The organism is Agrobacterium sp. 22-209-1 (assembly GCF_053522485.1).
In genome coordinates, this window is record NZ_JBNWCH010000008.1 from 115344 (window position 1) to 173014 (window position 57671).

Below are 57671 nucleotides of genomic sequence, written 5' to 3' on the forward strand. Positions count from 1 at the left end.
CGATTTCCTGCACCATGATGATCGATGCCGCGTCCGGATCCGTGCGCTCGGTACGCATCACCCGCACGGCTTGCGCATTCGGCATGCGTTTCCAGACCGGAAGCAGTTTTTCCTCGACGATGCGGAAAAATTCCTCCTCCCGACCGGGGTGGATCCTGCCTTCGAAAATTGCCGAGCGTGTGTACATGTGTCCTCCCGAATGATTGCCGATCGAAACAGTTCTGTAGATCGGACTTGCAATGATACCGATAACATGCATTATTGATCCTGCCAAGAACGTGAGATGGTGTCGACCAGAGGAAAATCGACAACCGGCGGAAATTATTGAATTTCAAAGTAAATTCATCAGGTTTTTTGCTTTCGCGATTTCTTGGGAGGAGTTTTTTGTCTGTCGCGGTAGAATGTTATCGAGAACATTTTTCGCGTGGCGCAAGATCGCTGTTCCGCTTTGGGCAGCCACTTAAAAGGTTGGAGGAGAGACCATGAGCATATCCAGATTTCTGAAGAACATGACCGTTGCCGTTGGTGTTGCCGCAGCTTCACTTGCTGCCACCACGTCTGCCCATGCTGTCTCGCTCAGCGAGATCACGGCGCGCGGCAAGGTCAAGATCGGTGTTCTGACCGGCGCGCCGCCGATGGGCATGGTGGATGAGAAGGGCAATCCTTCCGGTTACGACGTCGATGTCGCCAATCTCATCGGCTCTTACCTGTCGCTGCCGGTGGAACTGGTGCCGCTGACACCGCCCGCGCGTATTCCGGCCCTTCAGACCGGCAAGGTCGATTTCCTTGTTGCGACGCTCGCTCCGACCGGTGAGCGCGCCAAGACCGTGATGTTCACGCAGCCCTACAGCGCGTTCAACATGGACATCATCTCGGGCAAGGATCAGAAGTTCGAAAACCTCGAAAGCCTCAAGGGCAAGCGAGTTTCGGTCAATCGCGGCTCCTCGCAGGAAACCGCGCTGCGCAAGGCCAATGTCGAAGGTCTCGAAATCGTCGTTTACGAAGACGATTCCACCAGCGCACAGGCATTGCTTGCCGGTCAGGTGGATGCTGTCGCCCTGCCGTCCACGGTTGGCGAAGCGATCATCAAGCAGCGCCCGGAAGCCGGTCTGCAGGTTGGTTTCACCTTCTTCCAGCAGGGCAATTCGATGGCGACCAAGCTTGAGGATTTCGAGCTGCGCCAGTGGCTGAACACGTCAATCTACCTCATGAAGATGTCGGGTGATCTCGACCGCATCTCGGTCAAGTGGACCGGCCGTCCGCTGCCGCAACTGCCAAGCTTCTGATTGAGCCTTTCAACGCGCCCGCCGGGAAACTTCCGGCGGGCCCGGGAAATGTCAACGGAGTGACGCATGTCCTATACATTCCAATTCGGCGCGCTCGCCCAATATCAGAATGAAATTCTGAACGGCATATGGCTGACGATCAAGCTGTCGGTCCTCTCCATTGTGCTCGGCTGCGCTTTCGGCATTCTATTGGCCTCGCTGCGGTCCATCAATGGCGGCATCGTCCGCATCATCGTGGACGGTTATGTGGAAGTCATCCGCAATACGCCGTTTCTCGTGCAGCTTTTCATCGTCTATTTCGGCCTGCCGGGCCTCGGTTTCAGGGTAGGGGCAGATACGGCGGCGCTGATCGGCATGACGATCAACCTTGCGGCCTATTCGACGGAGATCATCCGCGCCGGCATCGAAGCTGTTCACAAGTCGCAGATTGAGGCGGGCGAGGCGCTCGGCTTCACTAAATATCAGATCTATCGCCACGTCATCATCGTGCCGGCTATTGCGAAGGTCTATCCCTCGCTGTGCAGCCAGTTCGTGCTGATGATGCTGGCGTCGAGCATATGTTCGGCTATTTCCACCCATGAACTTGCGGCCGCCGCAGCCTTCGTGGAATCGCAGACCTATCGCTCCTTCGAGGTCTATATCGTCGTCACGCTCATCTATCTGGCACTGGCGCTTTCCCTGCGGCTTATTCTTGCCCTCGTCGGCATGTGGCTGTTCGGTCGCCGCGTGGCGCGCAAGACGATGACCGCTTTGCCGGAGGTGCAGTCATGACTCTTCGAACTTTCGGCTGGAACGAATTCGGCTTCCTCTTGACCGCCCTGCAATGGACCGTGCTTCTGACGATCATTGCGCTGATCGGCGGCGGCATCGTCGGCTTCTTCGTGGCGCTCGCCCGTACCTCGAATTTCAAGGCGCTGCGCATTGCCGCCGGCACCTATATTCAGGTGATCCAGGGTATTCCGGTGCTGATGATCCTGTTTCTGTCCTATTACGGCCTCAGCCTTGCCGGACTGGAATTGCCGCCGCTCTTCGCCGCCGGCGCCTCGATGACGATCTATACGTCGGGTTATCTCGCGGAAATCTGGCGCGGCTGCATCCAGGCGGTGCCGAAGCAGCAGTGGGAAGCATCGGAATCGCTCGCTCTCACCCGCGCCCAGCAATATCGTTACGTCATCCTGCCGCAGGCGATCCGCATTTCGCTGCCGCCGACCGTCGGTTTTGCCGTTCAGGTCGTCAAGAATACGTCCATCGCATCGATCATCGGTTTCGTCGAACTGGCAAGAGCGGGGCAGCTCATCAACAATGCCACGTTCCAGCCGTTCCGCGTCTTCGTTGCCGTGGCCGTGCTTTATTTCATCGTCTGCTACCCGTTGTCCCAGCTGTCGCGTTGGCTGGAAAGGAGGCTTCATGCCGGAAGTAATCGTTGAAAACGTTCACAAGAGCTTTGGCGCTCTGGAAGTCTTGAAAGGCGTGTCGCTTTCGGTCGGCCGTGGTGAAGTCTTCGCCCTCATCGGCCGCTCGGGTTCGGGCAAGAGCACGCTGCTGCGCTGCATGAACGGGTTGGAGAAGATCAATTCGGGCCGCATCGAAATCGCCGGTCATGCGATTGGCGAAGATGCCAAGGCGCTGCGCAAGCTGCGCACCGATGTCGGCATCGTCTTCCAGAGCTACAATCTTTTCCCGCACCTGACGGTCGGCGAAAACATCATGCTCGCGCCGCGCATCGTCAAGGATGTGGCAAAATCGGAAACGAGAGATATTGCCCGCGAGGTTCTGCAGCTCGTCGGCCTGTCGGAGAAATTCGATTCCTATCCCGACCAGCTTTCCGGCGGCCAGCAGCAGCGCGTGGCGATTGCCCGCTCGCTCGCCATGCGGCCCAAGGTAATGCTGTTCGATGAGGTGACCTCGGCGCTCGACCCTGAATTGACCGAGGAAGTGCTGACCGTCATGGAAAACCTCGCCAAAGACGGCATGACCATGATCCTTGTCACCCATGAAATGGCTTTCGCGCGCCGCGTGGCGACTGAAACCATCTTCATGCACAAGGGTAAAATCTGGGAGCAGGGCCGTTCTTCCGAGCTCTTCGCCAATCCGCAAACGCCGGAACTCCGGCAATTCGTCAAGGCCGATGTGAAGTAGTTCGCCGGCGCAAAGGAAACTCCATGACCACTGAAATCGTGCAACTGTGCCCGCTCATCCCGGCACTGGAAGACGAACTTGCGCAGCGCTTCACCGTGCATCGCCTGTTCGAAGCTTCGGACAAGGCGGCGTTGCTTGCTGAAAAGGGCGCGGCGATCCGCGGCGTCGTCACCGGCGGCCATATCGGCCTGCCGGCGGATATCGGCGCGGCGCTTCCCAATCTTGAAATCGTCGCCATCAATGGCGTCGGTTTCGACAAGGTCGATCTGACCGACGCGAAACGGCGCGGCTTCCGCGTCGCCAATACACCTGACGTGCTGACAGCCGATGTCGCCGACCTCGCCCTCGGTCTCGTTCTGGCGCAGGCGCGTAAGCTGCCGCAGGCGGACCAGCATGTGCGCACCGGCCAATGGCTGAAGGGTGATATGGGGCTTTCCACCCGTGTGGCCGGCCGCCGTTACGGCATTTTTGGTCTCGGCCGCATCGGCCAGGCAATCGCAAAGCGCCTCGAGGGTTTCGATGCGCGCATTTCCTACACCGCGAGAAGCCGCCGCGATGTCGCTTATGATTATTACGACAGCATCGAAGCGCTGGCTGCCAATTGTGATGTGCTGATCATTGCCGCCGCCGCCACGGCCGAGACCCGCCATGTCGTCAATGCGGATGTGCTGAAGGCCCTCGGTCCCCAGGGCGTGCTCGTCAATGTGGCGCGCGGGTCGCTCGTGGATGAGACGGCGCTTGTCGAGGCGCTTTCGAACGGCGCGATCGGCGGCGCGGCGCTCGATGTCTTCGAGGACGAACCGCGCGTGCCGGAAGCGCTTTTCGCTTTCGATAACGTCACGCTCGCCCCGCATGTCGGCAGCGGCACGCACCAGACGAGACGCGCCATGGCCGATCTGGTTCTCGCCAATCTCGATGCGCATTTCGCCGGCAAAGAATTGCCAACGCCGGTGGTGTGACGGGCAACGAATTGTCACCTGTATAAAGTGACGGCGCAGCTTCTGTTGCGCTGTTTGGTTTCAGGCGGGCAGGGCTTCGGGGAAGCTGCTGCAAAAGACGGAATTCCCGGCGATCTTTGCCCTGTCATTCATACTTATATAATATGTATAATCCTACTATTCTGCCTGATTATGAAGTAATGAGGCGGAGAGGTGCGTTCCAAAGGTCCGAAGACACCCGAAGAGAACCGGATGTCGCGAAAAAAGCGCGATGTCACGCCATCCGCCATTCCTGACATGGGCGAAAATGCCAATCCTTCCGACCGGCACGCGCTTCTGGAAGCGATGATCGACCACGTACCGGATTTTATCTATGCCAAGGATCTGGAAGGGCGCTTTCTTTTCGCCAATCGCGCCATAGTCACCGAAAACGGCTTTGATACGGTCGAGCAACTGATAGGGCTCACTGACTACGATATTCATGGTGAAGCGGCGCAGCGCGCCGGCATTCCCGAGACCGAAGCGCGGGTAATGCGCACCGGCGAACCGGATCTCGGTTATGAAGAACGTGCCATGCGCGGCGATATCGACCGCTGGCTCATGATGTCGCGTGTGCCGCTGAAGGACAAGGCTGGCAACATCATCGGCGTGGTCGGCGCTTCGCGCGATATTACCCAGAAAAAGGCCTCCGAGCGATTGCTTCAGGCGCAGGCGCGTATTCTGCAAATGATTGTGGCGGCGGCGCGGATCGAGGATTTTCTCGAGGAATTCGTCAAGGCCATCGAAAATCTCGCCACCGGCCTTGCCTGCGCGGTGCGGGTATTCGAGGCGGCGGAAGGGGAGCTTTCCGTCTACGCCTCGCCGGCGCTCGCGCAGCAGGAGGGGCTGGCTGCACTTTTCGCCAGTGTCAGTGATCCTGAGCGCCTCACCCATCCGGCAGAACACGTCGCCTTCAGTTTCGATATTCCGGCCAGCGAAGGCAAGGCGCATGGTTTCGTCTGGTGCATGCTGGCCGGCCGCGAGCCGGACGCGGCGCTGGTGGAGTTTATCGGCGCTGCGGCGCGCATGGCGGGCCTGGCAATCGACCGCAAAAGGGCGGCGGAACATATCGCCTTTTTGGCGGATCACGACATGCTGACCCGGCTGCCGAACCGCCGTTTCCTCGATACGAGACTGCCGGAAATACTGGCGGCGGCGGCAAAGGCGAACCGAAGGGTCGGTATCGGGTTTCTCGATCTCGATAATTTTAAGCACATCAACGATACGCTTGGCCACAGCATCGGCGATGCCCTGCTGTCGAAAACCGCCGAGCGCATTGCGAAAAGCCTGCGGAAAAACGATCTCGTTCTCAGGGTCGGCGGCGACGAGTTCGTCATTATTCTCGAAGAGCGCAAGAACGATGTCGAAAACCGCCTGCAGCGCATCCGGGCCGCAGTCTCGCAGCCCTTGCGCATCGGCAATTACGATATCAAGGTCACCTGCAGCATCGGCATGGCCTTTTTTCCGGAACACGGGGAAACCACGGCGGAAATCGTCGCGGCGGCCGATCTCGCCATGTATGAAGCCAAACATGCCGGGCGTGACAGCATCGCCACCTTCACCCCGAATATGGCGGATGATCTGAGGAAGAAATTCACCCGGATCGAGGAGTTGCGCAAGGCCGTGCAAAGGGACGAATTCGTCCTGCATTTCCAGCCGCAGGTCGATCTTGCGAGCGGCCGGATCAGCGGCGTGGAGGCGCTTGTGCGTTGGCAGCACCCGACGGAAGGTCTGCTCGGCCCCGCGGAATTCATCGGGCTTGCCGAAGAAACCGGACTGATCGTGGAACTCGGGGCAAACATCCTCAGAAAGGCCTGTCACCAGGCGCAGGCTTGGGTTGCCGCCGGCCTCTCGCCGGTCAAGATCGCGGTCAATATCTCGCCACGGCAGTTTCAGGGCGGGCTGGTGCAGCAGATAAGGTCGGTGCTGAAGGAAACCGGGCTAGCGCCCTCCCTTCTGGAAATCGAGATAACCGAGACGCTGATCATTCAGGATGTTGAGGCATCGGTGCGGATCATGCGCGCCATAAAACAGATGGGTGTCAGCCTGGCGCTGGACGATTTCGGCATTGGTTATTCTTGCCTTGGTATGCTCAAGACATTTCCGCTGTCCTGCATGAAGATAGACCGCTCGTTCCTGACCCATCTGCCGGAAAAAACCAAGGATAGCGCCATTGTCACGATCATGATCCAGCTTGCGGGATCGCTGGACATCGATGTCATTGCCGAAGGCGTGGAAACCGCCGAGCAGGCCGCGTTCCTGCGCATGGCGGGCTGTCCTTACGGCCAGGGCTATTATTTCAGCCGACCTCTGCCCGCAGGCGCGATCGCGGCAATGTTGCGGAACACGACGACATTCCCCGCCGGCCTTTCCAGCGACAGGCCATAAGCTCCCCCATTTGACGGTTTTGCCGCAGAGACGGGCAAGCCGCCCGTCCACCCCAATGTGCCGTTTATTGCCGCGCACATCTCCCCTTCACTCTGGGCTTCGCAAGGCAAGTCTTGGCCACCTTATCGCGCAGACGAGTGCGCTCTCGGCCTTTGCAGGATTGGGGGAGGGCGTCTCTACGTTTCTAGATATAATAATATAGTCACTTTGTAAGATTCAATCTTAGTAAGTTATAGAATTATTTTGAAATAAATGACAAAATTACTATATTTTAAACTGATTATTTGTTGTAATTTTACTACTTAATCCGAATGTGTACTTATATTGTATTTGGGTTTGTTCGATTTTAATTGCGACTCCATGGCGGTTTCTGTCATTTGCTCAATCAGCGCAAGGAAGCGGGCGGCAGGGAAAAGACCAGCCCTCAAATTTGCGCATTCGTTGAAAAATTTTGACTGGAGATTAAAAATGAACATCAAGAGCCTTCTGATCGGCTCCGCTGCCGCTCTCGCAGCAGTATCCGGCGCACAGGCCGCTGACGCTATCGTCGCTGCCGAACCCGAGCCCATGGAATATGTCCGCGTCTGCGACGCCTTCGGTAAGGGCTTCTTCTATATGCCCGGCACCGAAACCTGCCTCAAGTTCGACGGTTACGTCCGTTTCCAGACGGACTTCGGTCGCCGCAAGGCTGGCGACTCGGATTGGGACAGCTTCACGCGCGCTCAGTTTAATATCGATACTCGCAACGACACCGAACTCGGCGCTCTACGCGGTTACATCGGTTTCCGTGGTGATGCCGATCAGGACAGCAGCCGCGGCGTTGTCGTCGATCAGGCTTTCATCGAACTCAGCGGCCTGAAGGTCGGTTTCTACTATAACTGGTGGGATGATGGTCTCGCTGGCGAGTATGACCAGCTTAGCTCGAACAAGACCCGCCTGAACGCCGTCCGTTATACCTACGACGCCGGCTCGTTCTATGCTGGTGTTGCAGTTGAAGAACTCGAAGGCGTTATCGCTGGCAACGATGCTGATATTGCGGCTACAGTAACGTCTGGAAGGGTCAGCGGTGGTTACACCGCCATCAATAAGAAGAACAATCTCGGTGTAGCCCAAGGCAACTGGACCACCGCCAACGGAAAAAGCGCCACCGACAACAACGTCGGTATAAGCGCTATCATCGGCGGAAAGTTCGGCGCTGTTAAGGCAAACATTCTCGGCGGTTACGACACAAATGCTGAAAATGGCGCAATCCGCGCAATCTTGACGGCTGACCTCGGTCCGGGCACGTTTGGTCTGGCTGGCGCGTGGGCTTCCGGTGCAAACGCCTACTACGAAGAGTCCGAGTGGACTGTTGCCGCGGAATATTCCATCAAGGCGACCGACAAGCTGACCATCACTCCCGGCTTCCAGTATTTCGGTACATTGGATATCGGTACGGACGGCAAGTTCACGGGCAACCGCGATGCATGGCGCGCTGGTGTTGCTGCCGGTTACAAGATCGCTTCTGGTTTCTCTACCAAAGTTGCGGTCACCTATCAGGACGTGGATGGCAAGAAGGACGTAAACGGCGGCGGCGACAGCTGGACCGGTTTCGTTCGTCTCGAGCGTTCGTTCTAATTGTCTGCATAAAAAGCATAAACCGGGTTAGACAACTCAGATCCACCCCGTTTTTGAACGGGTGAGTCACTAGCTCCAGTCAAAGTTCCTGACATGATGTCAGGTTTGCTCCCCGGACCGCTCCAGGCCGGGGAGTTTTTGTCGTGAAGCTGTCGGGGTTATGAATGAGGATTTGCCGTGGCCTGTTGATTTATCGATCCTGATCGAGCCCATGCGCGCTTGCGCGGTCGCTCGCATCTTCCGGCGGACGGAGAGGGCACACCGGTTCGTCAAATGTGCGCAGCAGGCGGCCCCAGCCAGGATCATGCATATGTGCTTTCAGGCCGGCCCGCTCCGCCAGCGCCATCGCTTCCTGTTGGCCAAAGTCAATGGCGGCGTCGACATCTGCTGTCAGCACCCGCCCGTTTTCCATCAGCATTTTACCGTCCACAAAGACGGTATCGACATCGCTGCCAAGGACCTGATGCACCAGACGGTGCACCGGCATCCACATGGGCATCAGATGGGGCTTGCGCATATCGATGATGACGACGTCGGCCTTCTTGCCGATTTCGAGCGAACCGATCTCGTCTTCCATACCAATGGCGTGAGCAGCGTCGATTGTGATCATCTCGAAAATCTTGCCGGACGGCAACAGGTAGCGATCGTGATTGTGCAGGAGATGCTGGGTGAACTGCGCCAGGCGCGCCGTCTGCAACATGTCGAAATGGCGGCTTGGCGCCGCACCATCAGTGGTGATGGCGACGCGAATCCCTTTCGACATCATTTCCATGATCGGGGTCGCGCGGCCCGGTGGTGCGTGGGTCACTCGAGTGCCGGTCTCGGCCAATATGTCGATCTCGTCATGGGAGATGCCCCAGCAGTGCTGAAGGTGAATGTCAGGGCCGAGCAGGGCATTTTCCTTGTCTTGAAACGCCATGCGGATTTGCCCGGCAAAGGCATCGGAATGAAGCCTGATGCCTCTCTTGCGTGCCATCTCGCGTATCCGGCGGGCCTGCATCCTGTCGCCATCGGTCAGTTTCACAGCCTGATCAGGTGTGGATGCGTTGGAGGGTTCGACGGAAGGTACGATGGTGAAAGGTGTCAGGAAAACGTTGATGCGGCCATCGGCGCTTCCATGCAATGCCTCGATCACCGCTTCACTGCCCTCCATCATCTCGTCGAAGCTCACGTTGCGGCGTTCGGGCAGGCCGCTCTCCCATCGCGTGACAGGATGGGGCCAGGGCAGGCCCGAGGGCCCGACGCAGATGATTTCCCGAAGGCCGAGTTCGCTATAGGCGCGGGCATGGTTGATGGCGAAGACGGGGTCATCCGCGCGTGGCATCGAGGTGATGATGCTGGCCCCGGTCGTCACGCCGGCGCGCAGCCGTTCGATGCCGGAAATCAGCCCGTCGGCATACCAGTAGTCGCGGGTCACGTAGTGGTAGTATGTCGGGGTTATGATTTTCATCCACATCGCATTGGTATCCGCCGCAACGCTGCGAAGAAGCGCGTGGCCTGCATGGCCATGGGCATCGATCAGGCCGGGAATGATCAGTTTTCCCCTGCAGTCGATAACCTCCTTGTCTCCATGGCGAGGTTCCAGTTCATCCGCAGTGCCGATGTCGACAATCCTGTCGCACTCGATGGCCAATGCGCCGTCTTCGATAATGCGCCGCTCCGTGTCGACCGTGACGATCGTGCCGTGTATCAGCAGAAAGCCTGTCATATTCCGTCCTCCCTCTCTTTAACTCGTATCCAAAAACTTACAATTTTGAGTACGATAATTGTCAACAATATTATTGACAATAAGCCCGGGCGAAACAATACTCCCTTTGCCCGAGCGGACCGCCCAGCGGTCTTCCAACGATTTATAAAAAGGGGGGATCAAATGTCCCGTATCAGAAGTTTCGTCCTGGCGGCTATGGCTGCCGCCGCCATTGCCGTTCCCGCCAATGCCGAGACCCTTCGCTGGGCCGGTCGCGCCGATCTTTATTCGCTAGACCCATATTCGGTCCCGTCTACGTCCAACCTTGCTTTTCTGAATCATATTTATGAGGGTCTCGTTCGTTACGGGCCGGACTTCCAGATCGAGCCGGCGCTTGCCACCGAATGGAAGCTGATTGATGGAAAGACCTGGCGCTTTACCCTGCGCAAGGGTGTGAAATTCCATGACGGCGCAGACTTCACCGCTGATGATGTCGTCGCATCCTTTACCCGCGCTTCGGACGCGACCTCGCCGCTGCGGGGTAATATCCCGATTTATGCTGGCGTCAAAAAGGTTGACGATTTTACGGTTGACCTCGATGTCAATGCGCCCACCTCGCTCTTCCTGAACGATATCACCAACATCTTCATCTTCAATGCCAAGTGGTTGAAGGATAACAATAGCGAGAAGCCCACCGACTTCGCGTCGAAGGTCGATGGCTACACCACCATGCACACCAACGGTACCGGCCCGTTCAAGCTCGAAAGCCGCGTTCCCGATAGCAAGACTGTTCTCGTTGCGAATGAAGGCTGGTGGGACCAGAAAAAGCACAATCTCGACCGCATCGAATTTGTGCCGATCGCATCGGCGGCAACCCGCGTCGCGGCACTGCTGTCAGGTGAAATCGACCTGATCGATTCCGCCCCGATCCAGGATTTGCCGCGCCTCGAATCCTCGCCCGATATCACGGTCAAGAAGCGCACTGAGCTTCGCACGCTTTTCATCGGCTTCAACCGCCGCGAAAAACTGGAAAACGGCAAGCCGAACCCCTTCAATGATTTGCGTGTCCGCCAGGCCTTCGAAGCCTCCATCGATCGTGACCTCATTAACAAGAAAGTCATGCGTGGTCTCGCAAGACCGTCTGGCTCGCTGATCGCACCGGAGATTGCGGGCTATGCCAAGTCGCTCGACACGTTCGAGCCGGCCGATCCGGCCAAGGCGCAGAAGCTGCTTGCCGATGCGGGCATGAAGAACCTTGCTTTCACCTATACCTGCATGAATGATGAGAGCGTCAACGAAGAGGATATCTGCTCGGGCGTTGCGAATATGTTGAAGCGCGGCGGTTTCCAGCCGACCATCGATATCGCGCCACGTTCGGTGCAGTCACCCAAGCGCAATGGCGGCAAGGCTGACGTCTTCAACCTCAGCTGGGCGAACGAGCCAACGCTTGATGCCTTCTCCATGCTGTCGCAGATCCTCTCCACCCGCAAGGGTGCGATGGGCGTCTCCAATTACGGCGGCTGGTCCAATCCCGAGATCGACAAGCTTGTTGCGCAGGCGGCGCAGGAGCAGGACAATACGAAGCGTCTGGCGCTCGAAGAAGCCGCGCTGAAGATCGCCAAGGACGAGACCATGCTCGTGCCGTTGCATCAGCAGCCGATTGCCTGGGCGATGCTGGCCAAGGTCAAAAGTGTCGACTTCCGCGCCGACAACAAGCCACGCCATTGGCTGACTCAGCTCGACAAATAAGACGGAGAGCAAGCGAGGCGCCGGTCACTGGACCAAGCGCCTTGCCTGTTTCAGCAGACATTCGAGTACGCGCCAGTTCATTCGACTGGGTGTGAAGCCGAACGAAACCGTGTCAAAAATTGTCGACAAAGTTGCACCGTGGTCGTGGTTCTTGCACGCCGCGTAACCTTTGCCCCATCTCAGGAAGAGAATAATCGAACCTGAATGCCCGCCTGGCTCAGGCTCGTGTCCGAGAGGTAACAATGCTGGTTTTCATTATCAAGCGTTTGGGAAATGCCGTGCTGGTCATGCTTTCCGTTGCGCTTATCGCCTTTATGATCTTTCGGCTGGCGGGAGATCCTGTCGAGCTGATGGTCGGCGAACAGACCTCGCAGGAGGATCGCGCCGCGCTACGTGAGAGGCTCGGCCTCAATGACAGCCTGCCGACCCAATATCTGCGATTTGTCAAAGATGCGGCGGAGGGCAATTTCGGTGTTTCCTACCGCAACGGCCAGCAGGTGCTGCCGCTGATCGCCGAAAGGTTTCCCGCAACGCTCGAACTGGTGCTGGTTGCCACCATCATATCGCTTGTCGTCGGCCTGCCTCTCGGCGTTCTGACGGCAATCCGGCGCGGGAAATGGTATACGGAGGGCCTGCAATTCCTGTCGATTGTCGGCGTCTCACTGCCAAGCTTCGTTGTCGGCATCCTTCTCATTCTGGTATTTTCGGTGTCGCTAGGCTGGGCGCCTGCATTTGGTCGCGGCGATGTCGTCCAGCTCGGGTGGTGGTCGACGGGGCTTTTGACGTCTTCCGGACGAGCGGCCCTCATTCTCCCTGCCATTGCACTTTCTCTCTACCAGATCACGCTCGTCATGCGTCTGGTGCGGGCGGAAATGCTTGAAGTCTTGCGCTCCGATTTCGTGAAATTCGCGCGAGCTCGCGGCATACCGCGTTGGCGGATCTATTTCCGCCATGCGCTGCGCAACTGTCTCATGCCTGTTGTGACGCTGACGACGATGAATGTCGGCTCACTCATCGCCTTCGCACTCATCACAGAAACCGTGTTTCAGTGGCCGGGCATGGGCATGCTGTTTATTCAGGCTGTCACCTTTCTCGATATTCCCGTCATGGCGGCCTATCTCTGCATCATCTCCTTCATCTTCGTTGTAATCAACACGTTCGTCGATATCGCCTATGCGGTCATCGATCCGCGTCTGCGCACCGCGCGCTAACCGAAGGGAGCCGGTTTCATGACAGACCTTTCGCAAACGGAAAAACCCGCCCGTCGGTCGCTTTTCAGCCGCATGCGTGACAGCGACCTCTACTGGTCCTTTAGCCGCAGCAAATCGGCGAAGATTAGCGCGCTCATCCTTGCGATTTTGATCCTTGCCGCCATCTTCGCGCCGTGGATTGCGCCCCAGAACCCATATGACGGCGCATCGCTCGACATGTGGAAGGCGGAGCTGCCGCCGATCTGGCAGGAAGGCGGCGAATGGCCGTTTTTGCTTGGAACGGATACGCAGGGACGCGACATGCTGTCCGCCATTCTCTATGGCACGCGCATCTCCATCGTCATCGGTGTTGCCTCCGTGGTGCTCTCGCTCATCATCGGCATGACGGCGGGTCTGGTGGCGGGTTATTTCGGCGGTTTTACCGATGGTTTGCTGATGCGCATCGGGGATATCACGCTCTCCATCCCGACCATTCTCGTCGCCATCCTCGTGTCGACCGTCGTGCGCCAGATGCTGCCGGACAGTCTTCGTGAAGTCGGCGCATCCGCCGTGCTCATTCTCGCCATCGCGCTTTCCGCCTGGGTGCAATATGCGCGAACGGTGCGCGCTCAAGCCATTGTGGAAACCGGCAAGGACTATGTTCAGGCCGCCAAGCTGATCGGCGTGCCCGCCCGTCGCATCATGGCGGCACATATCCTGCCCAATACGCTGACGCCGATCATGGTCGCCGCGACGCTTAATTTCGGCATGGCGATCCTCACGGAAGCGACCCTGTCCTTCCTTGGCATCGGCATGCCGCCGAGCCAGCCGTCGCTCGGCACATTGATCCGCATCGGCAACCAGTTCCTATTTTCCGGCTCCTGGTGGATTGTGCTGTTTCCGGTCTTCCAACTCTGCCTGCTCGTCGTCACCGTCAACCTTCTGGGTGACTGGCTGCGCGATGCGCTCAATCCGAAACTGAGGTGAGTTCCATGCACGATCTTCTTTTGCGCAACGTACGGCCCATGGCGGGCGAAGCCTGCGATATTTTGATCAGGGACGGCAAGATTTCAGGCTTCGGAACTTTTGAAGCCGAACCCGAAATGCCGGTCGAGGATGGTAAGGGAGCAATCGCCATCCCCGGTCTCATCGATGCCCATACGCATCTGGATAAGACCACGTGGGGCATGCCCTGGCACGTCAACAATCGTGCCGCCATCCTTCGCGAGCGGATCGATTTCGAGCGGGAGAACCGCGTTCAGATCGGCATCGATCCGCATCGCCAGTCCATGCGCCATGCCATCGGGCTCGCAGCCAATGGCGGCACCCATATTCGCAGCCATGTCGATATCGACCCCACCCACGGGCTAAAGCTGGTCGAGGGCATCTGGGAAACCCGGGAAAAGCTTGATGGTATCATCGATATCGAGATCGTCGCCTTCCCGCAATCCGGTGTCATGGTCATGCCCGGCACGGTGGAGCTTCTCGATGAAGCCTTGAAGCAGGGCTGCGAAGTGCTTGGCGGCATTGACCCCTGCGGCATCGACCGCGATCCGAAGGGCCAGCTGGACATTCTTTTCCAGCTGGCGACAAAACACGGCGTCCCGATCGATATCCATCTGCACGAAGCCGCCGACCTCGGCGCCTTCACCATGGAACTCATCTTCGAGCGCATCCGGGCAAACGGCATGCAGGGCAATGTCGCCATCAGCCATGCCTTTGCACTCGGCATGAATGACTATCTGCGCGTCGGCAGGCTGATCGACGAGATCGCGCGGCTCGACGTTGCCATCCTGACCACGGGTGCGCCATCGGCAAGCGTGCCGTCGATCATGCGCCTCAAGGAAGCGGGTGTGCGTGTTGGTGGCGGCTGTGACGGTATCCGCGATACATGGGGTCCGTGGGGACAGCCGGACATGCTGGATCGCGCCAAGATCATCGGCATGAAAAACGGACTGCGCTCGGATATCGAACTAGCCCACGTGCTGCACGTCGTTTCCAAGGGCGGCGCCGATGTAATGGGTCTCGAAGACTATGGCATGGAGATCGGATGTCATGCCGACTTCACCCTCTTGACCGGGGAAACGCTGGCGCAAGCCGTTGTCGATATCGCGCCGCGGCCGCTGGTCGTCAAAGGCGGCCGTGTCACCGCGAGAAACGGCAAAGCCATCGTGGAGGCGCCGTGATGAGCGATGTTCTTAACTCGTTGCAACTCGGCGAAAGGCCGGAAGGACGGACGTTGCTGACAGCCAGCTGGGTTGTCGGACACAAGGATGGATCGCACCGCCTTCTCAAAAACGGCGAGGTTGTCTTCGAAAATGGTGAAATCGTCTTTGTCGGGCATGAATTTCCCGGAGAGGTCGCCCGGCGTATCGATTTCGGAAATGCTCTCGTCAGCCCCGGCCTGATCGATCTCGATGCGCTTTCCGATCTCGATACGACGATCCTCGGCATCGATCATCATCCGGGCTGGGCGAAGGGCCGTGTCTGGCCGCGCTCCTATGTCGAGGCCGGTCCTTACGAGATGTACTCGCAGGAAGAACTCGCCTTCCAGAAGCGTTTCGCGTTTGGACAACTGCTTCTCAACGGCATCACCACCGCAGCGCCAATTGCATCGCTGTTTTATCGCGCGTGGGGGGAGACTGTAACTGAGTTCGAGGCCGCGGCCGATGCTGCTGGTGAACTTGGCCTTCGCGTTTATCTCAGCCCGGCCTTCCGCTCCGGCGGCATGGTGCTCGAAGAGTCGGGCCGCATGGTGCCGGTCTTTGATGAGGAGCGTGGTTTCCAGGGCCTGAAAGACGCAATTGCCTTCATCGAGAAGCAGAGTGGGAGACACGGCGATCTGGTGCGCGGCATGCTCGCACCGGATCGGGTGGAAACCTCTACCCTGGGCCTGATCGAGCGTACAGACGCTGCCGCGCGCGAACTCGGCTGCAAGTTCCGTCTCCATATGGCGCAGGGCATCATGGAGGTCGAAACGGTCCGCAAGCTTCACGGCTCGACCGCACCCGTCTGGCTCGCCAAAGCCGGGCTTCTCAGCGAAAGGCTGATCGCGCCGCACGCCACCAATGCGACGGAAGAAGACCTGGCGCTTTATGCGGAAAACGGCGTCTCCATCGTCCACTGTCCGCTGGTATCGAGCCGCGGCGGCAGCACGCTCTCGTCCTTCTCTTCCTGCCGCAAACGCGGCATCAACATTGCGATGGGAACGGATACGGCGCCGGCGGACATGTTGATGAACCTGCTCGTTGGTCTGATCACCTGTCGCATCAATGACGGCGTTCCAGACCAGATCCGCTGTGCCGATCTTTTCGATGCGGCGACACTTGGCGGCGCGCGCGCGCTTGGACGATCTGACCTTGGCCATCTTTCGCCGGGTGCAAGGGCAGACATTGCCGTATTCGACCTCGACGATATCGTCATGGCGCCGAGCATCGATCCCATCACCACGCTGGTGACCGGTGGCTCTGGCAAGGTCACGCGGGCCGTTTTTGTCGATGGCCGTCTTTCCATGCGTGAGAGACAGGTCGCTCATATCGACGTGCGGCGTGCCCGCGAACAGGCGCAGGCGCAGTTTGATCGTCTGATTGCCAAATATCCCGAACGGAGCTGGGCAAATCCGCCTGTCTCCGAAATTTTCCCTCCGAGCTATCCGGTGGAGGTCGCACAACATGGTTGAAATGAACCAATCGGTCATCGATGTCCGCAATCTCAAGGTCGAGTTTCCCGGTCGGCGCGGCACCGTTACTGCGCTTTCCGATATCAGCCTTTCGATCAGGCCCGGCGAAATTCTGGGTGTCGTCGGTGAATCCGGTGCCGGTAAATCCATGACGGGACTTGCCATACAGGGCCTGCTCGAAAAACCCGGCCACATTGCCGGCGGTGAGATATGGCTCGGGTCGCGCCGTATCGATCAGCTGGATGACCGGGCGATGGAAAGCATTCGCGGTCGGGAGATCGGAGCGATCTTTCAGGACCCGCTGACCTCGCTCAATCCACTGTTTACGGTCGGTGCACAGCTTGTCGAAACGATCCGACAGCATTTGCCACTGTCGAAAGCGGATGCACGCGCTCGGGCCGTTCAACTGCTGAAAGATGTCGGCATTCCATCACCTGCGGATCGTGTCGATCATTATCCGCACCAGTTCTCCGGTGGTATGCGCCAGCGAGTCGTTATTGCGCTGGCGCTCGCCGCTTCACCGAAACTCATCATTGCCGATGAGCCGACGACGGCGCTCGATGTCTCGATCCAGGCGCAGATCATTTCGCTGCTGCGGCGGCTGTGCAAAGAAAAGCAGACCGCGGTCATGCTCGTCACCCACGATATGGGTGTGATTGCCGAGGCTGCCGACCGCGTGGCGGTGCTTTATGCTGGCCGGCTGATAGAGGTGGGACCGGTTGAACAGGTGCTGCACGAACCGCGCCACCCCTATACGCAGGGCCTGATGGCCTCCATTCCGTCGCTTGGCGCTAGGGTAGAGCGGCTCAACCAGATTGACGGGGCGATGCCGCGTCTCGATGCGATCCCGCCGGGATGTGCGTTTAATCCCCGCTGTGGTTTTGCCGGGCCGCGCTGTCTGCGGGAACGGCCTGAACTCGAAACAGTCGGCAACGGCGCCAGTGCATGCTGGCTGAACGCAGGAGGCACAGCATGACACAGTCCGCAGCTCAAAAAGCAGCACTCAGCAAGCCGGCTTTGACGGTGAAGGGTCTGACGAAAACCTTCGATGTTTCGGCTCCGCTTCTCAATCGCATCATCGAGCGCAAACCCCGGCAGTTCGTCCAGGCCGTCAACGATATCGATTTCGCCGTTCCGGCCGGTGGCTGTCTCAGCATCGTCGGTGAAAGCGGCTGCGGCAAATCGACAGTCGCCCGTCTGATAACAGGGCTTTTCCGGCCAAGCGCCGGTGAGTTTCAATTTGCGGCGGGCGGCAGGGGCAGCCCCCTGTCGGCGCAGATGATCTTTCAGGATCCCTATGCCTCGCTCAATCCACGTTGGCGCGTGAAGAACATCATCGCAGAGCCAATCCGCGAGCTGAAGCTGCGCGCGACAAAGGCCCAAACGATGGAGCGCGTGGAAGAGCTTCTCAAAACCGTGGGGCTGTCGGCCTCGGACGGCGAAAAGTTTCCGCATGAATTTTCCGGCGGCCAGCGCCAGCGTATCTCCATTGCCCGCGCATTGGCCAGCGAACCGGAATTCCTCGTCTGTGACGAGCCGACATCGGCGCTCGACGTTTCGGTGCAAGCGCAAGTGCTGAACCTCATGCGCCGCTTGCAGGATGAACTCGGCCTTACCTATCTCTTCATCAGCCACGACATGAGTGTTGTTCGTCACATGTCAGACCGTATCGCCGTTATGTATCTCGGGCGGATTGTGGAGGAGGGGGATACGGAAGAGCTTTTCGCCAATCCGCGCCATCCCTATACGCGGCTGCTTCTCCAGACGATCCCCAATATCAAGACGCCGCAGCGGGATCGGGAGATTGTGGCAGGCGAAGTACCGAGTCCTCTAAAGCCACCTTCGGGTTGCGCTTTTCACCCCCGTTGCCCGCTGGCGACGGCGCAATGTTCGGCAGAGGTGCCAAAAGTGAAAAGCCTCGCCAACGGCACGCGGGTCGCCTGTCATCTGGTCGAAGATGATGTGGAGTGGACGGGCCAGCGACAGCGCGCCTGAGAGGGGGATCAGCCGAGCGCTGCGCGCAGGTCGTGGGAAAGGTCGCGGATTTCGCTGAGATCGAGTTCCGCTTCCACATGCTCAAGGTGGTGGGTCATCAGGTGGATGGCCCGCGACGGATCGTTGTTGGCAATCGCATCGACGATTTCCGCATGTTCGTCCGGGCCGCAGTTGAAGCGATCCGTGTTACGGTAGACGGCGGTTATTAGCGACGAGCGGGAGATGAGGTCGCGCATGGTGGTAAAGAGGAAATCGGAACCGAGCGTTTCCGCAAGCAGCAGGTGGAACCCGCCGGAAAGCTTGATGATGTCGGTCGTGACGTTTTTGGTATTGGCCACGCGCTCTTTCGCCACATGGTCGCGCAGTTTTTTGAGATCGGTTTTGGTAGCGGATTTGCACAGTCTTTCGACGACGCATTGCTCGACGGTGCGGCGCACGAAGAACACATCGCGGGCTTCCTCGACCGATGGTTTGGATACAAATGCGCCGCGATTGGGAACAATCGTCACCAGCCCGTCACGCTCAAGAACGGACAAGGCCTGGCGGATTCTTGCACGACTGACGCCGAAGATTGTCGCCAGTTGCTCTTCCTTCAACTGCACGCCCGGACGCAGCCGGCGTTCGGCAATCGAAAGCCATACTTTCTCGACAATCTGCTGCGTGGACGGGCCGGCCTGCTCGCTCATTCGACATACTCCCCAATCGCGGTAGAGAAGCGCGATGTGAATGAAAAAGTCAACTGTATCAACGGGATTTTGGTTGCAACATTGTCAACAATATGAAAGATAATTGTCGACTAAATTAGGATGCCGATCATGGAATTCGATTTCAGCGCGCTTGAGCCCCAGAGCCGCTACCGCCTTTTGACGAATTTTATCGGTCCGCGACCGATCGCGCTTGTGACGACCCGTTCGCAAGCGGGCCATAACAATGCAGCGCCGATGAGCTTCTTCAACGTCTTTTCTCATGATCCGCCCATCGTCGTCCTCGGCATTCAGCCGAAGGTCAGCGGGGAGGAAAAGGACACGATGGCGAATATTCGCCGCACCGGCGAGTTCGTCGTCAATATGGTGGACATGGCGCTCTCTGAACAGATGCTGATCTGTGGTCTCGGCTTTGACAATGAAGTTGACGAGATGTCGATGGCAAAGCTCACGCCCACGCCATGCACCAAGATCGACGTAAGTTATGCTGCGCAATCGCCCTGCGCTTTCGAGTGCCGGGTGGAGCGACTGATCGATTACCCCCGCCGAACTCTGGTGTTGGGCGAAGTGGTGCACATGCATGTCCATAACGAGTGCCTCGATGAAGAGGGGCGTTATGTCGATCCCGATCGCTACCAGCCGATCGCCCGGCTTCACGCCGACAACTACATCACCTCGGACCGCCAGTTCGTTTTAAAGGCGCCACCTATCACCGATTTCACCGCGCCTGACGGCAAGTGACAGCTTTTCAGGATGTGTGCGATGCATATTCGTTTGATCAATCCCAATTCCACCGCTTCCATGACCGCGCAGGCACTCGATAGCGCGCTGCGGGTCAAGCAGAAGGAAACCCACGTCTCCGCGGCAAATCCGGTCGACACCCCCGTCAGCATTGAAGGGCAGGCGGATGAGGCCATGGCCGTTCCGGGGCTTCTGGCGGAAATCCGCAAAGGAGAGGGGCAGGGTGTGGACGCCTACGTGATCGCCTGTTTCGACGATCCGGGACTTCACGCCGCGCGCGAAGTGGCGCGGGGGCCGGTTATCGGCATCTGCCAGGCGGCAGTTCAGGTGGCGATGACGATCAGCCGCCGTTTCTCGATCATCACCACGCTTCCTCGGTCCATTCCGATCATCGAAGATCTGGTGGAGGATTATGGCGCTCAAAGGCATTGCCGAAATGTTCGCGCGATCGACCTGCCGGTTCTTGGTCTTGAGGAGGATCCGGAGGTCGCGGAAGCACTGCTCCGCCGCGAAATCGAGGCTGCCAAGCGTGAGAATGCGGCGGAGGCGATTATCCTTGGCTGCGCCGGCATGTCATCTCTCTGCGACCGCCTGCGGGAGGCCACCGGTGTGCCCGTCATCGATGGTGTCACGGCTGCGATCAAGCTTGCCGAAGCTCTGGTGGGCGCGGGTTACAACACCTCGAAGGTCAACGCCTACGATTATCCGCGCTTGAAGGGGCCGGCGCTCGTCGCCTGCGCTTAGCCGCAAGGAAAATGCCTGCAGCTATTTGCGGGCGCCGCCGCCGCGTTCTAGTGTTCTTCCGCGTGCACCGGTCTAAGGATCGCGCGCCGGGGGAGAGCATATGATCGACAAGCTGGAATTTTTCATTGCATTGGCGCGGGCAGAACATTTCGGCCGGGCGGCGGAGGAATGTGGTGTCTCCCAGCCCAGCCTGTCGGCGGCAATCCGGCAATTGGAGGATCAGCTGGGTGTCGTTCTCGTCGTGCGTTCGGCGCGGTACCAGGGGCTGACCCCGGAAGGCCAGCGTGTGCTCGAATGGGCGCGTCGCATCGTTGGCGATGCGCGCACCATGCGCGAGGAAATGCGCGCTGCCCGCAAGGGTCTTGCCGGACACATTCGCCTTGCCGTCATTCCGACTGCGCTGGCGATGGTACCGCGATTGACGGAATCTTTTCAGGCGCGCCATCCCGATGTGACGTTTTCGGTGACTTCACGAACCTCGTTGCAGGTCTTGAGCCAGATCGAAAACCTCGAGATCGATGCCGGAATCAGTTACCTCGACAACGAACCACTCGGGCGTGTGACGACTGTGCCGCTTTATTCGGAGCGATATCACCTCATTGCCGCGGCCGGAACGCCGCTCGCTGATCAGGAAAGCGTTACCTGGAAGCAAGTTTCCGGTCTTAGGTTATGCCTATTGACCCCGGACATGCAGAACCGGCGCATCATCAACAGGCACATGGCCGAAGCTGGAGTGGAGGCCAAACCGACACTTGAATCCAACTCCATGATCGTGCTGTTTTCCCATATCCGCACCGGACAATGGGCTTCAATAATGCCGCGTAACCTAGCTGAATCGTTCGGTTTTCCAAAGCAGATCAGGATTATCCCGATCACCGATCCTGACCCGGAACATCTCGTCGGCCTGATTGCCACACACCGGGAACCGCACACGCCTCTAGTTTCGGCGCTTCTGCATGAGGCGCGTCTCAGAGCCGCAGAAAAATCATTTGATAGGAATTTCCTATCACACGACGGAAACGACTTATTGACCTGACGAGCCGCACTTCGCCATTCTCAATGACATGAGGGGCGTGGCGATGAGCTTGATGCAAGTTTTGGTCGCCATTCCTGCCCCTGTCGGTTTGGGAGGACTGGCTTATGAATATCAGAGCGGTTGCCGCAGATGAGGCGGCCCGTATTTCCGCTGTCATTGGCGAACTTCTTCATCTGGAAGGGCCTCTGCTGCCCATCCTGCACGCCGTGCAGGATGAATTCGGCTATATCCCGGAAAGCGCCAAGCAGATCATCGCATCCGCGCTGAATATCTCGCGCGCCGAGGTCCATGGCGTCGTCACCTTCTATCCCGATTTTCGTGATCATCCCCACGGGCGTCATGTCCTGAAGCTCTGTCGCGCCGAGGCTTGCCAGTCGATGGGTGGCGAGCCTCTTTCAGAAACCGTCAAGAACCGCCTCGGTCTCGACTGGCATGAAACGTCAGCCGATGGTTCCGTGACGCTGGAGCCGGTCTTTTGTCTCGGGCTTTGCGCGCAGGCGCCAGCGCTGATGCTGGATGGCGAAGTCCATGCCCGTCTTGATGAGGACTGTCTTAGCGACATTCTGACGGAGGCGCGCCGATGAGTGTCACCGTATTTGTTCCCGGCGATTCTGCCGCCCTTGCCGTTGGTGCAAACCGCGTCGCCGATGCCATCGCCCGCGAAGCCACTGGCCGCAACCTTGACGTCCGGATTGTCCGCAACGGCTCGCGCGGCATGCTCTGGCTTGAAGTGCTGGTGGAAGTGCGCACCGAGCATGGCCGTATCGCCTATGGTCCCGTCAAGGCAAGCGATGTGGCCTCGCTTTTTGATGCCAATTTCCTGACCGGCGGCGAGCATCGCCTCTGTCTCGGGCCGACGAAGGACATTCCCTTCCTGAAAGGCCAGACGCGTCTCACATTTGCCCGGTGCGGCGTGACCGATCCATTGTCTCTGGAGGATTATCGGGCCTATCACGGCATGAAGGGCCTTGAAAAAGCTGTTGGGATGGCGCCGTCCGATATCGTTGCCGAGGTGACCCAGAGTGGCCTGCGTGGACGTGGCGGGGCTGGTTTCCCGACGGGTATCAAATGGAAGACCGTCGCTGATGCGGTGGCCGACCAGAAATATATCGTGTGCAATGCGGATGAGGGCGACAGCGGCACCTTCGCCGACCGTATGATCATGGAGGGCGACCCCTTTGTGCTGATCGAAGGCATGGCCATTGCCGGCCTCGCCGTCGGTGCGACCAAGGGGTTCATCTATACTCGCTCGGAATATCCCTACGCGATCAAGGTCATGGAAAAGGCAATCGAGATCGCAAGGCGTGAGGGTATTCTTGGGCCTTCCGTCCTCGGCTCCGGTCGCGCGTTCGACATGGAAGTGCGCATGGGCGCCGGTGCCTATGTGTGCGGCGAGGAAACGTCGCTGCTCAACAGCCTTGAAGGCAAACGAGGCACGGTGCGCGCCAAGCCGCCGCTGCCCGCGCTTCAGGGCCTGTTCGGCAAGCCGACCGTCGTCAACAATGTCATCTCGCTTGCATCCATTCCCGTCATTATGGATCGTGGCGCAGCGTTTTATCGCGATTTCGGTGTCGGCCGTTCGCATGGCACCATCCCGATCCAGCTTGCCGGAAACATCAAACATGGCGGGCTTTACGAGACCGCCTTCGGCCTGCCACTCGGACAACTCGTCAATGATATCGGCGGCGGCACGATCACTGGCCGTCCGGTCAAGGCGGTGCAGGTGGGCGGTCCGCTCGGGGCCTATTTCCCGGTTTCGCTGTTCGACACGATCTTCGACTACGAGGCGTTCACGGCCGCTGGTGGCCTCATCGGCCATGCGGGCATCGTTGTCTTCGATGACACGGCAGACATGCTGCATCAGGCGCGGTTTGCACTGGAATTCTGCGCGGTCGAAAGCTGCGGCAAGTGCACGCCCTGTCGCATCGGCTCGACGCGTGGCGTCGAGACGGTGGACAAGATCGCGCTCGGCATCGAGCGGGAGAAAAACACGGCATTGCTGGAAGACCTCTGTGAAACCATGAAATTCGGTTCGCTCTGTGCGCTTGGGGGTTTCACGCCCTATCCAGTGATGAGCGCACTGAGGCATTTCCCGGATGATTTTGCCCCCACCCCACATGTTGAAGCGGCGGAGTAAGACCATGGCCCTTGTGACAGAATTCGACTATGGAACCCCCAAGTCCCTCGCCACTGACATGGTGACGCTCACCATCGATGGACGTCAGGTGACTGTTCCCGCGGGAACGTCGATCATGCGCGCCTCGCGCGAAGCAGGTATCGATGTGCCGAAACTCTGCGCCACCGACATGGTGGACGCCTTCGGCTCCTGCCGCCTCTGTCTTATCGAGGTGGAGGGCCGCAACGGCACCCCCGCCTCCTGCACCACGCCGGTTGCTGCCGGTCTTGTCGTGCATACCCAGACGGAGCGGCTGAAGCAGATACGCAAGGGTGTGATGGAGCTTTATATCTCCGACCACCCGCTCGATTGTCTGACCTGCGCCGCCAATGGCGATTGTGAGCTACAGGATATGGCGGGCGCCGTTGGCCTGCGCGATGTGCGTTACGGTTACGAAGGCGACAACCACGTCAAGGCCCGCACCGGGGAGGGCGAACTCAATGCCCGCTGGATGCCGAATGATGAAAGCAACCCCTATTTCACCTATGATCCTTCCAAATGCATCGTCTGCTCCCGCTGCGTACGCGCCTGCGAGGAAGTGCAGGGCACTTTTGCACTAACGATCGAAGGGCGCGGTTTCGAAAGCCGTGTATCGCCCGGTGCGCATGAGGCGTTCCTCGATTCCGACTGTGTTTCCTGCGGCGCCTGCGTGCAGGCCTGCCCGACGGCGACGCTGACGGAGAAATCGGTGATCGAGATTGGCCAGCCGGAACATTCGCTGGTCACGACTTGCGCCTATTGCGGCGTCGGCTGCTCCTTCAAGGCGGAAATGCGCGGTGAGGAACTGGTGCGGATGGTGCCTTGGAAGGACGGGCAGGCCAATCGCGGCCATTCCTGCGTCAAGGGCCGCTTTGCTTATGGTTATGCCACCCACAGGGACCGCATTCTCAACCCGATGATCCGCGAAAAGATCAGCGACCCGTGGCGGGAAGTGACCTGGGAGGAAGCCTTCTCCCATGTCGCGTCGGAGTTCCGGCGTATTCAGGGCCAATATGGCCGGGAATCCATCGGCGGTATCACCTCGTCCCGCTGCACGAACGAAGAAACCTTCCTCGTCCAGAAACTTATCCGCGCCGGTTTCGGCAACAATAATGTCGATACCTGCGCCCGCGTCTGCCATTCGCCGACAGGTTATGGCCTCGGCCAGGCCTTTGGCACCTCCGCCGGCACACAGAATTTCGACAGTGTCGAGCAATCCGATGTGGTGCTGGTAATCGGCGCAAACCCGACCGACGGCCACCCCGTTTTCGGTTCGCGATTGAAGAAGCGGCTGCGTCAGGGTGCAAAACTGATCGTCATCGATCCGCGCCGTATTGATCTTGTGCGCACACCGCATGTGGAGGCCGCTTTCCATCTGCCGCTGCTGCCGGGTACCAACGTTGCGGTGCTGACGGCGCTGGCGCATGTCATCGTCACGGAAGGCCTGTTCAACGAAGCCTTCATCCGCGAACGCTGCGACTGGTCGGAATTTGAGGATTGGGCGGCGTTCGTTGCAGAACCCCAGCATAGCCCGGAAGAGACGGAACGTTACACGGGCGTTCCTGCAGAAGATCTGCGTGGTGCTGCCCGGCTTTATGCCAAAGGCGGCAACGGCGCGATCTATTACGGCCTCGGGGTCACCGAGCACAGCCAGGGTTCGACGACCGTCATGGCGATCGCCAATCTCGCCATGGTCACGGGCAACATTGGTCGTCCCGGTGTAGGCGTGAATCCTTTGCGCGGCCAGAACAATGTTCAGGGCTCCTGCGACATGGGGTCTTTCCCTCACGAGCTTCCGGGCTATCGGCATATTTCCGACGACGCCACGCGCGACATCTTCGAAAAACTCTGGGGCGTGAAGCTCAACAACGAACCGGGGCTGCGTATTCCCAACATGCTCGATGCGGCCGTGGATGGCAGCTTCAAGGGCATCTATATTCAGGGCGAGGATATTCTCCAGTCCGATCCGGATACGAAGCATGTTTCGGCCGGTCTCGCCGCGATGGAATGTGTCGTGGTGCACGATCTCTTCCTGAACGAGACGGCGAACTACGCCCATGTCTTCTTGCCGGGTTCGACCTTCCTCGAAAAGGACGGCACCTTCACCAATGCCGAGCGCCGCATCAACCGCGTTCGCAAGGTCATGTCGCCGAAAAACGGTTATGCCGACTGGGAAGTGACGCAGAAGCTGGCACAGGCCATGGGACTTGCGTGGAATTACATGCATCCGTCCGAGATCATGGACGAGATCGCGGCGACGACACCGAGCTTTGCCGGTGTTTCCTACGACTATCTGGAAGAAAAGGGCTCGGTGCAGTGGCCCTGCAATGAGAAATTCCCGGATGGTTCGCCAATCATGCATGTGGACGGTTTCGTGCGCGGCAAGGGCAAGTTCATCCGCACCGAATATGTGGCGACGGACGAACGCACCGGTCCGCGTTTCCCGCTGCTTCTCACCACCGGCCGCATCCTGTCGCAATACAATGTCGGCGCGCAGACGCGGCGCACCGAAAACGTCGTCTGGCATGAGGAGGATCGTCTTGAAATCCACCCGCACGATGCCGAACAGCGCGGCGTAAAGGACGGCGACTGGATCAAGCTTGCCAGCCGGTCAGGAGACACGACGCTGCGGGCGCTGATTACCGACCGTGTGGCGCCGGGCGTGGTCTATACGACCTTCCACCATCCCGGCACGCAGGCGAATGTCATTACGACTGACTTCTCCGACTGGGCGACCAACTGCCCCGAATACAAGGTGACCGCCGTGCAGGTATCGCCGTCCAACGGTCCGACGGAATGGCAGGAGGAATATGATGCGCTTGGTCGCCGTTCGCGGCGGATCAGCGGCAAGCTCGAAGCGGCGGAATAAGGAGGGCCGGGTGCGCCCGGCCTTGTCACACATAGAGGCGTCGGCCGGCAGCCGACGCGGGGAAGAGGTCATGTTGCTCAACCACACCGATGAAAAGCTGGTGAGAATGGCGAACCAGATCGCGACGTTCTTTCTGTCGCAGCCGGAAGATATTCGCATCGAGGGTGTCGCCACCCACATCAACAAGTTCTGGGAACCGCGCATGCGACGCCGGTTCTTCGAGATGGCGGATGCCGGGGCAGGTGATTTTCTGCCGCTTGTGCTTGCCGCGTCGAAGGAGATCAAGCGGCCCGACGATCCGGCGCCCGATGCTGTGGGGCTCGGCGACGATGCCAAGGGCGCGCCGGGTGGCAAAGGACCGGTTGCGGGAGAGTCCCTTTCAGAGCCGAGCGTCCCGGAAAGCACACAGGCTTGAGCGGCGTGACCGCATAATCACACTTTCGACCGGACGGGGGACGTTCGGCGATATCGGTGTTCGCCTGGCGGGGCGAACGTGACATGTCCAGACATCCACGAGGGAGGTAATGTCAATGGCAGTAGCAGGTGCAACAGCGGGAGAAGCGGCGCAAGCCGGCTTTTTGGACCGCGAACGAATAATCGCAAGACCGGGTTTCAATCGCTGGCTGGTGCCTCCGGCTGCCCTTGCCATCCATCTATGCATCGGCATGGCCTATGGTTTCAGCGTGTTCTGGCTGCCGCTGTCCAAGGCGCTGCCGGTCACGGACCCCAGTTGCTCCAGCCTCACCCTGCTGGGTGCGCTGTTCACCACTGAGTGCAACTGGCGCGTGGCCGATCTCGGCTGGATCTATACGCTTTTCTTCGTTCTTCTGGGCTGCTCGGCGGCCATCTGGGGCGGCTGGCTGGAAAGAGTGGGGCCGCGCAAGGCCGGCTTCGTTTCCGCCTGCTGCTGGTGCGGCGGTATTCTGGTGGCGGCAGTCGGCGTCATCACGCACCAACTCTGGCTGATGTGGCTGGGCGCTGGCGTCATTGGCGGCATCGGGCTCGGCCTTGGCTATATTTCGCCGGTGTCGACGCTGATCAAATGGTTCCCGGACCGTCGTGGCATGGCGACGGGCATGGCTATCATGGGATTCGGCGGTGGTGCGATGATTGGTGCGCCGCTCGCCAATCTCCTGATGAACAACTTCAAGACGGATGTCTCTGTCGGCGTCTGGCAGACTTTCGTCGTCATGGCGCTGATCTATTTCGCCTTCATGATGGCGGGCGCCTTCGGTTACCGCATTCCGCCATCGGGCTGGCGTCCCGAAGGTTGGACGGCGCCGGCTGCCAAAAGCGCCATGATAACCCATCGTCATGTACATCTGCGCGATGCGCACAAGACGCCGCAGTTCTGGCTCATCTGGGCGGTGTTGTGCCTGAATGTTTCGGCGGGTATCGGCGTCATCGGTATGGCCTCGCCCATGCTGCAGGAAATCTTCGCTGGCTCGCTGATCGGCTTGCCGGGCGTGGGCTTTGCAGATCTCGATGCCGGACAGAAGGCGCAGATCGCGGCGATTGCCGCCGGTTTCACCGGGCTTCTTTCGCTCTTCAACATTGGTGGCCGCTTCTTCTGGGCGTCGATGTCTGACAAGATCGGCCGCAAGAACACTTATTTCTGCTTCTTTATTCTCGGCATCATTCTTTATGCGCTGGCGCCGACGCTTGCGACGATGGGCAACAAGGCGCTGTTCGTTCTGGCCTTTGGTATCATCCTGTCCATGTATGGCGGCGGTTTCGCCACCATCCCGGCCTATCTCGCGGATATTTTCGGCACGCAGTTCGTCGGCGCAATCCATGGCCGCCTGCTGACGGCGTGGGCGACTGCTGGCATTGCCGGTCCGGTCGTCGTCAACTACATCCGAGAGGCACAGATTGCGGCGGGTGTGGCGCCAGGACCCGCGCTCTACACCAGCACCATGTACATTCTGGCAGGCATGCTGGCGATCGGCCTTGTGGCCAATGCCTTCGTGCGGCCGCTCTCGGACAAGTGGTTCATGCCGGATGCGGAAGTTGCAGCCCTGCAGGCAAAGACCGCTGCCGCCAATGCCGGCCCGACAGGCTCCTTCGGCATCGGACGGGGCGGACTGGACACCAAGGCGGCGCTTGCCTGGGTCGCCGTCGGTATTCCGCTTCTGTGGGGTGTGTGGGTTACCGTGAAAAGCAGCCTTGCCCTGTTCGGCTGACGTCCATCGGCCTCGGTCGTGCAGGATTGATGCACGGCCGAAAAACATATGCCGGCTCATGGCCGGCATATAAACTGATAAAAGCGAAAACGTGCAGCTTGCCGGCAAGGCTTCCATCAACGCCAGCTGGCAAGCAGTCCTTCAAGCGTTGCGCGATCTTCCTTGTCCAGACGGGCAAGCCCAGGCGCGCGAACGGGGCCAACCTCGAACCCCAGGATTTCCATGGCTTCCTTCACCACGGTCACGTTTGCGCCGTTGCGGTATCGTGTCCGTAGCCGTTCGAACAGCTCGATCTTTTCAACGATCTTCCGTGCCGCCGGGAAATCGCCGGCCGTCAGGGCGTCATGAACCTGCAGGGAAAATTGCGGTGCGACATTGACGAGACCGGAGGTGAAGCCGCGTGCGCCAGCCGCCGAAAAGGCCGGCGCCCAGCTTTCAGCCAGTCCGCAGACATATAGAGCGCCGTTCGGATCGGAAGCGGCAATCGCGCGCGACAGAAGCATGATGTCGGTCGTCGCAAACTTTATACCTGCGACATTCGGGTGGCCGGAAAGCCTTACCATGTCATTGACCGAGAAGCCGTCCGCCCGGACATACGCGACCAGCGGTAATTCGCTGCCCTCCGCAAGGCCGATAAAATAGTCGATCTGCGATTGCGGGGCTGCAAAAGGGTCGACCGGCTGATGCGACATGACGGCGGATGCGCCCATTTCTTTTGCCTGACGCGCCATGGAAAGCGCCTCGCGCTGCGAGCGTCCAATAGCCGCCGTGACCGGGGCTTTGCCGCTGACGCCATTTATCGCAGCCTCATAAACCTTCAGAATTTCTGCGGGCGTCAAGGCGTAGAATTCGCCGGTATTGCCTGCCGCGACGATATTGTGGATGCCTGCCTTTGCGACGCGGGCGTAAACCGCGGCGGTAACGCCGGTCTCCACTTCGCCGCCTGCATCGTAAGCTGTTACCGGAACGCCGGAGATGCCCTGCAGGGCCTGGCGAAAATCGAATGTCGTCATCAACTGGGTTCCTTAAGATCAAAAGTCATCTTCAGATGGAAAATTTGTGAACAGGCGCGCCGGAGACCGGGGCGTCGAATGCGACGAGCGTTCCAGCGGTGGTTATTCCGCCCGTCTCGGTCACGAGACTTGTGACGTAGATCGTCTTGAGGTCGGGACCACCGAAACACGGCATGGTCGGCCCCTTGAACGGCAGCCTGTAGACCTCGAGCAATTCGCCGTCCGGCGAAAAGCGGTTGAGGCGCCCCGCCTGAACGCCGGCGCTCCAGTAACAGCCTTCGCAATCGGTCGCTGCACCATCCGGCCTGCCTTCATCCGGCGCGAAATCGTGGAGCCGTTCCGCTGGGCCGATCCTGCCGGTCGCGGCGTCGAAATCGAATGCCTGATACATGAGGCCGCTGCTGTCGGAATGATACATGCGTGTGCCGTCCGGGCTCCAGGCAAGCCCGTTCGATGTGAACATATCGCCATCGATGACGCGTTCGATGCCGCCATCCGGGGCGACGCGATAGAGGCGTGCATTGCCTGTCTGTATCGCGGCCTCGTCGCGGGTCCCCACCCAGAAATGGCCGTCCGGACCAACCTTTCCGTCGTTGAGGCGGCTGTCAGGCCGCCCGTCGTCCGGGTCGCAGAGAAGATCGAGCTTGCCGCTCGCGGGATCGAGAAGATGCACGCCGGTCTTGAGGCCCGCCACGATCAAGCCATTGTCGCAGAGGCCGAGACAGCCGATCTGGGCGGGCATGTCGTATCGGTCGAGTTTTCCGTCGGGGAAGAGACGGAAAATGGCGGGTGCGAGAATATCGACAAACCACAGATCGCCGGTTCGCTCATCCCAGGCTGGCGATTCGCCAACCTTCAACGGGGTATCGATCAGGGAACGAAGCTTCGGTTCAACGATATGCGGCTGGCTCACTGGTTCCTCTCCCTCATCCGCGCTTTATGATTCTATTTTCGACATTGCAGGGTGCGGCCTAACTGCCGACGCCCTGAAACATGCGGGCGCGCGCCTTCAATATGTGGTCTTTCATCGCGTCATGCGCGGCCTGCTCGCGCCGCGCAAAAATCGCCTCCACAATCGCTGTGTGCTCGTCCTGCACCTCGCGCACATGCTGCGGGGTCCGCTTGAGGCTGAGGCTGCGTGTCACCGACTGGCCGATGGCGAAATGAGGCTTGAACCAGATCCGCACCGTAATGTGGAACTGGTTATGGCTCGCTTTCGCAATTGCTTCGTGCAGGGCGAAGTCTTCCTCCGCGCCGAGATCGTTGCGCTCGAGACATTGTTCCAGCGCGGCAATCGCCTGCTCTATGCGGACCTTGTCCGTTGCCTGCCAATTGCGGGCCGCAAGCTCAGCCGCGGAAGCCTCCAATCCGGCCCTGAACTCAAAAAAACGCTGCACATCTGCCAGCGAGCCGACCGGCACCTGCTGCAAGACCGAAGAGTCCGGCTGCTGGCGTACATAGGAGCCGGATCCCTTTTGCGAAACGATAAGCCCGTCGTTCCGAAGCCGCTCCAGCGCTTCCCGCACAACCGGCCGCGACGCGCCAAACAGCGATGCCAGATTCTGTTCCGATGGCAGCCGCTCGTTTACGGGAAACCGCCCGTCCGAAATCATGCCCACGATTTTTTCGTAGATGATGTCGCTCAGCCGAGTTTCGCCTCGAGCGGCGGCAGATGCAGTGTGATTGTCCATCAGCAGCCCTTCCGTTGCAAATCGCTGAAGTTAATGGGTTTCCTGCATTTCAATCGCAACAGAAATACCGGGTTTTTGTGAGCGAGGGGGCTGTCCTGACCGATTTTTCTTCAAGCCTGATCCTGAAAACCGGTCTACAAATAAAAAAGATGTAAAAATCTGTCAATACTTGTAATCATCTGAAAACGCCCATATGGTCTGCCCCTGCCGATGGAGGATCGGCGTGCTGGCTGGCCGGGAGGGCCGTCGCGGTTCGGTGAAAACCGTCTCGCTGCCGGTGATTTTTTGGGAGGATTGTCGATGCGCGATGGCGATACATTTTCACTGGGCGTAACGCGCCGAACCTTTATGGCGGGTGTTGGCGGCGTGGCCGCGCTCTCCGTCATCGGGACCTCGGCGCGGGCTGCTGCCGGCAAGCAGGCGCCGGAACTAGAGGCGCTGGTAAAGGAGGGCAAATTGCCGCCTTTGGCCGAACGTCTGCCGAAAAATCCGATGGTGGTGACGCCGCACGAGAAAATCGGCGCCTATGGCGGCACATTGCGTCGTGGCCTGCGCGGTTCATCGGACCATAACGGCATCCTGCGCATGGTCGGCAATCAGGGCCTTGTCCGCTGGAACATGGATTTTACCGAGGTTCTGCCGAACCTTGCGGTGAAATGGGAAGTCAACGACGATGCCTCGCAATTCACCTTCCATTTGCTGGAGGGCGCAAAATGGTCGGATGGCCACCCCTTCACAGCCGATGACGTGGTGTTCGCCATCGAGGACTGCATCAAGAACAAGGAGCTTTACGGCGCCACGCCGGCGCAGCTTTCCGTGGCCGGCAAGGCGGTCGATGTCGAAAAAGTCGATGATTTCACGGTAAAGTTCAAATTCGCAGCGCCGAATGCACTATATCTCGAAAATCTCGCCACGCCGCTCGGCCAGCATCCGACGCTATTTCCCAAGCACTATTGCAGCAAGTTCCTGCCGAAATACAATACGTCGCTCGATGCCGATGTGAAGGCGGCGGGTGTCTCGAGCTGGACGGAACTGTTCCGGGCCAAATGCGGCGATATCGAAATTCCGTCCCGCTGGTCGAATGTCGACAAGCCGACGCTCGATCCATGGGTGGTGAAGGAGCCCTATTCCGGCGGTGCGACACGGGTGGTCATGACCCGCAACCCTTACTTCTGGCAGGTCGATACCGAAGGCAATCAGTTGCCCTATATCGATGAAATCAATTTCGGCATTTCGCAGGATGTCGAATCGCTGATGCTGAACGTGATTTCCGGCAAGATTGACATTCAGGAGCGCCATATCAGCGTTCTTGCCAACAAGCCGACCCTGTCACAGAACATGAAAAAGGGTGATTACCGGCTGCTGACGCTGGTGCCGTCTGCCGCGCAGCAGTGCCAGATCTATCTCAACATCACCCACAAAGACCCGGCAATGCGCAAGATGTTTGCCGACAAATCGTTCCGTCAGGCATTGTCCATCGCGCTCAACCGGCAAGAAATCATCGACATCGTCTATTTCGGCCAGAGCGAGGGTTATCAGGCCGGGCCGCGCCCGACACATCCCTGGTACAATGAAAAGCTGGCGCGACAATTCACCGAATATGATGCGGACAAGGCGAACGAGCTTCTCGACAAGGCCGGTTATGACAAGAAGAACGGCAACGGCATGCGGTTGCGACCTGACGGCCAGCCGATCTTCTTCTCGATCGATGTCATCCCGACGCTTTATCCCGATTTGGTCGATGCGCTGGAACTGGTGAAGGCGCAATGGGCGCAGATCGGCGTCGACATCAAGGTCAACACCATCGAACGTGCGCTCTATTATACACGCGGTGATGACAACGCCCATGATGCCGCCGTCTGGCCCGGCCCCGGAGGTCTCGATCCGATGCTTGATCCGCGCGATTTCTTCGCTTTCCATCCGCAGGGGTCGCGTTACGCAATCCCGTGGGCGCTCTGGTACACCTCGAATGGCCAGAAGGGCGAAGAGCCGCCGGAAAGCCAGAAGAAGCGCTTCAAGCTTTTCGACGAGGCGCGCTCGACGGCCGACCTTGCCAAGCGCGGTCAGAAGATGAAGGAAATCTTCGATATCGCGGCGGAAGAGTTCGAGACGATCGGTCTTTGCCTCGCGGTGGGCGGTTTTGGCATCATCCGCAACAATCTGCGCAATGTGCCGGAAACGGAACCCGACAGCTGGAGCTGGCCCAATCCCGGCCCGGCGCTGCCGCAACAGTTCACCTTCACAAGCTGATACCGCCACATGGGCGTCGCTGCCGTAACGCGGCGACGCCTCTCAGGTTGTTTCGACCACCCGCAGCCCGCCTCCTTGGAAGGAGACGGGGCGTGCGGCACAATGTGATTGCGAGAACGATATGCTGCTTTTTATCGTAAAACGCCTGCTGTGGATGATACCGTCCCTGTTTGCCGTCAGTTTCCTTGCCTTTGTCCTGATCCAGCTGCCGCCCGGCGACTATGTGACGACCTATATCGCCACACTGGCCGCCTCCAACGAGGTCATCGACCACAACACGGCGGCGCAGCTACGCGAGCGCTTCGGCCTCGACGACCCGATGATCGTGCAATATCTCAAATGGATATGGGGCATCATCAGCCGCGGCGATTTCGGTATTTCGTTCGAGTGGCAGCAGCCGGTTTCGGGCCTTATCTGGGAACGCATGGCGCTGACGCTGGTTCTTGCCATCGCAAGCCTTCTTGCAACCTGGGCCATCGCGCTTCCGATCGGCGTCTTTTCCGCAGTGCGCAAATATTCGATTGGCGATTATCTCTTCACTGCTTTTTCTTTCTTCGGCCTCTCCATACCCTCGTTCCTGCTGGCGCTGGTGCTGATGTATGTGGCTGCGGTGGAGTTCGGGGCCGACGTCGGCGGGCTGTTTTCAGCCGAATATGAGACTGCCTCATGGAGCATCGCCAAGATGATAGACCTCATGGCCCATATCTGGCTGCCGGTCGCCATTCTTGCCGTGTCTTCCACCGCAAGCCTCATCCGCGTCATGCGCGCCAATATGCTGGATGAATTGCCCAAGCCATATGTCACCACCGCGCGGGCAAAAGGCTTGTCCGAGTTCAAACTGCTGACGAAATATCCGCTCAGAATTGCGCTTAACCCGTTCATTTCCACCATCGCATGGCTGTTGCCCAATCTTATTTCGGGCTCCGTCGTTGTCGCCATCGTGCTCAATCTGCCGACGGCCGCGCCGCTGCTTCTGCAGTCGCTGATGGCGCAGGACATGTATCTCGCGGGCGCTTTCGTGCTGTTGATCTGTGCGCTGACGCTGATCGGATCGCTGATCAGCGACATCCTGCTTGCGCTGGTCGATCCGCGCATCCGGCTCGAATAGGAGGGTGCCATGAGCGATATCACCATCACCGCCAATGCCCGGCAGGACCGCGCGGCCGTCGCCTCGCAGTGGCAGCTCATCTGGTGGGCCTTCAAGCGCCACAGGCTGGCCATGGCCGCCATGTTCATCACCATCGCCATGTATATCGTTGCGCTGGTACCGGGCTTCTTCGCCATCAACGATCCGGTATTGCAGAATGCCCGCGCCACCTTCCATCCGCCGCAGCGCGTGCATTTCATCGATACGGCCGAGGGTTTCTCGCTCGGGCTGCATTATTATCCGCTGAAGCTGACCCGTGACCCCGAGACACTGGCGGCGGTCTTTGTCGAGGATACGGCGAAGAAAATCCCGGTCCAGTTTTTCGGTCGCGGTTACGAATATTCCGTATTTGGCCTGTTCACCACGGATATCCATCTGCTGGCGTCCGCCGACAAGACGCGGCCGCTCTTCCTTTTCGGCGCGGATCGCCTTGGGCGAGATGTCTTCAGCCGCGTGGTCCAGGGGGCGCAGGTCTCCTTGTCGATCGGTCTTGTCGGCGTGTTCTTCTCGTTGCTGCTCGGCGTCGTTCTCGGCGGCATATCGGGATATTATGGCGGTCGCATTGATTTCACCATGCAGCGCGTGATCGACTTCGTGCTTTCGCTGCCCACCATTCCCATCTGGCTGGCGCTGGCCGCCGCACTGCCGCAGGGCTGGCCCGCCACGCTTCAGTATATGATGATCACCATCATCCTGTCCCTGACCGGCTGGGCGCAGCTTGCCCGCGTCGTGCGCGGACGGTTCCTGTCGCTCAGGACCGAAGAATTCGTGGCCGCAGCGCGGCTGGATGGCGTGCCGGAAGGGCGCATCATCTTCCGCCATATGCTGCCGAGTTTTTCGAGCCATATCATCGCCTCGGTCACGCTTGCGGTTCCGGCGATGATCCTTGCGGAAACCTCGCTGTCCTTCCTCGGCCTTGGCCTTCAGCCGCCCACTATTTCCTGGGGCGTGCTGCTTCGCGAGGCGCAGAACATCCGCTCGATCGCGACTGCGCCCTGGCTGTTCCTGCCCGGTGTGGCGGTCGTCATTGCGGTCATGGCTCTCAATCTGCTCGGTGACGGCCTGCGCGACGCAGCCGACCCCTATAACAAGTGAGGCCCCGGATGAGCGACATTCTCTCCATGAAGCCAGCCAAGCCGCTGCTTGAAGTCCGCAATCTGGTCACTGAATTTCCAGTGAGGAACGGCATTTTCCGGGCGGTCAACGACCTGTCTTTTTCCATCGATCCCGGCAAGACGCTTTGCGTCGTCGGCGAAAGCGGCTCGGGCAAATCCGTCACCGCCCGTTCGATCCTGCAGATCATCGACAGCCCCGGCCGCATTGCGTCCGGATCGATCATCCTCAACCGTGCCGACGGCACGTCCCTCGATCTGGCGAAGCTCGATCCGCGCAGCCGGGCCATCCGCTCGGTGCGCGGCGCTGATATCGCGATGATCTTTCAGGAGCCGATGTCGTCGCTTTCACCCGTGCATACGGTCGGGGACCAGATTACGGAGGTCCTGCGTCTGCATCTGAAGATGAGTAAGGCAGAGGCGCGGGCCGAGGCCATAGAGCTGTTGCGGCAAGTGGAGATCCCTAACCCTGAAAAGGCGCTGGATCGTTACGCTTTCCAGTATTCCGGCGGCATGCGCCAGCGCGCCATGATCGCCATGGCGCTGGCCTGCAAGCCGCAGCTTTTGATCGCCGACGAACCGACGACGGCGCTCGATGTGACGACACAGGCCGAGATCCTCGACCTTATATCGCGGCTGCAAAAGGCGCATGGCATGGCGGTGCTGTTCATCACCCACGACATGGGTGTGGTGGCGCAGATTGCCGATGACGTACTGGTCATGCATCACGGCGTCGCCAAGGAATATGGCACCGTCGATGAGATATTCCATAATCCGCAGGACCCCTATACACGCATGTTGATCGGCTCCGTGCTGAAGCTGGAGCAGAAGGCGGAAATCCGGCTTGCGCGGCCTCCGCTCGACCTTGCAGCTGCTCCCGTGCTCGAAGTGAATGACCTCTCCATGCACTTCGGCGAGATGAAGGCGCTGGATGGCGTCTCGATCAAGCTTCTGCCGGGCGAAACGCTCGGTATTGTCGGCGAAAGCGGTTCGGGGAAAACCACGATGGGCCGCTCCATCATGCGTCTATACGATCCGACCGGCGGCGAAATGCTATATCGCCGAGCGGATGGCACGGTGGTCGATCTGGCCAAAATCGAAGGTTCCGAGCTGAAAGCCGCGCGGCGTGAGTTGCGCATGGTGTTCCAGGATCCTTTCGGTTCGCTCAATCCGCGCATGACGGTGGCGCAGGTCATCGGCGAGCCGTTGCTGGTCAACGGCATTGCCAAAGGCAGAGAACTGGATGACCGCGTCTGCGCGCTGATGGAGCAGGTGGGACTGGATCCGGGCGGGCGCGAACGCTATCCGCACGCCTTTTCCGGCGGCCAGCGCCAGCGCATCGGCATCGCCCGCGCCATAACCCTGAAACCGCGCGTCATCGTGGCGGATGAGGCGACGTCGGCGCTAGATGTTTCGGTGCGTTTCCAGGTGCTGGATCTTTTGATGCGGCTGCAGGATGAGCTGGGCCTCGCCTATGTCTTCATCAGCCATGACATCGGCGTCATTCGCTATATGTGCGACCGTGTGGGCGTGATGTATCGCGGCAAGCTGGTGGAAGTGGGAGACGCCGAAAAGGTCTGCAACGCGCCGGACCATCCCTACACGCAGGCGCTTCTTTCCGCCATTCCGCGCCCGGATCCGCGCGACCGGGATCGCACGCGCAGATTCCGCTACGTCGAACCATCCGAAGCCAAGAACGGGGCCGTCGCCCGATAGCGCCGGGCATGCCGCACGCTGCAATTCATGAGGAAGACTGAAGCATGAAAATCGACCGCATGCGGGTATTCGTCACCCGCGACAAGGACCGCCCCCGCGTCATCGTCGCCCTCGATACCGATGACGGTTTGACCGGCTGGGGTGAATGTTACAATCACGGCCCCGATCTCGCCCTACCGCCGGTGCTGGACTACCTCTACGGCTTCCTAGCCGGGCAGGACCCGACGCGGGTGGAGTATCTCTATAACCTCCTGATTCAGCAGAACCGCTTTCCGCCCGGAGCGCTCGGTCTGTCGGCCATCTCGGCGCTCGATCATTGCCTGTGGGACCTCGCAGCCAAGGCGGCGGGCGTACCAGTCTACAAGCTGCTGGGCGGCGAAGTACGTGACCGTATCAAGGTCTATGCCGGTGTCTACACGGCCCCGGATGCGCCAGCGGCAAGGGAGGAATTCGACCGTCTTAACGAGGATTGGGGCTTCACGGCCTTCAAGCTCAGCCCATGGCGTGTCGATATCCATGCCCATCGCTGGGGCGAGGTGGTGCGCAGTTCCGCTGAATATTTCCGCTCCCTTCGCGAAACCGTGCGCCCTGACTACGACATCGCCTTCGACGCCCATGCCAAGATTTTCGAGCCCGCGGCCGCCCGCCAACTTGGCAACGCGCTTGCCCCTTACGATCCGCTGTTCTTCGAAGAGCCGCTGCGTCCCGAAAACATCGAGATGTGGGGAGACCTCAAACAGGGGCTGAACTGCACGCTGGCAACGGGTGAAAGTCTATATAATCGCAACGAGTTCCTTCGCCTTCTTCAAGTAAAAGGTGCGGATATCATCCAGCCCGATATCTGCGTCGTCGGCGGCATTTCGGAGATGCGCCGCATCGCGACGCTTGCGGAAGCCCATTTTGTCAGCATCGCGCCGCATAACCCTATGGGACCGCTCGCCACCGCCGTCAATGTGCACTTCTCCGCTGCCCAGCAGAATTTCCGAATTCTCGAATATCGCCTGCCGAAAGGGCAATGCTACGTCTATGGCGGCACCGATCTCGAAAAACGCGAGGATGAAACCCGTTATGTCGTCGACCCCTACCTGCCGAAGGACGGATATCTGGAACTGAGGCCGGACCGTCCCGGCTGGGGTGTCGAGATGGATGAAAAAGCCATGCAGGAGGATGGCTATGTTCATTGGCAAAGACGGGTGCCGAAACGGCCTGACGGCTCATATGCCTTCGCCTGAAACGGTTGCGATTGCCTGCGGGCGGCTCTCCGCGCGCCTGCGCCCCGCCTGGGGTGGCAGAATGACCCATCTGCGGCACTTTGACTACGGCGATATTCTGGTGCCGACAATGGAGCAGGAATTCGAGTCGTTCAACTGGCCAAGGGCTGGCGCATACCCCTTGTTTCCCTATCACAACCGGCTCTATGGCGGGTCCTTCATCCATGCCGGTATCCGCCATGACCTGCTGCCGCATCCGGCGCTTGCGCCTGACGCCATGCATGGCCCGGCTCACCGCCGGCCGTGGGCGATTTCAGATCTGTCTTCGGATCGGGTGTCACTGATGTTGGACTACGAGGCCGACGGGGAGTGGCCTTTTTCTTTTCGCGCCGAGCAGTCTTTCCTGCTGGAAGACGAAAGCCTCGCCGTGGAACTGTCGATAACCAATCTCGCGGATGTGCCAGCACCGATGGCGCTAGGCTGGCACCCCTATCTGGCGGCAGGGTTCGGTCGCAATGCCCGGACGGACGCCAAGCTGCAATATCCGCTGGATGCGCAAAACGTGCCAACCGGCCAGCCGGCGGCGCCTCGCCCGAAACCTGCCATTCCCGCCGCAACGGGATACACACTGCATTTCACCGATTGGTCAAGCGCGCAGGTCGACTTCGACCGGTTTTCACTGCGGCTCGAGGCCGATCCCGTTTTCGGCCATCTCGCCGTGCACCGCATGCAGCGCTACCTCTGTCTTGAGCCGGTTTCCATGGCCGCCGGAGCGCTTGGTTTGTCGCAGGCGCAGCGGGAAGGGCAGGGTCTCGGGACGGTTGCCCCCGGCGAGCGCCTTTCGGGGCGCATCAGGCTCTCCATCGATCTTTAGGAGGAGCGGGTGCGCCTGTGACGCCCAAACGCCCTCCGCCGAACGCCAAACTTCAAAAAATCGCCAAATGCCCATATTTTGAGCGTCAGTAATTATCGCTCAAAAATAGGCTTGACGTCGGCGAAAATTTCGAACCAAATGAACCAATGTGAGATTGGTTCAGTAAATGGTGCGACGTGACGGTGAACCCCAACGACAACTCCAACTATGCGCTAGGAAAATTGCGCGCGTATATTCAGGCGCAGGATCTTGCGAAAGACCGTCGCCTGCCGACGGAGCGGGCGTTTGCGGAAACCTTCAATGTCGGCCGGCGTGCGGTCCGTCGCGCTCTTGAGGTTCTCGAAGCCGAAGGTCTGATCTGGAGACGGCAGGGGGCGGGAACCTTTGTGGGCGAAAAGCCCGACGATTGGTCCGCCCAGGTTACGGAACTGGTGGCCGGCACGGATATCATGGAAATCATGGAAGTGCGTCTGCGCATCGAGCCGCAACTGGCGCAGCTTGCGGCCATGCGCGCCAAACCGGCCGAGGTGGAGCGCATGCGCGCCCTCGTCCATAAGACCGGCCAGAGCACGGATGCCGACGCCAAGGAGTTGTGGGATGGTTCGCTTCACCGCCAGATCGCCCAGAGCGCCGGCAACAAATTGTTCCTGTCCATCTTTGATGTCATCAACCGCATTCGCCAGGACGATGCATGGCAGTCGATACGGGAGCTGGCGCGCCGCAGCGGCACGAACGGCAAGGCTTCCTTCGAACAGCACATAGCGATCGTCGACGCCATCGCCGATCGCGACCCCGCAAGAGCTGGCGAAGCGATGCGCCAGCACCTGCTCATGCATCAGGAAAGGTTGATCCGCGCCACCTCGCTCGGCTTTCTGGAGGAGAAAACCGGACAAGAGATTGCCGCCCGCAGCACGGGCGATGCCGATAATCCGCTCACGCCGACCTCATAGGCGGCAGAGCAGACCTGCCGGACTTTCAGACCCGGCCAATGAAAAAACAAAGATAACCAGACCAGAGGATAGAACATGAAGAAGATCAAGACATTGACCGCCGCCCTGTTGGCCGGTGCATTCCTGTCCGCGCCGGCAATCTCGTCCGAACTGCGTATCGGCCTTAATGACGACGCCGACGTGTTAGACCCCGCGCAATCGCGCACCTTCGTCGGGCGTATCGTTTATACCGCCATGTGCGACAAGCTCGTCGATATCTCGCAGGACATGAAGATCGTTCCCCAGCTTGCCACCGAATGGGCCTGGTCCGACGGCGGCAAGGTGTTGACGATGAAAATCCGCGACGGCGTGAAATTCCATGACGGCGAGACGCTGGATGCGGCGGCTGTCGTGGCCACCATCGAGCGCAACATGACCTTGCCGGAATCCCGCCGCAAGAGTGAGCTTTCCTCGATCGAAAAGGTTGAGGCCACCGCGCCGTTTGAAGTGAAATTCACCCTGAAGACGCCGGATGTCACCCTGCTGGCGCAGCTTTCCGACCGCGCCGGTATGATCGTCGCACCGAAGGCGGCCAAGGAACTGGGCGCCAATTTCGGTTCGAAGCCGGTCTGCGCCGGACCGTTCAAATTCGTCGAGCGCATCCAGCAGGACCGCATCGTGCTCGAGAAATTCGCCGATTATTGGGACAAGGACAAAATTCTGGTCGACAGGGTCGTTTATCTGCCGATCCCGGATACGACCGTGAAGCTTGCCAATCTTCGCTCGGGAGACCTCGATATCGCCGAACGCATCGCGGCCTCCGATGCCGAGTCCGTCAAGAACGACGCCAATCTGACCTATGCGGATGTCATCGGTCCGGGCTATATGGCCATGTATGTCAACATCAACAACGGCCCCCGCGCGGATAATCCGCTCGGCAAGGACAAGCGCCTGCGTCAGGCCTTTTCTTATGCGATTGACCGGGAAGCGATCGGCCAGATCGTCTTCGAGGGTACGTCAAAAGCAGGCAATCAGGCCTTTCCGCCCACAAGCCCATGGTTCAACCAGAACCTTCCTGTGCCGGCGCGCGATATCGACAAGGCCAAGCAACTGATGAAGGAGGCGGGTTACGAAAAACTCGACGTCGAGCTTCAGCACGCTAACAACACGACGCAGACGCAGATGATGCAGGTCATCCAGTCAATGGTCGCGGAAGCCGGCTTCAACGTCACCCTGAAGGCCACGGAATTTGCCACGCTTCTTTCCGAGCAGACCGCCGGCAATTATCAGCTCAGCCGTTCCGACTGGTCGGGACGCATCGATCCGGATGGCAACCTGCATCAGTTCGTCACCTGCAAGGGCGGCATCAACGATGTGAAATATTGCAATCCTGAGGTCGACAAGCTGCTCAACGAGGCCCGCGCCTCGACCGAAGATGCAGTGCGCAAGGAAAAATACGATGCCGCCAGCGTCATCCTCAACGATGACATGCCGATCATCTATCTCGGTCACCAGCCCTATGCCTACGCCATTTCCAACAAGGTCAAGGGCTGGGCGCCATCGCCGGACGGTATGATCCGCCTTCTCGGCGTCTCCAAGGACTGAACACGTCGCATGCGCCGCACGGCCCTGCCGTGCGGCCCTCACGAATTGGCACGAACGAGGGCCACGCCATGCCTGTTTATATCGGCAAGCGACTGCTGGTCGCTATCCCGACGCTACTGATCATCTCCATTTTCGTCTTCTCGCTGCAAAAACTGCTGCCGGGAGATCCGGTTCTCGCCATGGCTGGCGAAGAGCGCGATCCGGCGACGATTGAATTCCTGCGTGAGAAATATCGCCTGAACGACCCGGTTCCGCTGCAATATGTCAACTGGCTGGGCGGCGTCGTGACGGGCGATTTCGGAATTTCGCTGCGCACAAACCAGCCAGTGCTGGAACTCATCGGTCAGAAGCTGCCGGTCACCATCCAGCTTGCGGTGATGGCGATGTTCTTTGCGATGGTCATCGGCATTCCAATCGGTATTCTCGCCGCCGTCAAGAAGAACACCTGGATCGATTACGCGGCCAATATTGTTGCGCTTTCCGGCCTCTCCATCCCGAATTTCTGGCTCGGCATCATGCTGATCCTGCTGGTGTCGGTCAAACTCGGGTGGTTGCCGGCATCCGGTTATGAATCGATCTTTGTCGATCCCGTGCGCTCCATCGAAACCATGATCATGCCCGCCTTCGTGCTGGGCAACGCGCTTGCGGCAACGCTGATGCGCCATACCCGGTCGGCGATGGTGGCGGTGCTCAGTTCCGACTATATCCGCACTGCCCGAGCCAAGGGTCTTTCGCCGCGCGAGATCATCCTGTCGCATAGTTTCCGCAATGCGCTTCTGCCCGTTATCACGCTGCTGGCGCTGCTCTTCGGCGAATTGCTGGCCGGGGCGGTGCTAACGGAGCAGATTTTCACCATTCCCGGCTTCGGCAAGATGACGGTCGATGCGGTGTTCACCCGCGACTATGCCGTCGTGCAGGGCATCGTTCTTTGCACCGCCGTCGGCTTCATCCTCATGAACCTTCTGGCCGACATTGCCTATGTCCTGCTCAACCCCCGCCTCAGGGCGACGATCTGAGGCACCGATATCATGACCGTTCTCGATCAAAACCTCTCCGTAGCGGTAACGCGGCAGGAAAGCCGCGCCTGGAAAAAGATGAAGCGCAACAAATCGGCGCTTGCCGGCATGGCTATCGTGCTGTTTTTCGCCGTTCTTGCCATTGCCGCGCCGATCCTTCCGATTGCCGATCCGGTGGCGACCAGCTGGTCGGCCATCCGCAAGGCCCCCTCGGCCGCCCATTGGCTCGGCACCGACGATCTCGGCCGAGACATCCTTTCCCGCATGATCTATGGCGCGCGCGCCTCGCTGATGGCGGGCGTGGTCTCGGTGATGATCGCCGTGGTCATCGGCGTGCCCTTTGGCCTGATTTCAGGTTATTTCGGCGGCTGGGTGGATATGGTCATATCCCGCATCACCGAAGCGTTGCTGGCCATGCCGTTCCTCATCATGGCAATCGCGCTTGCTGCCTTCCTTGGCCCGAGTCTTACCAATGCGATGATCGCCATCGGTCTTTCCGCCATGCCGATTTTCGTGCGCCTGACGCGCGGGCAGGTGCTGGCGGTCAAAACCGAAGACTATGTCGAAGGCGCAAGGTCCATCGGCCTCAACCACATCGACATCATGACGCGTTACATCCTGCCGAATGTTTTTGCCCCTATCATCGTGCAGGCGACCCTGACCGTTGCGACCGCCATTATCGCTGAGGCGAGCCTCTCTTTTCTCGGGCTTGGCCAGCAGGCGCCTGCGCCCTCCTGGGGCTCGATGCTGAATACTGCAAAGAATTTCCTCAGCCAGGCGCCGTGGATGACGATGTGGCCCGGCATCGCCATCTTCCTCGTCGTCATCGGCTTCAATCTTCTGGGCGACGGCCTGCGTGATGCGCTCGATCCGCGCGAAGCATGATTTTTTACAAGGAATATCGGAATGAATGAATTCACCACACGCCCTGAAATCCTTGGAACCTTCGGCGTCGTCACCTCAACCCACTGGATCGCGTCGGCCGTCGGCATGGCGATCCTCGAAAAAGGCGGCAATGCTTTCGACGCGGCCGTCGCCACCGGTTTCGTCCTCCAGATCGTCGAGCCGCATCTTTGCGGTCCGGGCGGAGATATGCCCGCTGTGTTTTATTCGAAAAAGAAGGACAAGGTGGAAGTCATCTGCGCACAGGGCCCGGCCCCGAGCGGTGCGACGATCGAACACTACACGTCGGAAGGACTGAAGCTGATCCCCGGCGATGGGCTGCTGGCCACCGTTATTCCCGGTGCCTTCGACGGCTGGATGCTGATGCTGCGCGATTATGGCACCATGAGCGTGCGCGACGTGCTGGAACCCGCCATCTATTATGCCGAGCAGGGGCATCCGACATTGCCGCGTGTCTCCGCCACCATCAAGGGACTGGCCGATTTCTTCGAGAAGGAATGGCCGACCTCCCATGAGACGTGGTTGCCGGGTGGTGCCGCACCCGAGCCTCACGCCAATTTCCGCAATCCGGTTCTGGCTGCGACCTATCAGCGGATTATCACCGAAGCCGAAGCGCGTTCCGGCCGCGAAAACCAGATCGAGGCGGCGCGCGACGCCTTCTATCGGGGTTTCGTTGCGGAAGCTATCGACCGTTACGTGAGGACTGCGGAAGTCATGGACGCCAGCGGCGCGCGGCACAAGGGCGTGTTAACGGCGCAGGATATGGCGGACTGGAGCGCGACCGTCGAAGCGCCCCAGACGCTCGACTATCAAGATTGGACGATTGCCAAGACGCCGGCCTGGGGACAGGGTCCGGTTCTGCTGCAATCGCTTGCGCTTCTGAAAGGCTTCGACATTGCGGCCATGGACCCGTCCGGTCCCGATTTCATCCACACCATAGTCGAAGCCATGAAGCTCGCTTATGCCGACCGCGAAGTCTATTACGGCGATCCGGAATTCGGGCAGATCCCGACGGAATATCTCCTGTCGGAAGGCTACAATGCCGGACGCCGCGCGCTGATAAGCGGCGAGGCCTCGCTGGAGCTGCGCCCCGGCACTGTGCCGGGTTACGAAAAGCAGGTGGACGCCACGATGGCCATGCTGGCCGAGATGAGCGGCGCCGGCACGGTCTACGAGCCGACCATGTCGCATCTGACGGAGAAGCGCGGCGATACGGTGCATATCGATGTCATTGACCGCTGGGGCAACATGGTCTCCACCACGCCGTCGGGCGGCTGGCTGCAATCCTCGCCCATCGTGCCCGGTCTCGGTTTCGCGCTCAATTCCCGCGCTCAGATGTTCTGGCTGAAGGAAGGTCTGCCGACCTCGCTTGCACCGGGCAAACGCCCGCGCACCACGCTGACGCCTTCGCTTGCGCTTCATCAGGGGCGTCCCTCCATGGTGTTCGGCACGCCGGGCGGCGATCAGCAGGACCAGTGGCAATTGCCCTTCTTCCTGCGTTATGCCCATCACGGCAAGAACCTGCAGGCCGCCATCGACATGCCGCTGTTCCACACCGCGCATTTTCCGGGGTCGTTTTATCCGCGCACCCGTTCGCCGGGCGAAATCACCGTGGAAAGCACCGTGGGCGAGGCGACCTTGCAGGAGCTTCGCCGTCGAGGGCACCGCGTCACGGTTGCCGATGCATGGTCGGTCGGGCGGCTCACCGCCGCGCGCCGCGATGCGGACGGCCTGCTGCGCGCCGCCGCGACACCGCGGCTGATGCAGGCCTATGCGGTAGGGCGGTGACACCATGGAGACAAGACCCGTCCTTTCCGTCCGTAACCTCACCACCTCCTTCCTCGTGGATGGCGCGTGGAAGAGCGTCGTGCGCAACGTGTCCTTCGATGTCGCGCCTGGCGAAACCGTCGCGATTGTCGGGGAATCCGGCTCCGGCAAATCGGTGACGTCGCTGTCTCTCATGCGCCTGCTCGCCCCGGCCTCCAGCCGGATCGAGGGGGAGGTGCTGCTCAACGGGCGCGATCTTCTTGCGCTTTCCGAAAGGGAAATGCGCGGTGTGCGCGGCAACGATATCTCGATGATCTTCCAGGAGCCGATGACCTCGCTCAATCCGATCTTCACCATCGGCCGCCAGATTTCTGAAGTACTCATCCGGCACAAGGGGCTTTCGAAGCAGGAGGCGCGGGCGGAAACAGTGCGGCTTCTGGAAAAGGTTCGCATTCCAAACGCCTCCGGTCGTTTCGATGAATATCCTCACCAGTTTTCCGGCGGCATGCGCCAGCGGGTGATGATCGCCATGGCGCTTGCCTCACGGCCGAAACTGCTGATCGCCGACGAGCCGACGACGGCGCTCGACGTCACCATTCAGGGGCAGATCCTCGATCTGATCAAGCTGCTGCAGGAAGAGGAGGGCATGTCGGTCCTTTTCATCACCCATGACATGGGCGTGGTGGCCGAAATCGCCGACCGGACGATCGTGATGTATCGTGGCGATGAGGTCGAGACCGGACCGACGGAAGACATCTTCCGGTGCGGTAAGCACCCCTATACACGGGCGCTGCTTTCGGCGGTGCCGAAGCTCGGCTCGATGCGCGACCGGCAATGGCCGACACGGTTTCCGGTGCTCGACATGAAAACCGGCCTTTCAAGCGAGCCGCAGGAAGTGGCCGGGACAGTTGCGAGTGGGCAGACGCCGGTTCTATCGGTCAAGAACCTGGTGACGCGTTTTGCCATCCGCTCCGGCCTACTGGCGCGCCAGACGGGCGCGGTCCATGCGGTGGAAAACGTGTCCTTCGATCTGTTTCAGGGGGAAACGCTGTCGCTGGTTGGGGAATCCGGCTGCGGAAAATCAACCACCGGCCGCTCGATCATGCGGCTTGTGGAGCCGACGGCCGGCGACGTGTCGCTCGACGGTTACGATGTGATGCGGCTCGATACGGTTGGCCTGCGCAATATGCGCAAATCCGTGCAGATGATCTTTCAGGACCCGTTCTCGTCGCTCAATCCGCGCATGACGGTGGGCACGGCGATTTCCGAGCCCTTTATCAAGCACAAACTGGGCAACACCAGACAGGCGAAGGAAAAGACTGCCGATCTTCTCGAAAAGGTGGGTCTGTCCGCCGATATGGCCAGCCGCTACCCTCATGAGTTTTCCGGCGGCCAGCGCCAGCGCATCGCTATTGCCCGTGCGCTGGCGCTCGATCCCAAGGTCATCGTTGCCGATGAAAGCGTCTCGGCGCTCGATGTTTCGATCAAGGCGCAGGTCTGCAACCTGCTGCTCGACCTGCAACAGAGCCTCAACCTCGCTTTCCTGTTCATTTCGCATGACATGGCGGTGGTGGAGCGCGTCAGCCATCGTGTGGCGGTGATGTATCTCGGGGAGATCGTGGAGATCGGGCCGCGTGCGGCGGTTTTCGACAATCCGCAGCATCCCTATACGAAAAAGCTCATGGCCGCCGTGCCCGTGCCTGATCCGGCAAGGCGCGGGATAAGGCGCGGCATATCCAATGACGAGCTGAAAAGCCCGATACGGGCAGTGGGATATGAAACACCGGTGCGGAACTACAGGACCGTTTCGCCCGGCCACCTGGTGCAGGTGGCCTGAGAAGAGGCACTGAACGCTTCGAAAAAGAATTCGTTCGTCAGGGGTTCTTGGGCGGAACGCCGCGCAGATGCTCCATGAGATAGGCATGGGTCGCGGCATTGGCGACGATTAGCGTACCGGTCTTTTCATAGAACTCCGGTCCGCGGCCCCACCAGTCGGTCACGATGCCGCCGGCCTCCTGCACCAGCAGAATGCCGGCTGCCGTGTCCACGAAGCCCGTTTCCTCGTAATAGCCGGTCAGCCGGCCGCATGCGACGTAAGCGCAGGAATTTGCGGCGCTGCCGACCACGCGGACCGCGCCGATAGGCGCACGAATGGCGTCGAGGCGCTGATAGGCGCCGGGATAAAGCTGGAGATTGGGCGTGGGCAGCCCGGTGCCGACGCACATCAGGGCGACATCGGTGCTGGCATTGACCTGCAGGCGCTCGCTGTTGAGATAGGCGCCGTCTCCCTTGATCGCGGTGAACATCTCGTCGGAAACTGGATTATAGACCAGCCCGCAGATCGTTTCATTACTGCGGCGAAGCGCGATGGTGATGGTGTAGTGGTGGCCGAAGAGGAAATTGGTGGTGCCGTCGATCGGGTCGACCAGCCAGCGGTGATCCTGATCCGCCCCTTCGACGGGTGCGAACTCCTCACCGGTCAGTCCCCAGGGATATTGGCCGAGCAGGCGCTCGCGGATCAACGTTTCGGAATCCCGGTCCGCATCGGAAACGAAATCCCCCGGTCCCTTGACGCCGATTTCGATGTCGCGGAAGCGCCTGAAATGGTCGAGCGTCAATGCGCCGGCCTCGCGGGCGGTTGCGACCATATGGTCGAGGATGGTGGTATAATTGACTATCATCGGTTGAAAACCTCGGCGAGCCCTTCCGGATCATCGGTGGTGATCTGGTCCACCTTAAGCCGCAAAAGGCGTTTCACCTGTTCTATGGATTGCGGTGTGACGCTGTTGATCGTCCAGGCGTCGACCCGGCGGCCGGCGGCATGTATGGGGGCGATGATATCGACACCGGCATCCTCGGCAGCAAGCACGATCTCGTAGTCGAGATAGATCATCCCGGCATTGGGCGCCGTGGCAAGGGCGTCTTCGATGAAGCCCGGATAGTTTCCGCTTGCCTTCAGTGCAGCTAGCGTGCCGCGGTGGCAGGGATCGTATCCGGTGCGAAGTCCCGGCGCTGAACCGGCCAGCATGGCGATGGCGTCGAAATCGCCGCCCGACAGGATCACCGAGCTTGCTATGGGCGAAACGCTCGCCCCGAAACCGGCGACCACCTGCGGGGTGAGCGCCTGCCGGTCTTCCTTGAAATCGAGCTGGAGCAGGGCGTCGGGATGAACGGCGCCCTCGGCAAGCAGGGCGCAAAGGTCTTCGAGCAGCATGACCTTCGCATCGATGGGGTGGCCGTCATTGTCGCGCAGGTGGAGCTGGCGCAGGGCGGCGGCGGATGTATCGCGCACCCGGCCGGTGCCGGTGGTTTCCCGCTCCAGCGTCCGGTCATGCAAAACGGCGCAGCCGTGATCAGCATGGATGACGAGATCGACCTCGATGCTTGCGCCAAGCCGCATCGCCTCGATGATACGCTCGCCGGTAAAGACCGGATCTTCGGCACGACGCCGGGCGCGATGCCACTTGAGCCATGTTCTGTGGCCGTCGCGGTCGATAAGGATCGGCTGGTTCATGTCAGCTCCGGTAGATTGGGCGGTTGTCGCGATAGGCCGTGACGGCACGGGGCGAAATCTGCACGCCCTGTCCCGTCTGGAACATATCCGGGTGGGCGACCATGGATTTGATCCTTGTACCATCGGCGAGATCAAGGTCGACAAGCCCGTGGGTGCCGTAATCCGTCACCCGGTGCACACTTGCTTGCCGCGTTTCGGAGATCGTCAGATCGATGGCTTCCGGGCGAACGGCGAGAATGGCCGGTCCGTCGGAGACGGGAAGCGGCAAGCTGAAATCGGCCCGCATGAAATTTCCGTCTGAAACTGCGCCTTCGATCAGGTTCATGGTGCCGATGAAGCCGGCGACGAACGGGGTCTGCGGTTCGCGGTAGATCACATTCGGCCGGTCGATCTGTTCGGTCTTGCCGTTCGCCATCACGACGATGCGGTCGGCCATGGAAAGGGCCTCATCCTGACCGTGGGTGACGAACAGCGTGGTGATACCGAGGCGCTGCTGGATATCGCGCACTTCCTCCCGTAACCGCTCGCGCAGATGCTGGTCGAGGCTGGCGAAGGGCTCGTCGAGCAGGAGTATTTTCGGTTCGAGAACCAGCGAGCGGGCAAGCGCCACCCGCTGCTGTTGGCCGCCGGAAAGCTGGCCGGTGGCGCGCTCGCCAAAACCGGAAAGCCCGACGAGTTCGAGCACCGCCTCCACTTTCTCTCTGATAACGGCAGCCGGCATGCGGCGCAGCTTGAGGCCGAAAGCGAGGTTCTTGAAGACATTCATGTGGCTCCAGAGCGCGTGGCTCTGAAACACCATACCGGTCGGCCGTCGCTCCGGCGGCAGATGCGTGACATCTTCGCCATCGATGGAGATCTGTCCGCCCGTCGGCTGCTCGAAACCGCCGACCATGCGCAGCAGCGTCGATTTGCCCGAACCGGAGGGGCCGAGAAGGCATACGAGTTCACCATCGGCGACATCGAGCGAAAAACTGTCGACGGCATTGGTCTCGCCGGAATAGGTTTTCGTAACCTGGCGGATGTGAAGTACGGACATGATGATTTCCTAACCGCCGAAACCGCGGGCGAATGCGCCGCCACCGATGACGCGGCGGGCGAACATGAGGGCAATGAAGGACGGCGCCCACAGCAGGACGGACAGGACCGCGCCATACTGGATGACCATCTGGTTGTTGATGTAACTGATCATCAGCACCGGCATCGTTCGAATGCCCGGTGCACCGATCAGCCATGCGCCTTCCGTCTCGTAAAAAGTGCCAACGAAGCTCAGCAGCACGGCGGCAGCGATGGTCGGTCCCGCCTGCGGCAGCGTAATCGACCAGAAGACCCTGAGCGGACTGGCGCCGACATCGCGGGCCGCCTCTTCCATGCGCCGGTCGACGGCCTGAAATGCCGCCACCGGAATCCAGATCATGAACATCAGCGTGCCGACGAGCTGGATGAGAACGACGCCCCAGAAGGTGCCGATGAGGTTGAGCTGGAGGAAAATGGCGGCAATCGCCACAAGAAGCCCGAATTTCGGGAAGGCGTGGCCGGCAAGAAAGGAGAAAAACAGCAGGTTGCGGCCGGGAAAACTCATGCGCGCAAAGGCATAGGCGGCGGGAAGGCAGATCACCGCTGAAAGCAGCGTTACCACCGTTGTCAGCCGCAGGCTCAGCATCAACGCGTTCCACACATCGGCGCGGCCCAGCGTCTGGCCCCAGAAGCGGAAACCGAATTGCTGGGGAATGACGTTGGGAAAACGCCAGACCTCGGTGAATGCCCAGGTGCCCACCACAAGCAGCGGCCCGACGATGGCGACGGTTAGAAGGGTGGCGAAAAATATGCCGGGCCAATCCATGCGCGTTCGCGCCGGTGAAAGGGTCGTCATGTTATTTCCCCTGGTTGCGTGCGACCGAACGCACGTAGAACAGGCCGAAGGCAATGCAGAAACCGAAAGCGATGACGGCCTGGGTCATGGCGCCGATGGGATCCTGCACTTCGCGCAGCGTGCGCTGCATGAAGGGGCCGAGCATTTCGGGAGAAGCCGGTCCGAGAAGATAGGGCAGGGTGAAGGAGGAAAAAATACCGAGCACTGAAAAGGAAAGCGCCACGAGAATGGAATTGGAAATGCGGGGCAGGATGATGTGCCAAAAGACCTGAAGCGCGTTTGCGCCCACATCCCGCGCCGCCTCCACCGACTGGTTGGCGACGCTGCCGAGTCCCGCGAGCAGGATAAGAACGGTCAGCGGAATATTATCCCAGACAAGACCGATGACCGGCCCCCACGGAGTGAGATAGGGCGTGCGGATTTTCGGCAGGTCGACCGCATTGAGCAATATGTCCACCATGCCGTTAGGCCCGAGGACGCGGATGAAGGCGAAGGCGAGGATGATAGAAGGCACGAACATGGGGAAGATGGCGAGCGCCTGCACATAAGCCGAAAGGCGGCCTTGCGAAAAGCGCAGGTAAAGCGCGATCGGCAGGCAGATCATTAGCAGGAGGATCGCGCAGACCATTGTCGTCCACAGCGTCACGGCAAGATTATCGAGGCTGTAGCGGTCCGAGAAGAAGAAGATGTAGCTCGAAAGGTCGAAACCCGTCTCGCCGCTCGCTCCGGTGCGCCAGACGGTGCGGCCGATGGCGTTGAGGGCAGGCCAGATGACCAGCCAGACGATCAGGAAGACGGGGATGGCGACGAGCAGGAGGCCGATTGGCCTCCTGCCTGCCGTATTGTCTATGAGCGGGCGAACCGCTCCTTCCGCAACCTCGGTCACGACTTGCGGTCGACGTTGGGAGCGACGTTGCGATACCAGCCGTCATTGATGGCGGTTTCCCATTTTCCGGCCGGGAAGGTCGGGATGGTCTGCGGGATGATGTCGGCGAAGCGCTTGCGCAGTTCGGCCGGCACATAGTCCCAGGAAACACCGGGGAAACCGCCGAGTTCGGTAAGGATCGCGCCCTGAATTTCTTCCGACAGCACGAAATTGGCGAGCTTTAGGGCAGCGTCGCGATTGGCGCCGTTTGCAAGCACCACGGCGCGCGAGAAATCACCGCAAAGCGCCAAGTCCTGAAGCTGGACGAGGCCTGTTTCTTGCGGCAGAACGCCCTGATCGATGGCCTTCAGCACCTGATCGGACCAGACGGGGGTCATGGTGACGACGCCCTGCGAAAGAAGCTGCAGCGACTGCGTGTTGCCGGAGGAGTATGCACCTTTGTCATAGAGCGACGGGGCGATATCGTTCAGCAGCGCCCATGCCTTGCCGAGAGCCTTGTCGCCGGCTTCCTGGGTGTAATTGTCGACCGTGAAGGCCTTGGGGTCGAGGCCGTTGGCCTGGTGGATGGCGCGGCGGACGAAGTTGCCGCCGGAGCCGCCCTTGTCGGGACGGTTATAGACAAACTGGCCGGGATTGGCCTTGATCCATTTGACGAGCTCATCCCAGGTCTTCGGCGCGTCCGTCGGCTTCAGTTTGCTGGTGTCATAGGCGAGCAGCACCTGGCTGCCGCGATAGGGCAGGCTGTATTCGCTGCGGATGGCAAGCGGATTGACGCGCGAATAGTTGGAGAGGTCGGCTTTCGCCATGTTCACATAGATGCCGGCCTCGATGGCGCCGGTGGGAAGCAGCGGATCGGCCGTTTCGAAATAATCGGCCTGCGGATCGGTGCCCGTTTGCTTTGCGGCGATGGCGCGCTCACCGATGGCGATAATGCCGGCGCTGTCGCCTGCATCGACGAGATTGAGCTTCATGCCGGGATTGGCGGCTTCAAAGGCGGGCTTGATTGTATTGGACCAGAAATCGAGGATATTGGTATCCGAACTGGTGTACCAGTCGATCGTGCCCGGAGCGGCGAAGCTCATGCGCGGTGCAAGGGCGAGACCGGCGGCGGCGCCTGCGGCGGACATCATAAAGGTGCGGCGTTTCATCTATGTCTCCGATGTTTTCGGCGCGAGTGGACTGCTGAGCGCTAACTCCGCAAAGATGGGGAAGGCTCTGGCCGGTCATTGCACAGCCATGCATTTTTTGAACGGGCCGGCGGCGTTTCTAAAGTCTTTACATAACGCTTTCGTGACGGTTGCCGCCGACAGACACCTTAACCCTTCGCGAAACGCATTCTCCGGGTGGTCGTTCAAAAGCGCGCGGGCTCTACCATAGGCGTTGCCGGGCAGGTAGGATGACCGCGGTAGCATTGGAGGGAGGGAAGTTGTGATCGCAACCTATAACGATGAATTCATGATGTTTAGCGCCGGCCTGTGGATGACGTGTGTCGGCTTCGGCTATCTGCCGCTGTCAATAAACACAGCCGCTCAGCCGCCAGTTGTTCGTCACTTCAGATGGATGGGGCCTCTGCTGCTCGTCATCGCCGCCGTCTTGGCTGTTGCCGGCTGACAGGTAAATTCCGCGCAAAGAAAAACCCCGCCGAAGCGGGGTGCCGAAGCGGGGTCTGATCTTACCAGCGCTGACTACCATACCAGTCGTCGATATCTTTCCGTGCCTGGTCTTTTTCGTAGCCGTAGCGCTCCTGAATCTTGCCTTCCAACTGCTCGCGTTTGCCGTCGATGACGTCAAGATCGTCGTCGGTGAGTTTGCCCCACTGCTCCTTCACCTTGCCCTTCATCTGCTTCCAGTTGCCTTCAACGCGATTCCAATCCATCGGTGCTCTCCCATTTTGTTTGGCTTGCACCTGTAAATGTCCGAGCGTGCGCAGGGTTCCGTCCAGCGGTCGTTATGTTCGGCGCAACTGTGGCCTGCTGCCACGAAAAGATCACGATTCATTCAGCGGCAGTTCACGCGGCGGGGCGCTAAATCCTCTCATCCCACAAGGAGGGAGATAAGATGCGCAAGATGATTTTAACCGCCGGACTGATTTTGGGCGCCCTGTTTGGCACCGGCGCGAACGCCATGCCTGTCGGTCAGCCGTCTGCACCTTCGGCGACCTACATTCAAAAGGTGGACTATGCCTGCGGACGCGGTTTCCATTTGACCCCGCGCGGCTATTGTCGTCCGAACGGGCAGCGTTATGAGCGCGGCTGGGACAGGCGCGACCGCTGGGAAGCCCGCCGTGAATGGCGCGAGCGTCAGGCCAGACGGGAATGGCGCGACCGCAGGGATTATCGCGACCGACGCGACTATTACCGATACTGATCTGGCAAGGCCCTCCCCACCTCGGGAGGGCCTTTCTCATAGGGCCCGGTGAGGTCCTTACGATCCGGAAAAGAATCCCACACCGATTTCGCCGCTCCGGCGGTTGTCGCGCGCATGGCGTATTTTCAGCGCCAGGATCGTCGTCCTTCGCTGGATGAGCTGAAGGCCCACCTTGCGGTGGAAATCGCCAAGTGGGGACCGGTGGTCAAGGACACGAATGCGCAGATGGAACGACCGGTAATGGCCGATACCATCTCGACTTTCCGCTTGCGCATCCAGCTGGTGTGGTGTTTCCGCATCATTCACCAGTCGGTTGCAAAAACCCGCTTGGCAAGCTCCGGCCGTTGAGTTACAAGTGTCGCTACCGCGTCAGATCGAACAAAGGGAGGCGTTGCATGACACCGGCATTCTTCGAAACCCTCCCGCAGGGAATGACCCGACACTAGGTCATATCCATTCGCGGCCCGCCGATTGCGCGCCCGACATGCGGTTTTATTTCCCCCATAGCCCGATTGATCTGACGGGATCACTTCGTCTCCCGCGCGGGCTGTGCCATCCAACTTCCGTTTTGAGGACCGGTCGCCGATTATAGGGCGCTGGGCTGGTAAAAATGACTCGCAAGAAGCTCGATTTCCGCGCCGATGCCTATCGACATGTGCTCGGCTTTGTTTTCAACCATTGGCGTCATCGGCCGGCGCTGGTGGGTTTCATCATCGTTCTGGTGATTGCCAGCACGCTGGCTGAAGTGATGGTGCCGGTCTTTTCCGGCCAGATCGTCGATGCCATTGCCGGTGGAGACGAGGCCGGCAACGGGGCAGATAAGGCGCTGCGCGCCTTTGTCATCGTGGTGTCTCTGGGGCTGGTGAGCGTTGTGCTGCGCTGGTTCATCTTCAACGGCATCATCCGGCTGACGCTGAAAATCATGGCGGATGTCGCCAATAACGGCTTCCACAAGGTGCAGCGTTTCTCCACCGACTGGCATGCCAACAGCTTCGCCGGCTCCACGGTGCGCAAGATCACGCGCGGCATGTGGGCGCTGGATTCGCTCAACGACCTTCTGCTGGTCGCACTTCTGCCTTCCATCGTCATGCTGGTGGGCGCCACCATTGTGCTCGGCAGCTACTGGCCGGTCATGGGCCTGATCGTCGGTCTCGGATCGCTGATCTATATCGGCGTGACCGTGGGGCTTTCGATGGGCTATGTTTCGCCGGCGGCAAGGCTTGCCAATGCCTGGGATACCAGACTTGGCGGCGCGCTGGCGGACGCGATCAGCTGCAATTCAGTGGTCAAGGCCTTTGGCGCCGAGGCCCGCGAGGAAACGCGCCTGGGCCATGTGCTGGTGAAGTGGGATCACCGCACACGCAGGACATGGAAGCGCGGCACGCTGAACGGCACGATCCAGAGCTTCATGATGGTCTCCATGCAGGCCGGCATTCTGGGTACGGGCCTCATCATGTGGCAACAGGGGCTGGCGACGCCGGGCGACATTACCTTCGTGCTGGCGATGTTCTTTGTGTTGCAGGGTTATCTGCGCGATGTGGGGCAGGATATCCGCAACCTGCAACGCGCCGTCAACGACATGGAAGAGCTGGTGCTGCTGGACAAGATGCCGCTCGGCATCGAGGACAGGCCGGACGCCGGACCGATCAGGATCGGAAAGGGCGAGATCGTCTTCGATCACGTCACCTTCCAGTATGGCGCGCATCCCACGCCGCTTTACGATGACTTTTCGGTCACCATCAAGGCGGGTGAACGGGTGGGCCTGGTCGGCCATTCCGGTTCGGGCAAGACAACCTTCGTCAAGCTCATCCAGCGGCTTTACGACATCAAGTCGGGCGAAATCCGCATCGACGACCAGAATGTCGCCGGGGTTACGCAGTCCAGCCTGCGCGGCCAGATCGCCATCGTGCAGCAGGAGCCCATCCTGTTCCACCGCACGCTGGCGGAAAACATCGCCTATGGCCGGCCGGACGCCACGCGGCGTCAGATCGAGCAGGCGGCGAAACAGGCGAGCGCCCATGATTTCATCATGTCCCTTCCCAAGGGATATGAGACGATGGTGGGTGAGCGCGGCGTCAAGCTGTCTGGCGGCGAGCGTCAGCGTGTCGCCATCGCCCGTGCTTTCCTTGCGGATGCGCCGGTGTTGATACTGGACGAGGCCACTTCCAGCCTCGACAGCGAAAGCGAAGTGCAGATCCAGCAGGCGATGGAACGGCTAATGGTCGGCCGCACCACGCTGGTCATCGCCCATCGGCTGTCCACGGTCAGGGCGCTGGACCGGCTGCTCGTCTTCGACAAGGGCAGGATTGTCGAAGAGGGTGACCACCAGGCGCTGATCCGCCTCCATGACGGCATCTACCGCAGGCTGTTCGAACGGCAGGCGCTGGAGCTGACCAAGGGCCTGGTGGCCTGAAAAAAACGAAACGCCGGGGGGGGGTCCCCCGGCGTTCACTACCCGAACATTGGACCTACGCCATCAGCGCGCCGCTTTTTTTGCGTAAGGGCGTGTTTCGCGCAACACCAACAGGACGGTGAACCATGGATTTCCACCCGATCGCAAAGCCACAACGCCTTGTCATCAGGGGAACCCATATCCATGTCGCATTCCATCACGCTTTCAGACCTCTCGTGGTCCACACCTGACGGTCATCCGCTCTTTTC

The 57671-nt window shown here is 59.8% G+C and carries 52 protein-coding genes (2 of these 52 cut by a window edge); 39 read left to right on the forward strand and 13 right to left on the reverse strand.

Annotated features, from left to right (window positions below):
* A protein-coding gene (locus ACQZ48_RS17740) for a hypothetical protein (protein ID WP_077983909.1) crosses the window boundary here: on the reverse strand, positions 1-187 show its 5' portion. It extends 134 nt beyond the left edge of the window; only the first 187 of its 321 coding nucleotides appear in the window; it begins with the start codon at positions 185-187; its stop codon lies off the left edge, out of view.
* 295 nt (positions 188-482) lie between these two features.
* On the opposite strand from ACQZ48_RS17740, the gene ACQZ48_RS17745 reads away from it, so the two are divergent.
* The 7 genes from ACQZ48_RS17745 (at position 483) to ACQZ48_RS17775 (ending at position 8407) form a co-directional block, all read left to right on the forward strand.
* On the forward strand, positions 483-1286 hold the full coding sequence (locus ACQZ48_RS17745; RefSeq protein ID WP_077983908.1) for a transporter substrate-binding domain-containing protein: 804 nt from the start codon (positions 483-485) through the stop codon (positions 1284-1286).
* A gap of 66 nt (positions 1287-1352) precedes the next feature.
* Entirely contained in the window at positions 1353-2057 is a 705-nt protein-coding gene (locus ACQZ48_RS17750) for an amino acid ABC transporter permease (protein ID WP_080793548.1), read from the forward strand.
* Positions 2054-2713: an amino acid ABC transporter permease gene (locus ACQZ48_RS17755; RefSeq protein ID WP_003521700.1), complete on the forward strand. Its 660-nt coding sequence runs from the start codon at positions 2054-2056 to the stop codon at positions 2711-2713. Before ACQZ48_RS17750 ends, ACQZ48_RS17755 begins: the two co-directional genes overlap by 4 nt.
* Positions 2694-3425, forward strand: coding sequence for an amino acid ABC transporter ATP-binding protein (locus tag ACQZ48_RS17760; RefSeq protein ID WP_089153256.1), 732 nt, complete (start codon positions 2694-2696; stop codon positions 3423-3425). The genes ACQZ48_RS17755 and ACQZ48_RS17760 overlap by 20 nt, the downstream gene beginning before the upstream one ends.
* A gap of 23 nt (positions 3426-3448) precedes the next feature.
* On the forward strand, positions 3449-4384 hold the full coding sequence (locus ACQZ48_RS17765; protein ID WP_217003909.1) for a 2-hydroxyacid dehydrogenase: 936 nt from the start codon (positions 3449-3451) through the stop codon (positions 4382-4384).
* A gap of 231 nt (positions 4385-4615) precedes the next feature.
* Positions 4616-6790: a putative bifunctional diguanylate cyclase/phosphodiesterase gene (locus ACQZ48_RS17770; RefSeq protein ID WP_448729108.1), complete on the forward strand. Its 2175-nt coding sequence runs from the start codon at positions 4616-4618 to the stop codon at positions 6788-6790.
* A 468-nt stretch (positions 6791-7258) separates the two neighbouring features.
* Positions 7259-8407, forward strand: a complete 1149-nt coding sequence (locus ACQZ48_RS17775) for a porin (protein ID WP_077983905.1) — start codon at positions 7259-7261, stop codon at positions 8405-8407.
* Between the two features lie 190 nt (positions 8408-8597).
* On the opposite strand, the gene ACQZ48_RS17780 is transcribed toward ACQZ48_RS17775, so the two are convergent.
* Positions 8598-10115, reverse strand: coding sequence for an amidohydrolase family protein (locus tag ACQZ48_RS17780; RefSeq protein ID WP_448729109.1), 1518 nt, complete (start codon positions 10113-10115; stop codon positions 8598-8600).
* A 162-nt stretch (positions 10116-10277) separates the two neighbouring features.
* Between ACQZ48_RS17780 and ACQZ48_RS17785 the strand changes: the two genes are divergently transcribed.
* The 7 genes from ACQZ48_RS17785 (at position 10278) to ACQZ48_RS17815 (ending at position 18707) form a co-directional block, all read left to right on the forward strand.
* Positions 10278-11843: an ABC transporter substrate-binding protein gene (locus ACQZ48_RS17785; RefSeq protein WP_443388745.1), complete on the forward strand. Its 1566-nt coding sequence runs from the start codon at positions 10278-10280 to the stop codon at positions 11841-11843.
* 242 nt (positions 11844-12085) lie between these two features.
* Entirely contained in the window at positions 12086-13054 is a 969-nt protein-coding gene (locus tag ACQZ48_RS17790; RefSeq protein WP_448729110.1) for an ABC transporter permease, read from the forward strand.
* An 18-nt stretch (positions 13055-13072) separates the two neighbouring features.
* Positions 13073-14020 carry an ABC transporter permease gene (locus tag ACQZ48_RS17795; RefSeq protein WP_173991665.1) on the forward strand — a complete coding sequence of 316 codons (948 nt, stop codon included), beginning with the start codon at positions 13073-13075 and terminating at the stop codon, positions 14018-14020.
* A gap of 5 nt (positions 14021-14025) precedes the next feature.
* The gene (locus tag ACQZ48_RS17800; protein WP_077983900.1) at positions 14026-15219 is read left to right on the forward strand and encodes an amidohydrolase family protein; all 1194 of its coding nucleotides are present in this window, start codon (positions 14026-14028) and stop codon (positions 15217-15219) included.
* On the forward strand, positions 15219-16712 hold the full coding sequence (locus ACQZ48_RS17805; RefSeq protein WP_448729111.1) for an amidohydrolase family protein: 1494 nt from the start codon (positions 15219-15221) through the stop codon (positions 16710-16712). Before ACQZ48_RS17800 ends, ACQZ48_RS17805 begins: the two co-directional genes overlap by 1 nt.
* Positions 16705-17688 carry an ABC transporter ATP-binding protein gene (locus ACQZ48_RS17810; protein WP_121459731.1) on the forward strand — a complete coding sequence of 328 codons (984 nt, stop codon included), beginning with the start codon at positions 16705-16707 and terminating at the stop codon, positions 17686-17688. Before ACQZ48_RS17805 ends, ACQZ48_RS17810 begins: the two co-directional genes overlap by 8 nt.
* The gene (locus ACQZ48_RS17815) at positions 17685-18707 is read left to right on the forward strand and encodes an ABC transporter ATP-binding protein (RefSeq protein WP_269824354.1); all 1023 of its coding nucleotides are present in this window, start codon (positions 17685-17687) and stop codon (positions 18705-18707) included. Before ACQZ48_RS17810 ends, ACQZ48_RS17815 begins: the two co-directional genes overlap by 4 nt.
* Before the next feature lie 8 nt (positions 18708-18715).
* Here the strand turns inward: ACQZ48_RS17815 and ACQZ48_RS17820 are convergent, their stop codons facing one another.
* On the reverse strand, positions 18716-19393 hold the full coding sequence (locus tag ACQZ48_RS17820) for a GntR family transcriptional regulator (RefSeq protein ID WP_044458905.1): 678 nt from the start codon (positions 19391-19393) through the stop codon (positions 18716-18718).
* 129 nt (positions 19394-19522) lie between these two features.
* Here ACQZ48_RS17820 and ACQZ48_RS17825 point away from each other — a divergent pair, with 129 nt between their 5' ends.
* The 8 genes from ACQZ48_RS17825 (at position 19523) to ACQZ48_RS17860 (ending at position 29139) form a co-directional block, all read left to right on the forward strand.
* Positions 19523-20152 (forward strand): flavin reductase family protein, encoded by a 630-nt coding sequence (locus ACQZ48_RS17825; protein ID WP_448729112.1) that lies wholly within the window; start codon positions 19523-19525, stop codon positions 20150-20152.
* A 21-nt stretch (positions 20153-20173) separates the two neighbouring features.
* Complete coding sequence (locus tag ACQZ48_RS17830; protein ID WP_137411137.1) at positions 20174-20896, forward strand: aspartate/glutamate racemase family protein; 723 nt, start codon at positions 20174-20176, stop codon at positions 20894-20896.
* A gap of 100 nt (positions 20897-20996) precedes the next feature.
* Positions 20997-21932: a LysR family transcriptional regulator gene (locus ACQZ48_RS17835; RefSeq protein WP_077983897.1), complete on the forward strand. Its 936-nt coding sequence runs from the start codon at positions 20997-20999 to the stop codon at positions 21930-21932.
* A gap of 104 nt (positions 21933-22036) precedes the next feature.
* Complete coding sequence (locus ACQZ48_RS17840) at positions 22037-22516, forward strand: formate dehydrogenase subunit gamma (RefSeq protein ID WP_077983896.1); 480 nt, start codon at positions 22037-22039, stop codon at positions 22514-22516.
* Complete coding sequence (locus ACQZ48_RS17845; protein ID WP_448729113.1) at positions 22513-24069, forward strand: formate dehydrogenase beta subunit; 1557 nt, start codon at positions 22513-22515, stop codon at positions 24067-24069. The genes ACQZ48_RS17840 and ACQZ48_RS17845 overlap by 4 nt, the downstream gene beginning before the upstream one ends.
* 4 nt (positions 24070-24073) lie before the next feature.
* The gene (gene fdhF, locus ACQZ48_RS17850) at positions 24074-26956 is read left to right on the forward strand and encodes a formate dehydrogenase subunit alpha (RefSeq protein ID WP_448729114.1); all 2883 of its coding nucleotides are present in this window, start codon (positions 24074-24076) and stop codon (positions 26954-26956) included.
* Between the two features lie 70 nt (positions 26957-27026).
* Positions 27027-27371: a formate dehydrogenase subunit delta gene (locus ACQZ48_RS17855; RefSeq protein WP_077983893.1), complete on the forward strand. Its 345-nt coding sequence runs from the start codon at positions 27027-27029 to the stop codon at positions 27369-27371.
* A gap of 115 nt (positions 27372-27486) precedes the next feature.
* Positions 27487-29139 (forward strand): OFA family MFS transporter, encoded by a 1653-nt coding sequence (locus ACQZ48_RS17860; RefSeq protein WP_077983892.1) that lies wholly within the window; start codon positions 27487-27489, stop codon positions 29137-29139.
* Between the two features lie 116 nt (positions 29140-29255).
* Here the strand turns inward: ACQZ48_RS17860 and ACQZ48_RS17865 are convergent, their stop codons facing one another.
* From ACQZ48_RS17865 to ACQZ48_RS17875, 3 genes are read right to left on the reverse strand one after another with little or no spacing between them, the layout of a single operon-like run.
* Positions 29256-30152, reverse strand: coding sequence for a dihydrodipicolinate synthase family protein (locus tag ACQZ48_RS17865; RefSeq protein ID WP_142913826.1), 897 nt, complete (start codon positions 30150-30152; stop codon positions 29256-29258).
* A gap of 31 nt (positions 30153-30183) precedes the next feature.
* Positions 30184-31065 carry an SMP-30/gluconolactonase/LRE family protein gene (locus ACQZ48_RS17870; protein ID WP_448729115.1) on the reverse strand — a complete coding sequence of 294 codons (882 nt, stop codon included), beginning with the start codon at positions 31063-31065 and terminating at the stop codon, positions 30184-30186.
* 58 nt (positions 31066-31123) lie between these two features.
* A complete protein-coding gene (locus ACQZ48_RS17875) occupies positions 31124-31843 on the reverse strand; it encodes a FadR/GntR family transcriptional regulator (RefSeq protein WP_077983889.1) in 720 nt (239 codons plus the stop codon).
* A 300-nt stretch (positions 31844-32143) separates the two neighbouring features.
* Here ACQZ48_RS17875 and ACQZ48_RS17880 point away from each other — a divergent pair, with 300 nt between their 5' ends.
* From ACQZ48_RS17880 to ACQZ48_RS17935, 12 genes are all read left to right on the forward strand, one after another.
* Positions 32144-34093, forward strand: coding sequence for an ABC transporter substrate-binding protein (locus ACQZ48_RS17880; RefSeq protein ID WP_448729116.1), 1950 nt, complete (start codon positions 32144-32146; stop codon positions 34091-34093).
* Between the two features lie 121 nt (positions 34094-34214).
* The gene (locus ACQZ48_RS17885; RefSeq protein WP_077983887.1) at positions 34215-35201 is read left to right on the forward strand and encodes an ABC transporter permease; all 987 of its coding nucleotides are present in this window, start codon (positions 34215-34217) and stop codon (positions 35199-35201) included.
* 9 nt (positions 35202-35210) lie between these two features.
* Entirely contained in the window at positions 35211-36335 is a 1125-nt protein-coding gene (locus ACQZ48_RS17890) for an ABC transporter permease (protein WP_077983886.1), read from the forward strand.
* A gap of 8 nt (positions 36336-36343) precedes the next feature.
* Complete coding sequence (locus ACQZ48_RS17895) at positions 36344-38068, forward strand: ABC transporter ATP-binding protein (RefSeq protein WP_448729117.1); 1725 nt, start codon at positions 36344-36346, stop codon at positions 38066-38068.
* 44 nt (positions 38069-38112) lie between these two features.
* Positions 38113-39300, forward strand: a complete 1188-nt coding sequence (locus tag ACQZ48_RS17900; protein WP_448729118.1) for a galactarate dehydratase — start codon at positions 38113-38115, stop codon at positions 39298-39300.
* The gene (locus ACQZ48_RS17905; protein ID WP_448729144.1) at positions 39287-40153 is read left to right on the forward strand and encodes an aldose 1-epimerase; all 867 of its coding nucleotides are present in this window, start codon (positions 39287-39289) and stop codon (positions 40151-40153) included. Before ACQZ48_RS17900 ends, ACQZ48_RS17905 begins: the two co-directional genes overlap by 14 nt.
* Positions 40154-40329: 176 nt before the next feature.
* Entirely contained in the window at positions 40330-41103 is a 774-nt protein-coding gene (locus tag ACQZ48_RS17910) for a FadR/GntR family transcriptional regulator (RefSeq protein ID WP_077983882.1), read from the forward strand.
* A gap of 75 nt (positions 41104-41178) precedes the next feature.
* The gene (locus tag ACQZ48_RS17915) at positions 41179-42687 is read left to right on the forward strand and encodes an ABC transporter substrate-binding protein (protein ID WP_448729119.1); all 1509 of its coding nucleotides are present in this window, start codon (positions 41179-41181) and stop codon (positions 42685-42687) included.
* 68 nt (positions 42688-42755) lie between these two features.
* Positions 42756-43703: an ABC transporter permease gene (locus ACQZ48_RS17920; RefSeq protein WP_077983880.1), complete on the forward strand. Its 948-nt coding sequence runs from the start codon at positions 42756-42758 to the stop codon at positions 43701-43703.
* Positions 43704-43715: 12 nt separating this feature from the next.
* Complete coding sequence (locus ACQZ48_RS17925; protein WP_162520594.1) at positions 43716-44588, forward strand: ABC transporter permease; 873 nt, start codon at positions 43716-43718, stop codon at positions 44586-44588.
* A 21-nt stretch (positions 44589-44609) separates the two neighbouring features.
* Positions 44610-46394 (forward strand): gamma-glutamyltransferase family protein, encoded by a 1785-nt coding sequence (locus ACQZ48_RS17930; protein ID WP_077983879.1) that lies wholly within the window; start codon positions 44610-44612, stop codon positions 46392-46394.
* A gap of 4 nt (positions 46395-46398) precedes the next feature.
* Positions 46399-48210 (forward strand): ABC transporter ATP-binding protein, encoded by a 1812-nt coding sequence (locus ACQZ48_RS17935; RefSeq protein ID WP_077983878.1) that lies wholly within the window; start codon positions 46399-46401, stop codon positions 48208-48210.
* 37 nt (positions 48211-48247) lie between these two features.
* On the opposite strand, the gene ACQZ48_RS17940 is transcribed toward ACQZ48_RS17935, so the two are convergent.
* Genes ACQZ48_RS17940 through ACQZ48_RS17965 form a run of 6 tightly spaced genes read right to left on the reverse strand, consistent with a single transcriptional unit; the run spans position 48248 to position 53791 of the window.
* Positions 48248-49054 carry an inositol monophosphatase family protein gene (locus ACQZ48_RS17940; RefSeq protein WP_448729120.1) on the reverse strand — a complete coding sequence of 269 codons (807 nt, stop codon included), beginning with the start codon at positions 49052-49054 and terminating at the stop codon, positions 48248-48250.
* Positions 49051-49887 carry a glycerophosphodiester phosphodiesterase gene (locus ACQZ48_RS17945; RefSeq protein ID WP_149148096.1) on the reverse strand — a complete coding sequence of 279 codons (837 nt, stop codon included), beginning with the start codon at positions 49885-49887 and terminating at the stop codon, positions 49051-49053. The genes ACQZ48_RS17940 and ACQZ48_RS17945 overlap by 4 nt, the downstream gene beginning before the upstream one ends.
* A 1-nt stretch (position 49888) precedes the next feature.
* Entirely contained in the window at positions 49889-50923 is a 1035-nt protein-coding gene (locus ACQZ48_RS17950) for an ABC transporter ATP-binding protein (RefSeq protein ID WP_137411121.1), read from the reverse strand.
* Positions 50924-50932: 9 nt separating this feature from the next.
* Complete coding sequence (locus tag ACQZ48_RS17955; protein WP_217003884.1) at positions 50933-51757, reverse strand: ABC transporter permease; 825 nt, start codon at positions 51755-51757, stop codon at positions 50933-50935.
* Position 51758: 1 nt separating this feature from the next.
* Positions 51759-52607: an ABC transporter permease gene (locus tag ACQZ48_RS17960; RefSeq protein WP_245307129.1), complete on the reverse strand. Its 849-nt coding sequence runs from the start codon at positions 52605-52607 to the stop codon at positions 51759-51761.
* A gap of 32 nt (positions 52608-52639) precedes the next feature.
* Positions 52640-53791, reverse strand: a complete 1152-nt coding sequence (locus ACQZ48_RS17965; protein ID WP_137411119.1) for an extracellular solute-binding protein — start codon at positions 53789-53791, stop codon at positions 52640-52642.
* Positions 53792-54071: 280 nt separating this feature from the next.
* Here ACQZ48_RS17965 and ACQZ48_RS17970 point away from each other — a divergent pair, with 280 nt between their 5' ends.
* Positions 54072-54254: a hypothetical protein gene (locus ACQZ48_RS17970; protein WP_448729121.1), complete on the forward strand. Its 183-nt coding sequence runs from the start codon at positions 54072-54074 to the stop codon at positions 54252-54254.
* 61 nt (positions 54255-54315) lie between these two features.
* Here the strand turns inward: ACQZ48_RS17970 and ACQZ48_RS17975 are convergent, their stop codons facing one another.
* The gene (locus tag ACQZ48_RS17975; RefSeq protein ID WP_077983870.1) at positions 54316-54519 is read right to left on the reverse strand and encodes a CsbD family protein; all 204 of its coding nucleotides are present in this window, start codon (positions 54517-54519) and stop codon (positions 54316-54318) included.
* Between the two features lie 182 nt (positions 54520-54701).
* Between ACQZ48_RS17975 and ACQZ48_RS17980 the strand changes: the two genes are divergently transcribed.
* From ACQZ48_RS17980 to ACQZ48_RS17995, 4 genes are all read left to right on the forward strand, one after another.
* A complete protein-coding gene (locus ACQZ48_RS17980) occupies positions 54702-55010 on the forward strand; it encodes a GCG_CRPN prefix-to-repeats domain-containing protein (RefSeq protein ID WP_448729122.1) in 309 nt (102 codons plus the stop codon).
* A gap of 114 nt (positions 55011-55124) precedes the next feature.
* A complete protein-coding gene (locus tag ACQZ48_RS17985; protein ID WP_448729123.1) occupies positions 55125-55358 on the forward strand; it encodes a hypothetical protein in 234 nt (77 codons plus the stop codon).
* 262 nt (positions 55359-55620) lie between these two features.
* On the forward strand, positions 55621-57423 hold the full coding sequence (locus tag ACQZ48_RS17990) for an ABC transporter ATP-binding protein (protein WP_269833881.1): 1803 nt from the start codon (positions 55621-55623) through the stop codon (positions 57421-57423).
* A gap of 183 nt (positions 57424-57606) precedes the next feature.
* Positions 57607-57671: the 5' end (the start) of an ABC-F family ATP-binding cassette domain-containing protein gene (locus ACQZ48_RS17995; RefSeq protein ID WP_448729124.1), read on the forward strand. Its footprint extends 1543 nt past the window's final position; the window shows 65 of its 1608 coding nt (coding positions 1-65); the start codon lies at positions 57607-57609; the stop codon falls past the right edge of the window.

What these genes read in the sequence shown, in the direction of transcription:
- ACQZ48_RS17745 (WP_077983908.1), top strand. Translation starts at nt 483, where the DNA reads ATGAGCATATCCAGATTTCTGAAGAACATGACCGTTGCCGTTGGTGTT.
- ACQZ48_RS17750 (WP_080793548.1), top strand. Translation starts at nt 1,353, where the DNA reads ATGTCCTATACATTCCAATTCGGCGCGCTCGCCCAATATCAGAATGAA.
- ACQZ48_RS17755 (WP_003521700.1), top strand. Translation starts at nt 2,054, where the DNA reads ATGACTCTTCGAACTTTCGGCTGGAACGAATTCGGCTTCCTCTTGACC.
- ACQZ48_RS17760 (WP_089153256.1), top strand. Translation starts at nt 2,694, where the DNA reads ATGCCGGAAGTAATCGTTGAAAACGTTCACAAGAGCTTTGGCGCTCTG.
- ACQZ48_RS17765 (WP_217003909.1), top strand. Translation starts at nt 3,449, where the DNA reads ATGACCACTGAAATCGTGCAACTGTGCCCGCTCATCCCGGCACTGGAA.
- ACQZ48_RS17770 (WP_448729108.1), top strand. Translation starts at nt 4,616, where the DNA reads ATGTCGCGAAAAAAGCGCGATGTCACGCCATCCGCCATTCCTGACATG.
- ACQZ48_RS17775 (WP_077983905.1), top strand. Translation starts at nt 7,259, where the DNA reads ATGAACATCAAGAGCCTTCTGATCGGCTCCGCTGCCGCTCTCGCAGCA.
- ACQZ48_RS17780 (WP_448729109.1), bottom strand. Translation starts at nt 10,115, where the DNA reads ATGACAGGCTTTCTGCTGATACACGGCACGATCGTCACGGTCGACACG.
- ACQZ48_RS17785 (WP_443388745.1), top strand. Translation starts at nt 10,278, where the DNA reads ATGTCCCGTATCAGAAGTTTCGTCCTGGCGGCTATGGCTGCCGCCGCC.
- ACQZ48_RS17790 (WP_448729110.1), top strand. Translation starts at nt 12,086, where the DNA reads ATGCTGGTTTTCATTATCAAGCGTTTGGGAAATGCCGTGCTGGTCATG.
- ACQZ48_RS17795 (WP_173991665.1), top strand. Translation starts at nt 13,073, where the DNA reads ATGACAGACCTTTCGCAAACGGAAAAACCCGCCCGTCGGTCGCTTTTC.
- ACQZ48_RS17800 (WP_077983900.1), top strand. Translation starts at nt 14,026, where the DNA reads ATGCACGATCTTCTTTTGCGCAACGTACGGCCCATGGCGGGCGAAGCC.
- ACQZ48_RS17805 (WP_448729111.1), top strand. Translation starts at nt 15,219, where the DNA reads ATGAGCGATGTTCTTAACTCGTTGCAACTCGGCGAAAGGCCGGAAGGA.
- ACQZ48_RS17810 (WP_121459731.1), top strand. Translation starts at nt 16,705, where the DNA reads ATGGTTGAAATGAACCAATCGGTCATCGATGTCCGCAATCTCAAGGTC.
- ACQZ48_RS17815 (WP_269824354.1), top strand. Translation starts at nt 17,685, where the DNA reads ATGACACAGTCCGCAGCTCAAAAAGCAGCACTCAGCAAGCCGGCTTTG.
- ACQZ48_RS17820 (WP_044458905.1), bottom strand. Translation starts at nt 19,393, where the DNA reads ATGAGCGAGCAGGCCGGCCCGTCCACGCAGCAGATTGTCGAGAAAGTA.
- ACQZ48_RS17825 (WP_448729112.1), top strand. Translation starts at nt 19,523, where the DNA reads ATGGAATTCGATTTCAGCGCGCTTGAGCCCCAGAGCCGCTACCGCCTT.
- ACQZ48_RS17830 (WP_137411137.1), top strand. Translation starts at nt 20,174, where the DNA reads ATGCATATTCGTTTGATCAATCCCAATTCCACCGCTTCCATGACCGCG.
- ACQZ48_RS17835 (WP_077983897.1), top strand. Translation starts at nt 20,997, where the DNA reads ATGATCGACAAGCTGGAATTTTTCATTGCATTGGCGCGGGCAGAACAT.
- ACQZ48_RS17840 (WP_077983896.1), top strand. Translation starts at nt 22,037, where the DNA reads ATGAATATCAGAGCGGTTGCCGCAGATGAGGCGGCCCGTATTTCCGCT.
- ACQZ48_RS17845 (WP_448729113.1), top strand. Translation starts at nt 22,513, where the DNA reads ATGAGTGTCACCGTATTTGTTCCCGGCGATTCTGCCGCCCTTGCCGTT.
- fdhF (WP_448729114.1), top strand. Translation starts at nt 24,074, where the DNA reads ATGGCCCTTGTGACAGAATTCGACTATGGAACCCCCAAGTCCCTCGCC.
- ACQZ48_RS17855 (WP_077983893.1), top strand. Translation starts at nt 27,027, where the DNA reads ATGTTGCTCAACCACACCGATGAAAAGCTGGTGAGAATGGCGAACCAG.
- ACQZ48_RS17860 (WP_077983892.1), top strand. Translation starts at nt 27,487, where the DNA reads ATGGCAGTAGCAGGTGCAACAGCGGGAGAAGCGGCGCAAGCCGGCTTT.
- ACQZ48_RS17865 (WP_142913826.1), bottom strand. Translation starts at nt 30,152, where the DNA reads ATGACGACATTCGATTTTCGCCAGGCCCTGCAGGGCATCTCCGGCGTT.
- ACQZ48_RS17875 (WP_077983889.1), bottom strand. Translation starts at nt 31,843, where the DNA reads ATGGACAATCACACTGCATCTGCCGCCGCTCGAGGCGAAACTCGGCTG.
- ACQZ48_RS17880 (WP_448729116.1), top strand. Translation starts at nt 32,144, where the DNA reads ATGCGCGATGGCGATACATTTTCACTGGGCGTAACGCGCCGAACCTTT.
- ACQZ48_RS17885 (WP_077983887.1), top strand. Translation starts at nt 34,215, where the DNA reads ATGCTGCTTTTTATCGTAAAACGCCTGCTGTGGATGATACCGTCCCTG.
- ACQZ48_RS17890 (WP_077983886.1), top strand. Translation starts at nt 35,211, where the DNA reads ATGAGCGATATCACCATCACCGCCAATGCCCGGCAGGACCGCGCGGCC.
- ACQZ48_RS17895 (WP_448729117.1), top strand. Translation starts at nt 36,344, where the DNA reads ATGAGCGACATTCTCTCCATGAAGCCAGCCAAGCCGCTGCTTGAAGTC.
- ACQZ48_RS17900 (WP_448729118.1), top strand. Translation starts at nt 38,113, where the DNA reads ATGAAAATCGACCGCATGCGGGTATTCGTCACCCGCGACAAGGACCGC.
- ACQZ48_RS17905 (WP_448729144.1), top strand. Translation starts at nt 39,287, where the DNA reads ATGCCTTCGCCTGAAACGGTTGCGATTGCCTGCGGGCGGCTCTCCGCG.
- ACQZ48_RS17915 (WP_448729119.1), top strand. Translation starts at nt 41,179, where the DNA reads ATGAAGAAGATCAAGACATTGACCGCCGCCCTGTTGGCCGGTGCATTC.
- ACQZ48_RS17920 (WP_077983880.1), top strand. Translation starts at nt 42,756, where the DNA reads ATGCCTGTTTATATCGGCAAGCGACTGCTGGTCGCTATCCCGACGCTA.
- ACQZ48_RS17925 (WP_162520594.1), top strand. Translation starts at nt 43,716, where the DNA reads ATGACCGTTCTCGATCAAAACCTCTCCGTAGCGGTAACGCGGCAGGAA.
- ACQZ48_RS17930 (WP_077983879.1), top strand. Translation starts at nt 44,610, where the DNA reads ATGAATGAATTCACCACACGCCCTGAAATCCTTGGAACCTTCGGCGTC.
- ACQZ48_RS17935 (WP_077983878.1), top strand. Translation starts at nt 46,399, where the DNA reads ATGGAGACAAGACCCGTCCTTTCCGTCCGTAACCTCACCACCTCCTTC.
- ACQZ48_RS17940 (WP_448729120.1), bottom strand. Translation starts at nt 49,054, where the DNA reads ATGATAGTCAATTATACCACCATCCTCGACCATATGGTCGCAACCGCC.
- ACQZ48_RS17945 (WP_149148096.1), bottom strand. Translation starts at nt 49,887, where the DNA reads ATGAACCAGCCGATCCTTATCGACCGCGACGGCCACAGAACATGGCTC.
- ACQZ48_RS17950 (WP_137411121.1), bottom strand. Translation starts at nt 50,923, where the DNA reads ATGTCCGTACTTCACATCCGCCAGGTTACGAAAACCTATTCCGGCGAG.
- ACQZ48_RS17955 (WP_217003884.1), bottom strand. Translation starts at nt 51,757, where the DNA reads ATGACGACCCTTTCACCGGCGCGAACGCGCATGGATTGGCCCGGCATA.
- ACQZ48_RS17965 (WP_137411119.1), bottom strand. Translation starts at nt 53,791, where the DNA reads ATGAAACGCCGCACCTTTATGATGTCCGCCGCAGGCGCCGCCGCCGGT.
- ACQZ48_RS17975 (WP_077983870.1), bottom strand. Translation starts at nt 54,519, where the DNA reads ATGGATTGGAATCGCGTTGAAGGCAACTGGAAGCAGATGAAGGGCAAG.
- ACQZ48_RS17980 (WP_448729122.1), top strand. Translation starts at nt 54,702, where the DNA reads ATGCGCAAGATGATTTTAACCGCCGGACTGATTTTGGGCGCCCTGTTT.
- ACQZ48_RS17985 (WP_448729123.1), top strand. Translation starts at nt 55,125, where the DNA reads ATGGCGTATTTTCAGCGCCAGGATCGTCGTCCTTCGCTGGATGAGCTG.
- ACQZ48_RS17990 (WP_269833881.1), top strand. Translation starts at nt 55,621, where the DNA reads ATGACTCGCAAGAAGCTCGATTTCCGCGCCGATGCCTATCGACATGTG.